The following is a 56,731-nucleotide window of genomic DNA, read 5'->3' as shown; positions in this document are numbered from 1 at the left end:
GCGAGGCGCCGCTGTGCCAGATCGAGATCCATGCGCTCACGCCCGATTCGGACTACCACGGCCATCTGGCGCTGGGCCAGGTCGACCTGGTGATCGGCAACTGGCTGAAGCCCCCCGAAGACCTGCACATGGCGCGGCTCTTCGGCGACGAGGTGGTGTCGCTGGTCAACCAGGACCACCCGGCGGTGCGCCGCGGCTGGGACCTGGAGACCTGGCTCGCGGCCGAGCACATCGCGCCCACGCCCATGCACCCGGGCGGGCGCGGCATCATCGACCAGATGCTCGACGAGCTGGGCCGGCAGCGCAACATCACGGCGCGCTGCGCGCACTTCAGCCTGATCCCGGACATGGTCGCCTCGAGCCTGCTGGTGCTCACCACCGGGCGCCAGTACTGCGAGCGCTTCGCCACGCGCCTGCCGGTGAAGATCCTCGAATGCCCGGTGGCGCTGCCGCGCCTCATGTACTACCAGCTCTGGCACGAGCGCACCCATTCGTCGAGTTCCGCGCGCTGGCTGCGCGAATGCATCAAGGACGTGGCGGCCTCGCTGCGGCCCGCCTTCACCACGCCGGCCTCGCGGGCCGTCGCGGCCGAGGCCCCCGACCCGCCTTGACGAGTCCTTCGGCCGCGCCGGCGTCGCGGCCGAGGCATGTTTGAACGAACCGCCACATACAACAGCTGGAGACAAGCGACATGAACAGGTTTGAAGAGGTGCCCAAGGTCACCGATCCCCACGCCTCGGGGACAGCCGCGCGCCGCGCGCCGCAGGGCGCGAATTGGCTTGAACGCATGTTCAAGCTGACCGAGCACAACACCACCGTGCGCACCGAGGTCATCGCAGGGCTCACCACCTTCCTGACGATGGCCTACATCATCTTCGTGAACCCGTCGATCCTCGGTGACGCGGGCATGCCCAAGGGCGCGGTCTTCGTGGCCACCTGCCTGATCGCGGCACTGGGCACGCTGATCATGGGCCTGTATGCCAACTACCCGATCGCCATGGCGCCGGGCATGGGGCTGAACGCCTACTTCGCCTACGTGGTGGTGCTGGGCATGGGCTATACGTGGCAGGTGGCGCTGGGCGCGGTGTTCATCTCGGGGACGCTGTTCCTGATCGTCACGGTCACGGGGCTGCGGGAGCTTTTCATCCAGGGCATACCGCAGTCGCTGCGAACGGCGATCACCGTGGGCATCGGCATGTTCCTCGCGCTCATCGCGCTCAAGAGCGCGGGCGTGGTCGCGGCCTCGCCGGCCACCTTCGTCACGCTGGGCGACCTGCATTCGGCGCCGGTGGTGCTGGCGACGCTGGGCTTCCTGGTGATCGTGACGCTCGACCGGCTCAAGGTGCGCGGCGCCATCCTGATCGGCATCATGCTGGTGACGGTGCTGTCGTTCTTCTTCGGCGGCAACAAGTTCCATGGCGTGTTCGATGCGCCGCCTTCGATCGCGCCCACCTTCATGCAGCTCGACATCCTGGGCGCGCTCAAGGGCGGCATCCTGAACGTGGTGCTGGTGTTCTTCCTGGTCGAGATGTTCGACGCCACCGGCACGCTGATGGGCGTGGCCAAGCGCGCGGGCCTGCTGGTGCCCGGCAAGATGGAGCGCATGAACAAGGCGCTGCTGGCCGACAGCGGCGCGATCTTCGCGGGCTCGCTGCTCGGCACCTCGAGCACCACGGCGTACGTGGAAAGCGCGGCCGGCGTGCAGGCGGGCGGGCGCACCGGCCTCACGGCCGTGGTGGTGGCGGGGCTGTTCCTGGCCTGCCTGATGATCTCGCCGCTCGCGGGCTCGGTGCCGGCCTATGCCACCGCGCCGGCACTGCTCTTCGTGGGCTGCCTGATGCTGCGCGACCTGGTCGAGCTCGACTGGGAAGACACCACCGAGGTGATCCCTGCGGCCGTGACCGCGCTGGCCATGCCCTTTACCTACTCGATCGCCAATGGCCTGGCCTTCGGCTTCATCACCTACGCGGTGCTCAAGCTCTGCACCGGCCGGGCACGGGAAGTGCATGCGATGGTCTGGGTGATCGCGGCGATTTTCCTGTTCAAGTTCGCCTACATCGGCGGACACTGAGGGGGAGCGCCGTCGGGCGCCGATGGACGGGGGACGCTATTAAACTCATAGCTGCCCCCGCTTGTTGCTGTTGAACGAGACAAACCCACGAAACCCGGCATGACAACCCCCAGACTCCAGCTCGCGAACATCACCAAGCGCTACCCCGCGGTGGTGGCGAACAGCGACATCTCGCTGGCCGTGGCACCCGGCGAGATCCATGCCGTGCTTGGCGAGAACGGTGCCGGCAAATCGACGCTGATGAAGATCATCTACGGCTCGGTCAAGCCCGACGAAGGCACGGTCACCTTCGACGGCCAGCCCGTCACCCTGCGCAACCCGCAGCAGGCGAGGGCGCTGGGCATCAGCATGGTGTTCCAGCACTTCAGCCTGTTCGACACGCTCACCGTGGCCGAGAACGTGTGGCTGGGCCTGGACAAGTCGCTGCAGCTGGCGGAGGTGGCGCGCAGCATCACGGCCAAGGCCAGCGAATACGGCCTGGACATCGATCCCTCGCGGCCGGTGCACACGCTGTCGGTGGGCGAGATGCAGCGTGTGGAAATCATCCGCGCGCTGCTCACCAACCCCAAGCTGCTGATCCTCGACGAGCCGACCTCGGTGCTCACGCCGCAGGCGGTCATCAAGCTCTTCGGTGTGCTCAACAAGCTGGCGTCGGAAGGTTGCAGCATCCTCTACATCAGCCACAAGCTGCACGAGATCCGCGAGCTGTGTACGGCCTGCACGGTGCTGCGCGGCGGCAAGGTCACGGGCGTGTGCAATCCGCAGGACGAAAGCAACGAATCGCTTTCGCGGCTGATGATCGGCAGCGAGCCGCCGCCCCTGCAGCACCGGCCGGTGCATGCGGGCGCGGTGGCGCTGCGCGTGAACGGGCTCGCGCTGGCGCGCGAGGACCAGTTCGGCGTCGATCTCGACGGCATCTCGTTCGAGGTGCGCGCCGGCGAGGTGGTCGGCATTGCGGGCGTGTCCGGCAACGGGCAGAAGGAACTGCTCTACACGCTCTCGGGCGAAGACGTGCGCGCCGAGCCCGCCATGGTTCAGGTGTTCGGCAAGCCGGCCGGCCGGCTGCGGCCGCGCGCGCGGCGCGCCATGGGCCTGCACTTCGTGCCCGAGGAGCGGCTGGGCCGCGGTGCGGTGCCCACGCTCGGACTTGCGCACAACCTGCTGCTCACGCGCGGCAATGCGGTGGGCCGGGGCGGCTGGATCCGCACCGGGGCGCTCGAAAGGCATGCCCGGGCCATCATCGAGCGCTTCAACGTCAAGGCCGGCGGCCCGAATGCTGCGGCGCGCTCGCTCTCGGGCGGCAACCTGCAGAAGTACATCGTCGGCCGCGAGATCGACGCCAACCCCAAGCTCTTCATCGTGTCGCAGCCGACCTGGGGCGTGGACGTGGGCGCGGCCGCGCTCATCCGTGGCGAGATCCTCGCGCTGCGCGATGCCGGCTGCGCGGTGCTGGTGGTCAGCGAGGAGCTCGACGAACTGTTCGACATCAGTGACCGCCTGCACGTGATTGCCAAGGGCCGGCTCTCGCCCTCGATCGACCGCGCGGCCGCCACGCTGCCGCAGATCGGCGAATGGATGAGCGGCCTTTGGGAGAAGAAGAACAACAACAAGGAGGCGACCCATGCTTAAGCTCGAACCCCGCCCGGAGCTGTCGCGCTTCTGGACCTTTGCCTCGCCGATCCTGGCGCTGCTGATCACCGTGCTGATCGGCGTGGCGCTGTTCGCGGCGCTCGGCAAGGACCCGGTCAAGGGCCTGCTGGTGTTCTTCTACGAACCGATCAAGAGCGGCTACGCGATCGGCGAGCTCACCATCAAGGCCACGCCGCTGCTCATCATCGCGCTCGGCTTGGCGGTGTGCTTCCGCTCCAACGTCTGGAACATCGGCGCCGAGGGCCAGTTCGTGTTCGGCGCCATTGCCGCGGGCGGCGTCGCGCTGATGGCCGACAAGACCACGGGTTCGTGGATCGTGGTGGCCATCCTCGTTGCGGGCACGGTCGGCGGCATGCTGTGGGCCGGCATCGTGGCCTTCCTGCGCGACCGGTTCAATGCCAACGAAATCCTCGTGAGCCTGATGCTGGTGTACGTGGCGACGCTGCTGCTCGGCTACATGGTGTTCGGCCCCTGGAAGGATCCGCAGGGCTACAACTTTCCGCAATCGAAGACCTTCGAGGCCGTGACGCAGATCCCGCGGCTCTTCAAGGGTTCGCGCGTGAGCATCGGACTGATCATCGCGCTGCTGGGCGTGGGCGCGCTCTGGGTGTTCCTGTTCCGCACGCGGGCCGGTTTCGCTCAGCAGGTCGGCGGGCTCGCGCCGGCGGCCGCGCGCTATGCAGGCTTCTCGGCACGGCGCGCAATCTGGATCGCGCTGCTGACCTCGGGCGGCGCGGCGGGCCTGGCGGGCGCGCTCGAGGTGGCGGGCCCGCTCGGCCAGCTCACGCCCTACGTGCCGGCGGGCTATGGCTTCGCGGCCATCATCGTGGCCTTCGTCGGCCGTCTGCATCCGTTGGGCATGGTGTTCTCGGCCATCCTCATGAGCATGTTCTACATCGGCGGCGAGCTGGCGCAGTCGCGCCTGGGCCTGCCCAAGTCGCTGACGGGCGTGTTCCAGGGTTTGCTGCTCTTCACGCTGCTGGCCTGCGACACGCTCATTGCCTACCGCATCCGCCGCAAGGCGGCTGCGAAGGCGGTGGCCTCCAGCATGACGACGAGTTCGCTGCAAGCCAGCACGCCGTTGACGGCGCCGGCTGCCCATTCGACCGAAGGAGCGCTCTAGGATGAACGCCTGCTTCTTGCTTCAACGCGTTGTGCGTGCTTGTTCGGGGCGCGATCCCGCCGACGGGGTGCCTTGCTCCGCGAATGTCCCCCGGCCTTCGGCCTCCTCCTTGATTTCGCTGCGCAAGGCACCCCATCGACGTGATCGTTGGTCGGAGCGGTCGTTGATCGGCCAGCACAAGCGCTGCGCCCATCGTGCACAGGACATCGGGTGCTCCCCGCAGCGAAATCAAGGAGGAGCCGAAGGCGGGGGACATTCGCGGAGGGGAGTACCCGGTGGCCTGTGCACGCGCCCTGGACAAGAGCGCCAAGAACGCATCCGCTCGAACAACAGCAACCCGCGCCGGAGCAACTGAAAAATGGACAGCTACGCACTCCTGCTGGGCTCCACCCTGAGCGCCGGCACCGTGCTCGCGATTGCGGCATTGGGCTTCCTCATCAACGAGAAGGCCGGCATCGTCAACCTGGGTGCCGAGGGCATGATGCTCTGCGCCGCCATCGCCGGCTTTGCGACGGTCGTCATCACGCACAACCCCTGGCTCGGCTTCCTGGCCGGCATGGCGGCCGGCGCACTGCTTGCGGCCTTCTTCGGCGTGCTGGTGATCTGGCTCAACACCAACCAGTACGCCACGGGGCTCGCGCTCAGCCTGTTCGGCGTCGGCTTCTCCGCGTTCGTGGGCATCAACTTCGTGCAGGCCAAGCTGCCCGAGAGCGTGTCGTACGCGGTGCCGGTGCTTGGCGACATTCCGCTCGTCGGACCCGCGCTGTTCCGCCACCACCCCATGGTGTACTTCGCCGTGGTGCTGACCTTCGGCCTCATCTGGTTTCTCTACCGCACCCGCGCCGGGCTCGTGCTGCGTTCGGTGGGTGAATCGCCCGAGTCGGCGCATGCACTCGGCTATCCGGTGCGGCGCATCCGCTTCATGGCGGTGATCGCGGGCGGCGCGCTGTGCGGGCTGGCGGGAGCGTACCTGTCGACCGTCTATACGCCGCTGTGGGTCGAAGGCATGGTCGCGGGCCGCGGCTGGATCGCCCTGGCGCTCACCACCTTCGCCACCTGGCGGCCGATGCGCGTGCTGCTGGGTGCCTACCTGTTCGGCGGCGTCTCGATGCTGGGCTTCCACCTGCAGAGCAGCGGCGTCGACGTGCCGCCGCAGTTCCTCAGCATGCTGCAGTACATCGCACCCATCGTGGTGCTGGCGCTGATCTCGCGCAACCCGGCCTTCATCCGCATCAACATGCCGGCTTCCATCGGAAAACCGTTCTACCCCGGCTCATAATCTCGCTTCCCGATTTCCGCCAACCTGTCCTTTTTGAGGATTTCCGACAATGAATGATCTGAACAAGCGCTCCCTGCTCAAGCTGGCCGCCCTCACGGCGGTCGCTTCGGCGGCCCTGATCGGCTGCGGCAAGAAAGAGGAAGCGGCTGCACCGGCTGCAACCCCCGCACCGGCGCCGGCGCCCGCTGCCGCCGCGCCGGCACCGGCGGCGCCGCTCAACATCGCATTCGCATACATCGGGCCGGTGGGCGACGGCGGCTGGACCTTCGCGCATGACAACGGCCGCAAGGCGCTCGAGAAGGAATTCGGCGACAAGATCAAGACCACCTTCGTCGAGAGCGTGCCCGAGGGCGCCGACGCCGAGCGCGTGTTCCGCGACATGGTCGGGCAAGGCAACAAGCTGATCTTCGGCACCACCTTCGGCTACATGGAGCCGATGCTCAAGGTGGCCACCGACAGCAAGGACGTGAAGTTCGAGCATGCCACCGGCTACAAGACCGCCGAGAACATGCGCACCTACGACAGCCGCACCTACGAAGGCGCCTACATGGCCGGCGTCATTGCCGGTGCCATGACCAAGAGCAACACGCTCGGCGTGGTCGGCTCGGTGCCGATTCCCGAGGTGCTGCGCAACATCAACAGCTTCACGCTGGGCGCACAGTCGGTCAACCCGAAGATCACCACCAAGGTGGTGTGGGTGAACGAATGGTTCAGCCCGCCCAAGGAAACCGAAGCCGCCACCGCCCTCATCAACGGCGGCGCCGACGTGCTGTTCCAGAACACCGACTCGCCGGCCGTGCTCAAGACCGCGCAGGAAAAGGGCAAGCGCGCCTTCGGCTGGGATTCGGACATGACCGCCTACGGCCCCAAGGCGCACCTGGCCTCGGCCACCATCAACTGGGCGCCGTACTACATCAAGGCCACGCAGGACGCGCTCGACGGCAAGTGGGCCACGGGCCAGAGCTGGTGGGGCGTGAAGGAAGGCGCCATCGACATCGTCTCGATCGCCGAGGACGTGCCGGCCGAAACCAAGGCCAAGGTCGAGGAAGTGAAGAAGGGCCTGAAGGACGGCAGCTTCGTGATCTGGAAGGGCCCGATCCTGGGCCAGGACGGCAAGGAAGTGGTTGCCAAGGATGCCGTGGCCGACGACAAGTTCCTCTCGGGCGTGAACTTCTACGTCAAGGGCGTGGAAGGCAAGGTGCCGGGCGGGGACAAGAAGTAAAGCGCGCAGCGCTTTGCATGAAAGGGTCGCCTGCGGGCGGCCCTTTTCATTTGTGGGCCGTGCCGCGCGGCTTCCCTTCGGTCACCATCCGCGCGCTGTCGACAAAGCCCTGGATCAACCGCAGGCGCGGCGATGCGCGCTGCCACAGGACGCCGAAGCGCCGCGGCTGCGAAGGCAGCGGCAGCGCGATCTTCGCCACGCGCTGGCCGTCGAGCAGCGGCGAGGCGATGTCGGGCACCAGCGAGACGCCCAGGCCGCGGTCGACCATCATGGCAATGGCCAGCAGCGAGCTGAGTTCGAAGCGCTCCTGCGGCACGATGCCCGCGACGCGCAGGTAGCGGTCGGCCTGCTTGCCGCCGCCCAGGTTGCGGTCGTAGCGGATGAGCGGCGAGGTCCGCAGCAGCTCGTGCGGATCGCGCCGCGCGAGGCGGCTCGGCGCCAGCAGCACCAGCGGCTCCTCGCGCAGCAGCGACCAGTCGAAGGTCTTGGCAAGCACATAGGGCGGGTAGAGGCACACGGCTGCGTCGAGCTCGCCCTGCTGCACCGCCTTGTAGAGCGTGGCCGTGGTGCCCGACTGCAGGAACACCTTGACGCCGGGATGCGTCTTCACGAAGCGCGCGAGGATGTCCGGCAGCAGGCTGTGGATGGCCGTGTTGATGGTGCCGACCAGCAGCTCGCCGCCAGCCGCGTCGCTGCCGAGCAGCGCCTTGATGTCGTTCACCTCGCGCAGCAGGTTGCGGGCCCGCTGCACCAGCTGGTGCCCGGCCTCGGTGGGCTGCACCGTGCGGCCGGCGCGCGCCAGCAGCGGGGCGCCCAGTTCGCGCTCCAGCGTGCGGATCTGCTGCGCCACGGCCGCGGGCGTCAGGTCGAGGCGGCGCGCGGCCTCCGACATGGAGCCCGATTCCACCACCAGAAGAAAGCTTTGCAGATAGGCTGTTTCCATGAAAGATAGATTTTCTATCATCTGATCATAGGGAGCCTGTGTTTTTCCGATCTCGTGAACCGCACACACTGCGGCGCATGAGAAGCAAACTCTTCGTTCCCGGCACGCGCCCCGAGCTGTTCGCCAAGGCGCTGGGCAGCGCGGCCGACAGCGTCTGTTTCGACCTGGAAGACGCGGTCGCCGAGCCGCGCAAGGGCGAGGCGCGCGACGCCGTGCGGCAGCTGCTGCAGGACGGCGGCACGGCCGCATCGGGCAAGACCGTGATCGTTCGCGTCAACGCGATGGACACGCCGCATTTCGCGGAGGACGTTGCGGCCGTGGCACGGCCCGGCGTGCACCTGATCAACATCCCGAAGCCCGAAAGCCCGGCGCATGTGCGCAGCGCGGTCGAGGCGATCGAACGCGCCGAGCGCGCCAACGGCGTGGCCGCGCCCATCGGCCTGCTGCTGAACATCGAGGCGCCCGCGGCCTTGCGCACCGCGGCGCAGCTTGCGCTCGCGCATCCGCGCGTGGCGGGCCTGCAGCTGGGCCTGGGCGACCTGTTCGAGCCGCTGGGCATTGCACGGCGCGAGCCGGCCGCGATCCAGCAGGCGATGTTCGCGGTGCGGATCGCCGCGGGCGAGGCGGGCGTTTATGCCTACGACGGCGCGTTCGCGGACATCCGGGACGCCGACGGATTCCGTACCGAGGCGATGCTGGCGCGCAACCTCGGCTTCCTCGGAAAGACCTGCATCCACCCGAGCCAGATCGCCATCGCCAACGAGGTGTTCCGTCCCACCGACGAGGAAATCGCGCACGCATGCAAGGTGGTCGAGGCCGCCCGCGCGGCCGACGACAGCGGCACGGGCGCCTATGTGGTGGACGGAAAGATGATCGACATTCCCTTCGTGATCCGCGCGCGCGCCATCGTCGCGAGCGCGCGCAGCCTCGGCCTGCTGCCGGGCTGAGCCTTTCGCTTTCAATAAAACCAGGAGACAAGACAGATGCACATCCACTCGCCCCTTCGCCTGCGCGCGCTCGCCATGGCCGCCTTCGCCGGCGGCTTGCTGTTGAGCGGCGGCGCGTTCGCGCAGACCGCGGCCTACCCGAGCAAGCCCGTCACCATCGTGGTGCCCTATCCGGCGGGCGGCTCGAACGACACCTTCGCGCGCCAGGTGGCCAAGGAACTGGGCGACGAGCTCAAGCAGCCGGTGATCATCGACAACCGGCCCGGCGCGAGCGGCAACACCGGCACCGGCCAGGTCGCCAAGGCCGCGCCCGACGGCTACACGCTGGTGGCCGTGTCCTCCAGCATGACGACCAATGCGGCCGTGCAGTCGAAGCTGCCGTTCGATCCGATCAACGGGCTGGCACCGGTGGCCATGTTCGCCAAGGGGCCCTTCATCGTCGCGGTGAACAACGAGTTTCCCGCGAAGACGCCCACCGAGCTGATCGCCGCCATCAAGGCCAGGCCGGGGCAGTACAACTATGCGTCGTCGGGCTCGGGCAGCGTCAACCAGTTCGGCACCGAGCTGCTCAAGGCCAAGGTCGGCGACATGCAGATCACGCACATCCCGTACAAGGGCATGGGCCCGGCCGTGACCGACCTGGTCGGCAACCAGACGCAGCTCTTGATCTCCAGCGGCCCCTCGCTGCTGCCGATGGTGCGCGCGGGCAAGCTGCGCGCCGTGGGCATCACGAGCCTGAAGCCGAGCCCGATCGCACCCGAGCTCATCCCGATGTCCACCGCCGTGCCGGGCTACGAGTTCGAACTGTGGTGGGGCCTGCTGGCACCGGCCGGCACGCCACCCGACGTGGTCGCCAGGCTCAACACCGCCGTCAACAAGATCCTGGCCAAGCCGGAGATCGCGGCCAACTTCCTGCGCGAAGGCGCCATCGCCACGCCGCTCACGCCCAAGCAGTTCGGCGCCGTCATCGCCGAGGACGTCGAGCGCTGGAAGAAATTGGCCAAGCAGCAGAACATCACCGCCGACTGAGGAAGAAAGAACCGATCCATGAGCTTCGACGCCCCCCAAGACGACGCACGCCTGCCGGCACGCAGCGGCCCCGCCGGCCCGCTCAGCGGCCTGCGCGTGCTCGACCTCAGTGCCTACATCGCGGGTCCGTACGGCTGCTCGCTGCTGGCGGACCAGGGCGCCGAAGTCATCAAGATCGAGCCACCCACGGGCGACAACCTGCGCAAGTACCCGTCGACGCTCGAAGCCGAGAGCCGCGCCTTCATCGGCGTGAACCGCAGCAAGCTCGGCGTGGTGCTCGACCTGAAGACGGCCGACGGCCTTGCCGCGCTGATGGCGCTGGTGCGCACGGCCGACGTGCTGGTGCACAACTTCCGGCCCAGCGTGCCGCCGCGGCTGGGCATTGCCTACGAGCAGCTGAAGGCCGTCAATCGGCGCCTGATCTATTGCAGCCTCACGGGCTATGGCGAAACCGGGCCGCTGCGCGAGAAGGCGGGCTACGACCAGGTGCTGCAGACCATGACCGGCATGTGCGCGCTGCAGGGCAAGCGCGGCGAGCCGCCCGAGATCATCTATGGCTCGGTGGTCGACTACTACGCGGCCGCGCTGGTGGCCGCCGGCGTGGCCTCGGCGCTGTACGAGCGCGAGAAGAGCGGCGAGGGCCAGTTCGTCGGCGTGTCGCTGCTGCGCTCCGCGCTCACGATGCAGTCGGCGCGCATGGTGTGGGCCGAGGGCGAACCCAAGGACGTGGGGCGCGACATGCGCTCGGGCGGCATCACCGGCATCCATCCGACGCGCGAGGGCCACCTCTACATCTCGGCCAACACGCCGCATTTCTGGCGTGCGCTGTGCGACAAGGTGGGCCTGCCCGAACTCGCAGCCGACGAGCGCTACGACTCGGTGCGCAAGCGCGCGCAGCATTTCGCCGAGATCGTGCCGCGGCTGCGCGAGGCGCTGGCCGCGCGCAGCGCGCTCGAATGGGAAGAACTGTTCGGCGAGGAAGTGCCCTGCGCCGCAGCCCGCACGGTCGAGGACATGTTCGACAACGAGCAGGTGCTGGCCGAAGACATGGTGGCGACCTTCCCGCATCCCACGCTCGGCACCTACCGCGGCTTCACCCGGCCGGTGCAGTTCGGCCGCACGCCCGGGCCCGAGCCCTTTGCGGCGCCCACGCTGGGGCAGCACACGGGGGCGGTGCTGGCGGCGCAGAAGGCTGCCGACGCGGCCGGCTGAGCACCGCGCATGCAGGCCGAATATCCCCACAGCAGCGGCAGCCGCAAGCCCGCCAGCACTGCACCGGAGGGCGCGTGCGATGCGCACATGCATGTCTACGACCGCCGCTTCGCGCTCCACGGATCGCCCGATGCCATGGTCGACCAGGCCACGGCCGCCGACTACCGCGTGGTGCAGCAACGCATCGGCACGCGGCGCACGGTCGTCGTGCAGCCGCGCGTGCACGGCACCGACAACAGCGTGACGCTCGATGCCATTCGCACGCTCGGTGCGGCGCATACCCGAGGCGTGGCCGTGGTCCGGCCCGACGTGAGCGATGCCGAGCTCGAGCGCCTGCATGCGGGCGGCATTCGCGGCATCCGCTTCACGCTCTATACGGCCGCCAACGCGGCGACCGGCTTCGAAATGGTCGAGCCGCTCGCGCAGCGCGTGCATGCGCTGGGCTGGCATGTGCAGCTGCACTGGAATGCGGACCAGATTGCCGAACATGCAGCCCTGCTGGCACGGCTGCCCTGCATGATTGTGTTCGACCACCTCGCACGGCTGCCATTGCCCGATGCGAAGGCGCATCCCGCCTTCGGCATCGTCAGCCGGCTGCGCGACGGCGGCCGCACCTGGATCAAGCTCTCGGGCGCCTACCTCGACTCGAAGGCGGGCGCCGCAGGCGGCTATGCCGACACGACAGCCATCGCGCAGGCCTGGGTCCGGCAGGCCCCGGAGCGCGTGGTGTGGGGCAGCGACTGGCCGCACCCGACCGAGCCCGCGGCCGCCGAGCCCGACGACGCGCTTCTGTTCGACCTGCTGGGCCAATGGGTTCCCGACGGGGCCCGGCGCCGCCGCGTGCTCGTCGACAACCCCGCGCTGCTTTATGACTTTTCCTGAAACGACAAAGACCGAGACCACCGAATGACGAAGAAACGCATCCTGAAATCGATCGCCGCGCTGGCCGCCTGCGTGCCGCTGCTGGGCTGGGCCGCGTGGCCCGAGAAGCCCATCCGCATGGTGGTGCCGTATGCCGCGGGCGGCGGCGCCGACAACACCGCGCGCGTCGTCGCGCAGCAGATGAGCATCGCGCTCGGCCAGCAGATCGTCATCGACAACCGGCCGGGCGCGGGCGGCGTGATCGGCGAGGACAACGTGGCCAAGGCGTCCGCCGACGGCTACACCGTGCTCTACGACGCCTCGGCGTTCTCGGTGAACCCGTCGCTGCGCAAGCTGCCTTTCGATGCGGCGAAAGACTTCATTCCGGTGTCGCTGGTGGCCACCGCGCCGCAGATCCTGGTCGTGCCCGCCACCGCGCCGTACAGCACGGTGGCGCAGTTCCTGGACTTCGCGCGCAAGAACCCCGGCAAGCTGAGCTTTGCCTCGGCGGGCGGCGGCACCGGCTCGCACCTGGCCGGCGAGGCGCTGAACGAGCAGGCCAAGGTCAGCCTGATGCACGTGCCCTACAAGGGCGGTGCACCGGCGCTGACCGACGTGATGGGCGAGCAGGTCTCGGCTTACTTCGGCAACGTGGCGTCGACGCTCGGCTACGTGCAGTCGGGCAAGCTGCGCGCGCTGGCCGTGAGTTCCGCCAGGCGCGTGCCCGGCCTGCCCGATACGCCGACGCTCGCAGAGTCGGGCCTGGCGGGCTACAACGTGGTCGAGTGGAACGGCGTGTTTCTTCCCAAGGGCACGCCGCCCGACATCGTGCAGCGGCTCGGCAAGGCGGTGCAGGCGGCGGTCAACGAACCTCAGGTCAAGCAGAAGCTGCTGCAGCTCGGCCTGGAGCCCGCCGGCAGCACGCCGGAGGCCTTCGCGAAATTCGTGCAGAACGAGATGGGGCGCGTGGGTGCGCTGGCGAAGGCGCGCAACATCCGGGTCGATTGAGTCCGACCCCTTCATGCGGCCGGCCGCTCAGCCTGAGCAGGCAGCGATCGGCCCGGGGTACTCCATCTCCTGCATGACCCAGTCACGCCGTGCCGCGCCATAGCGTTGGCCGATCTCGCACAGCGTGCGGTCCAGCTGCGGCAACGGCTTCAGCGACGAGGCGAGGGGCAGGCGGCCCGTCCCTTCGCGAGGCGGCTGTGCCAACAGCACCAGCCCGCTGCGCAGCCGGACCGGGCCCGAGGCCGAAGCCGCATCGACGCCGATGTGCCCGGTGCGCGTCCACGCATCGACCGCCAGCGCAAGGGCGACGTCGTCGGCGCCGTCCTGCACGTCCACGCGCCAGCGCTCGGCGCGCCAGAACGCGACCTTGTTGAGCAGGAAATCCACCCTGCGCCCGGTGTCCAGGTAGAACGGCGAACTGTCGTGCGCCGGCGTCCACGAGGCCACGCCGAGTTCCGTTGCAAGGGACCTGGCCTTCTCCTGCCCGCCGACCGCCTCCACCAGCGCCAGCATCGCCGGCACCGAGGCGGTGATGCCCGTGGTGGTGGCGACGCCGCGGTCCACCACGTAGCGCTGGTGCGGCACATAGCTGGCGCCGGCGTGGCGCGCGAGCAGCGTGCCGCGGTCGTACCAGTGGCCCGCGAAGCGGCGGCCGTCGAGCAGGCCGGCGCGGCCGACCACGCGTGCGCCCGAGCAGACACCGATCACACGCGCACCGCGTGCCGCCTGCTGCTTGAGCCATGCCGCCACCTGGGGGTTGTCGTCGGCGATCATCGCCGGCACGATCACGTAGTCGGCGCCCGAAGGATGAAGCCGCTCGAATGCGGCGAAGTCCTGCGCGCCATCGACCTCGAGTGCGGGATACAGGCTCACGCGCCCCGCGTGCGGCGCCACGATCCGCACCTCGGCCACATCGGCACGCTGGAGCACCGCATGCGGCAGCAGCAGGTCCGTCATCTCGGTGCCCTCGTTCAGCGCAAGCACGGCCACCACGGGCCGGCCGGCGCGATGCGGCTTCAGGGCCTCGACAAAAGCCTGCTTCTCGCGCTCGCTGCGCGCCGCATCGGCCTGCGCGGGCGGCAGCGGCGGCGCCCCTCCCGTACAGGCTGCCAGCGCAAAGGCTGCAATACTTGCGCCGATCAGCGCTGCTACCGATCTCCACATGGCCGTTCCCCTGTCGACTTGATGACGATGCCCAGAGACTACGAATGCCCACCCTGACCCGCAAGGACGAAGTAACCGCGGTTTCTGCCAGCGACGTGGTGCTGGTGGTGTTCGACGGCGTCGAGGTGATCGACGTCGCCGGTCCCGCCAGCGTGTTCAGCAAGGCCGAGCAGATGCACCCCGGCCGCTACCGCCTGCACATCGCATCGCCGGCCGGCGGCACCGTGGCGACGAACGGCGGCCTGAGCTTTTCGGGCACCTGCAGCCTGCAGCAGCTGCCGGCGTCGATCGACACGCTGATCGTGGCGGGCGGCGACGAGCCGGCCGTGCGCGCGGCCATCCTCGAGCAGCACATCGGCGCCTGGCTCCGGCAGGTGGCGCCGCGCACGCGCCGCATGGCGAGCGTGTGCAGCGGCGCCTTCGCGCTGGCCGCGGCCGGCCTGCTGGACGGCCGCGAGGCCACCACGCACTGGCGCGTCTGCGACCAGCTGCAGGCGCTGCGGCCGCAGGTGCGGGTGCAGCGCGAGCGCATCTACGTGCACGACGGGCCGGTGTGGACCTCGGCCGGCGTCACCACCGGCATCGAGCTTGCGCTTGCGCTGGTCGAGGACGACCTCGGCCATGCGGTGTCGATGGAGATTGCCCGCACGCTGGCGCTGCCGATGCTGCGCGGCGGGGCGCAGCCGCAGCTGACACAGGCGCTCCAGGCGCAGGCCTCGGCCAGCCACCGGCTGCGCGAACTGGTGGCGTGGATCGGCACGCATCCGCAGGACGACCTGTCCGTCGAGGCATTGGCCGAACGCGTGCAGATGAGCCCACGGAACTTCGCGCGCGCCTTCGCGGCCGAGACCGGCTGTACACCGGCGCGCTTTGTCGAACAGGTCCGCGTGGCCGCGGCCGCGCAGCTGCTGCGCCAGACGCGGTGGCCGCAGGACCGCATCGCGAGCCGCAGCGGCTTCCGCTCGGTGGACGCGCTGCAGCGCGCCTTCGCGCGGCAGCACGGCCTCACGCCGCAAGCCTATCGAACCCATGACGACACCTGACGCTTCTTCTCTCGCACTGATCGACGACTGCTCCCGCGCTTCGCTCGAACTCCTGGAACGCAACCTCACGCCGCACGGCATCCTGGCCGCCACCCGCACCGAGGCGGCCGTGGCCCGGCGCTACACGCGCATCTTCGGGCGCGACGCGGCCATCTGCGTGATGGCCATGTGCGGCAGCGGCGTGCCCGCGCTGGAGCAGGGCGCCGTCGCCAGCCTCGACGCGCTGGCCGTGCAGCAGGCGGCCAACGGACAGATTCCCAAGTACGTCGACCCCGACGGCCAGGATGCCGACTTCTGGTACCTGGGCTGCATCGACGCCACGCTGTGGTGGCTGATCGCGGTGGACCACGTGCGCCGCCATGGCCAGGTCGGCGCCTCGCACTGGAGCGGCGCAGTGGCGCGCGCGATCGGCTGGCTGCTGGCGCAGGAGCACCAGCACTTCCGGCTGCTGCAGCAGAACGAGGCCAGCGACTGGGCCGACATCATGCCGCGCTCGGGCTATGTGCTCTACACCAACGCGCTCTGGTACGAGGTGAAGCGCCGCTTCGCGCTCGACGATGCGGAGGCGACGCAGCACCATTTCAACCACCTGTTCAATCCATTCCAGCAGGACCTGCCCGAATACCACCGCGCCCGGCTGCTGCGGCACTATGCGCGCCGCGGGCGAGCCGATCCGGGCCTGTACCTGAGCTTCGTCAACCTGTCCTTCGTCGGCGACGAGGGCGACGTGTTCGGCAACGTGCTGGCCATCCAGGGCGGGCTGGCCGATTCGGAGATGGCGAACCGCATCGTCCGCACCATTGCCGCGGCGCGCGCCTGCGAGCCGTACCCGGTGCGCGTGGTGCTGCATCCGCTGACGCGCGAGCATGCGCTCTGGCGGCCGTACATGGCGCGCCATCAGCAGAACGTCGTGCACCAGTACCACAACGGCGGCATCTGGCCCTTCGTGGGCGGCTTCTGGGTGATGGCGCTGGCCCGCCTCGGACTGCACGACATGGCCTGGCCCGAGCTCGCGCGCCTTGCGCATGTGAACCAGCTCGGCGACTGGCGCTTCACCGAGTGGTTCCATGGCCGCACGCTGGCGCCGATGGGCATGGCGGGCCAGAGCTGGAATGCTGCGGCCTTCCTGCTGGCCCGGCGCGCGCTGGAGGGCAGCGAGGCGGCCTGGTGATGCGTTGCGCTGCGGCCCGGTCGATCAGACCGTGAGCACGACCTTGCCGATGTGTCCGGCGCGCTCGAGGTAGTGGTGGGCCTGCACCACCTCGTCGAGCGCAAAGCGGCGGTCGATGCGCATCTGCAGGGCGCCGCTGGCCAGGCCCTCATTGACGAAGGCCAGCGCGCGGCCCAGCGCAGCTTCGTCGCGCGGCAAGCCCATGGTGGCCGAGCCGGCGAATTCCAGCACCGTGTAGACGTGGAAGCGCCAGCTCTTGCGGAACTGCGCGAGCACGGGGTAGCTGAACTCCGCGCCGCCGGAGAGCCCGTACAGCACGTACCAGCCGCGCTGTGCGACGGCATTGCCGAGCCGCTCGAGCTGCGGACCACCCACGCCGTCGTACACCAGGTCGGCGCCGCGGCCGCCGGTCAGCGCCAGCACGCGCTCCACCACGTCTTCGTCCTGCGTCGCCACCACATGGGCTGCGCCCGCATCCAGCAATGCCTGGCGCTTGGCTGCCGTGCGCGTCGTGGCGATGGCGGGGAGGCCTGCCGCGCGCGCCATCTGCAGCGCCGCCATGCCCGTGCTGGATGACGCACCCGTCACCAGCACCGTCTGGCCGCGCTGCAGGCGGGCCATCTCGAACATCGGGAAGTAGCCCGTGAGGTAGGCCATGTAGGCACCGGCGGCCTGCTCGGCCGAGAGCTTGCCGGGGTGGCGCACCACATGCGAGGCGGGAAAAAGAATGCGCTCGCCATAGGTGGGATACAGGCCCTGGTTGGCTCCGGGCAACAGCGCGACGCGGTCGCCGATGTTCAGGCCCTCGACGCCCGCGCCTACCGCTTCGATGAGCCCGGCGGCCTCGTTGCCCAGGCCGGCCGGCAGGACCGGGTCCTCGATGTACAGGTTCTGGCGCCACAGTGCGTCGGCCCGGTTCAGGCCGATCGCCTGCACCGCGATGCGCACTTCGCCGGCGCCAGGCTCCGGCGTCGCGACCTGCTCGACCTTCAGGACATCGGCGCCGCCGAACCGGTGAAAGCGAACCATCCTGCCCATACGAAAATCTCCTTGGAAAAGCCGGCGGCCCCGGAATGAAGCGGCCGAAGGCATCAATCTAGAAGCCGCAGGGCCATCAAGGAAATCGATTCATACGATATTCACTATGCATGGAATCGATGACTTCAAGGCGCCTGGATGAAACCGATCGAACTCAGCCGAATTGACCTCAACCTGCTCACCGTGCTGGCGGCCCTCATGCGCGAGCGTCACGTCAGCCGGGCTGCGCAGCGGCTGCACCTGGGACAGCCGGCCGTGAGCCACGCGCTGGCGCGGCTGCGCGAGCTCACGGGCGATCCGCTGCTGGTGCGCCATGGGCGGGTGATGGAGCCGACCGAACGGGCGCTGGCGCTGATGCAGGGACTGGGTCCGGCGCTCGACCAGATCGAGGCCACGTTCCGCGCGCAGGCGGACTTCGAGCCCGCGCGCGCCGCGCCGGTGTTTCGCATCGGGCTGACCGACGACCTGCAGATCGCGATGCTGCCGCGGCTGCTTCGCGCGCTCAGCGTGGAAGCACCCCGGGCCAGGCTCGTGACCCTGACGGTCTGCTACCGCAACGCCGCGCGCCATCTCGACGAGGGGAGGGTCAGCGCGGTCATGAGCTTCCTGAAGGACCTGCCGGCGGGCGCCAAGATACGCAAGGTCCGCACGGCGCGCTTTGCGCTGCTGCGTGCCGACACCGCAGCCGCAAGACTGACGCTCGACGACTATTGCCGGCGGCGGCATGTGCTCGTGACCTACGCGGGCGACCTGTGCGGCACCGTCGATGAAACATTGAACAGCCTTGGCCGGCAGCGCGAGGTGGCCTTCTCGGTGCCGCAGTTCGGCAGCCTGCCTGCCGTGCTCGCGGGCACCGAGCTGCTCGCCACGGTGCCGGAACACGTGGCGCTGGCGCTGTCGGCGCAGGGCGGGCTTCGCTGCGAGGCGCTGCCGTTCGAGAGTCCGAGCTACCAGATCAAGCTGGCCTGGCGCGCCGTGACCGACAAGGATGCGGCGGAGACATGGCTGCGCAAGGCGATGCTGCGGGCCTTCAACGACTGATCTGCCAGACTGCGGCCGCGCTTCATGGCGGCGGCTGCGAAAGAACCCATCCGGCCAGGGCCTTCGCCTCTTCATCGCTCAGCTGCGGCTGGCGCGGCATGATGACGCGTCCCCAGGTGCCCACGCTGCCGCCTCGGATCTTGCCGGCCAGCCGGGAGGGCGCCGCCGCGTCGCTGCGGTAGCGCTCGGCGATCTGCGCGAAGCCGGGTCCGACCTGCTTTCGGAGCAGGCCGTGGCAGGCGAGGCAGCCGCGTTCACGGGCCAGTGCCTGTGCGCCGTCGACAGTGGCGGCGAATGCCGGAGCGGAAATCGACAACGAAGCCAGCAGCGCGAGCAATGGAAGTTTCCGCCCGTTGCTTGATGGCCGTTTTGGAATGAGAAGCATGGGCCCTATACGTTCTGGCGCATCTCCCGCGGGGCGGCTGCGCTTATGCTGTGCGGAATCACAACGCCGATTTTCCCACCATGACCGACTACCGCCCCGTCTTCGACCAGAGCTTCGGCAAGATCGCCGCCGAGCGCCTGCCCGAGCTGCTGCGCGCCATGCCCAAGGCCGAGCTGCACATGCATATCGAGGGCTCGCTCGAACCCGAGCTGATCTTCGCGCTCGCGCAGCGCAACGGCGTGGCCATACCGTACGCGAGCGTCGAAGAGCTGCGCCACGCCTATGCCTTCACCAACCTGCAGAGCTTTCTCGACATCTACTACGCCGGCGCCAGCGTGCTGCTGAAGGAGCAGGACTTCTACGACATGGCCTGGGCCTACCTGGAGCGCGCCGCGGCCGACAACGTGGTGCGCACCGAGATGTTCTTCGACCCGCAGACGCACACCGCGCGCGGCGTACCGATGGAGACGGTCGTCAACGGCCTGCACCGCGCGTGCACGGATGCAGAGGCGAAGCTCGGCGTGAGCGCGGCGCTCATCCTGTGCTTCCTGCGTCACCTGAGCGAGGAAGAAGCCTTCGAGACGCTGGAACAGGCGCTGCCGTTTCGGGACAAGTTCATCGGCGTAGGCCTCGATTCAAGCGAGGTCGGCCATCCGCCCGAGAAGTTCGCCCGCGTGTTCGCGCGCTGCCGCGAGCTGGGCTTCCACCTCGTCGCGCATGCGGGCGAGGAGGGCCCGCCGGCCTATGTGTGGAGCGCGCTCGACGTGCTGAAGGTCGAGCGCGTCGACCATGGCGTGCAAAGCGCGAAGGACCCAGCCCTGATGAAGCGGCTCGCGCAGGACCGCATTCCGCTCACCGTGTGCCCGCTGTCCAACCTCAAGCTGTGCGTGTTCCCCGACCTGGCGCGGCACAACCTGGGTGCGCTGCTCGACGCGGGGCTGGTCGCCACCGTCAACTCGGACGACCCGGCCTACTTCGGCGGCTACATGAACCAGAACTTCACCCAGACCTTCGCGGCCACAGGGCTCGGCGTGCAGCAGGCCTGGCAGCTCGCGGCCAACAGCTTCGAGGGCAGCTTCATCGACGCGGCCGCCAAGCGCGCCTACGTGGACCGGCTCAACGCCGTCTTCGCGGCCTTCTGATCGGCCGCGGCGGGCCGCGGCACCAGCAGCGGCATCGCCATCAGCGCGCAGGCACTGGCCACGAGCCACACCAGCGGCCAGCCCTGCAGCGCCAGCAGGTGCGGGATCGAGAAGGGCGTGAGGAAGCACACCAGGAACACGCTGGTGTTCGCCATGCCGAGCGCCGTGCCCGCGCGGGCCGCACCGGCCAGCGTGGCCAGTTCCGTATAGGCCACGCCGTGCCATGCCGACACGCAGACGCCGCTGGCCGCCAGCAGCGCCACCAGTGCAATGCGCAGCGCTACTGAATCGGCCCCATGGGTGCCCGCCGCCAGCACCAGCGCCGCGAGCCCCGCGAACAGCAGCACGCTGAGGGCGCTGCAGGCGCGCAGGTAGGCGGGACGGTTGCGGCGGCGGTCGGTCCAGCGGCCGCTCCATACCCGCATCACCATCGCGCCGACCTGCACGAAGACCATGGTGGCCGTGATCGCCGCGAGGCCCGCATGGCCGAAATCGTGCAGGAACACCGTGCCGAAGGACAGCACCGCGAACTGCGGCGCGCACAGAAGGCCGATGCCGGCCGCAATGCGCCACACGCGGGCGTCGTGCAGCGGGCCGCTGGCTCCGGGCACCGAGGGCATTTCCGCGGTGCTGGCGCGCCGGGCCACCGGCGGCTCGTGCACCCAGGCCCAGCATGCGGCCGCGCCCAGCGCGCACAGCAGCGCGAGCAGGCCGTACAGCGCGGCAAAGCCGAAATGCAGCGTCACGAATGGCAGCACCAACGCGCCGATGCCGCCACCCAGCGGCACCGCGGTCTGGCGGATGCTCATGGCGAGCCCGCGCTCTCCGGCGTCGAACCATGTCATCAGCGCGCGGCCACTCGCGCCGTTGACGCTGCCTCCCAGCAGGCCGACCAGCAGCAGTCCGCCGCCGAGCCAACCCATGCCCGGAATGCGTGCGGCGCCAGGCACGGCCCACAGCGCCATCGCCACGAGCGCGACGGCCATGCTGCCCAGGCCCATGAGCAGCACCGGCCGGTCGCCCCAGCGGTCGGTCAGCAGGCCCCACGGCAGCTCGCTCATGGCGATGCCCAGGCCCATGAGGCCAAGCACGAGGCCGAGCGCGGCGTTGTCGAGCTGGTAGCCGGTGCGCATCAGCACAGCCGTCATCGGGATGCCGTTGATGGCCACGGAGAACGCCACGTTGGCGGCCACGCCCGCGGCCAGCACCTTCCAGCGGTGGTGCGGCGAATACGAAAGGGGGGAGTTCGAATGGATCATGTTGCGGCGCAGTGTCCGCCGTTGCAAAGCTTTTGAAAATCAGAAAATAATGAGTGAATCGTCCCAAAAATCAGGACGATCAACGAAGGGTGAATCCATGTCCCAGGTGATGTTCGATCTCGACGTGCTGCGCAGTTTTTCCACCGGCATCGCGCTTGGCAGCTATGCGCGCGCCGCCGACAGGCTGGGCCGCTCCACATCGGCCGTGAGCGCGCAATTGAAGAAGCTCGAGGCGCAGGCCGGCACCGCGCTGTTCCGCAAGGCCGGCCGCGGGCTGGAGCTCACCGACGCGGGCGAAACGCTGCTGGCCTACGCCCACCGCATGCTCGAACTCAACGCGGAAGCCGGCGCCGCCATGCGCGGTGCGGACCTGCAGGGCTGGGTGCGGCTCGGCCTGCAGGAAGACTTCGGCGAAACGCTGCTGCCCGCGGTGCTCGGCCGCTTTGCGCGCGCGCATCCCAAGGTGCGCATCGAGGCCTGCGTGGCGCGCAGCGCGGAACTGCGCGAACGGCTCGAGCTGCGGCAGCTCGACCTGGCCCTGGTGTGGGACACCGGCGAGCAGATGACGCCGCATGGCGAGCGCGTGGCGCGGCTGCCCCTGCAATGGATCGGCCCCAGGGCGCCCGATGCGCTCGACGCAGCCTGGTGGAAGGAGCGCGAACGCCGCCCGGGCGTGCGCAAGAGCCGGGAGCCGCTGCCGCTGGTGCTGCTCGATGCGCCATGCCCGCTGCGCGAGATCGTCGTTGCCGCGCTCGACCGCGCCGGCACGCCGTGGCGCCATGTGTTCACCAGCGCCAGCCTGGCCGCGCTGTGGGCCGCCACCTCGGCCGGCCTGGGCCTGTCGGTGCGCACGCCCTTCGGCCTGCCTGCGCATGTGCGTGCCATCGAGCGCACGGCCATCGGCCTGCCGGCGCTGCCGCAGATGTCGCTCATGCTCTATCGCGCGCAGCCCGCGGCCGAGGCGCCGGTGACCCGCCTTGCCACGCTGCTGCTGGAGGCGGTGCGCGAGCATGTGCAGGCGGAGCCCGCGCAGCTTCACTGAACCGCACCGGGCACAATCCCGTAGCCCTTGCGCCGTGCCGATGCATGAGAATCCGTCGCCGGAGACAAGACAAAAAAACGAGACACGGCATGACCACGCAGCAAAACTTCCTGCATCTCTGGGACGACAGGTTTCTCTACATCACGCCGGCGATCCAGTCGGGGCTCACGGCGCGCTCGTCGGCGACGCTGCTGGCGTCGGTCAGCGGCCATCCGTTCATGCTCGAGGCGGTCGATGGCACGCGCGTGCATTGCACCGCCGCGCTGGTGGCCCCGCATGTGTCGCGCCGGCTCGATGTCGATGGCTGCGGGCTGCTGTCGCTCAACCTCGATCCGGCATCGAGCGCCTACCGCATGCTCGCACGCTGCATGGGCGGCCACGGCATCGAGCCGATCGATGCGCGCCGCTTCGGCAAGCTGCGCGACGACTTCGACCCGGCGCAGCGCGGGCTGCTCGGCGACGCCAGCCTGCAGTCGCTCAGCGCGAAGATGGTCGAGGCAATCACCGGATGCCCCGAGCTCGTGCCGCCGATCGACCGGCGCATCGAGCGCGTGCTGCAGGCCATCCGCGAACACGCGGGCCAGATCCCGCTGAAGAAACTCTCGGCCGTGGCCTGCCTCTCGCCCGACCGGCTGACGCATCTCTTCGCCGAGCAGGTGGGCGTGTCCGTCAAGCGCTATGCGTTGTGGACCAAGGTGCGGCGCACGGTGCAGCAGTTCACCGGCCACCGGCCGCTCACGGATGTGGCGCTGGTCAGCGGCTTCACCGATGCGGCGCACATGAGCCGCACCTTCCAGCGCTACTTCGGGCTGCCGCCGTCGTTTCTCGCGAGCCGGGTGCATGTGACGGCGGACGCGCAGGCGTCGCATGCGTGGGGCCACGCGACCGTCCACTGAACCGCCCGCACGACAGCGGCTGCGTTCAAGCCGCCGCCTGTCTCCATGCGTAGGCTCCAGGTTGCTCCATCAAGAGAGCATCAACCGGAGACATCCATGAGACAGACATCTTCGCGCGGCGCCATGCCGCCGTTCCTGCTCGCGTTGGCAACTGCAGCCGCGCTCACCGCCTGCGGTGGCGGTGGAGGCGGCAACGGGTTCTCGTTCCCGCCCGTCACCGGCAATCCGCCCGCCAACCCGCCGGCCGACAGCACCTACAAGGCCGAGATCCGCCGCACTGCGATGGGCGTGCCGCACATCAAGGCCGACACCTGGTCCGGCGCGGGCTACGGCTATGGCTACGCGCAGGCCGAGGACAACCTCTGCACCATGGCCGACTCGTTCCTCACCTACCGCGGCGAGCGTTCGCAGTACCTCGGCGGAGAGGCCCAGCTCGTGGCCGGCAGCACCATCGGCCGGCCGAAGAACATCGACTCCGACTTCTTCCACCGGCACGTGATCTCGGCCGACGTGCTCGAGAAGATGATTGCCGCACAGCCCGACAACCTGAAGCAGCTGGTCGAGGGCTTCGCCGCGGGCTACAACCGCTATGTGCGCGAGCTGAAGGCCGGCGGCGCGGCGCACGAGGCCTGCCGCAACGAGCCCTGGGTGAAGCCCGTCACGGCCGAAGACATCTACCGCCGCATGTACGCGGCCAATCTCGCAGGCGGCTACAGCAACTTCCTGCCCAACATCGCCAACGCGATCGCTCCGGCACCGGCGGCGTCCACCAAGACCGCCGCGCGCGGCAGGCTCGACAAGGGCGCGCTGCAACTCGCGAGGGCCGGCATGCGCATGCCCGGGCTGCAGGTGGGCGGGCACGAAGGCGTCGGCAGCAACATGATCGGCTTCGGCACCGCGGCCACCGGCGACGCGAGCCCGCTGCTCTTCGGCAATCCGCACTGGTACTGGCGCGGGCCCGACCGCTTCTACCAGGCGCAGCTCACGATTCCGGGCCAGCTCAACATCAGTGGTACCTCGTTCCTGGGCATTCCGGTGATCCTGATCGGCTTCAACGACAACATCGCGTGGAGCCACACGGTGTCGACCGCGCGCCGCTTCGGCTTCTTCGAACTCAAGCTCGTGGCGGGCGACCCGACCCGCTACATGCGCGATGGCAGCGCCGTGAAGATGCAGGCGCTGGAGATCACGGTCAAGGTGAAGCAGTCCGACGGCAGCGTGGCGCCGGTGACGCGCACGCTCTACAAGTCGGAGTACGGGCCGATGGTCAACCTGGCGCCGCTGAATGCCGCGCTGGCCTGGAGCCAGACCACGGCCTTCGCGATCCGCGACATCAACGGCGAGAACTACCGCACCTTCCGGAACTGGCTGCGCTGGAACCAGGCGAAGTCGCTTGACGAGTTCATCGCGATCCAGCGCGAGGAATCGGCCATTCCGTGGGTCAACACCGTGGCCGTGGGCCGCGGCGCGCCCAAGGCCTGGTATGCCGACATCGGCGCGATCCCCAATGTGTCGCCCACCCAGGTGGCGAGTTGCACGACGCCGCTGGGTGCGGCGATCGGCGCCTCGCTGCCGCGCGTGCCGGTCTTCGATGGCTCGAAGAGCGAATGCGACTGGCAGACCGATGCCGATTCCGCGCAGCGGGGCGCGATCGGCCCGGCCCGCATGCCCAGCCTGATGCGCGACGACTACGTGGCCAACATGAACGACAGCTACTGGCTCGCGAACCCCAAGGCACCGATGTCCGGCTACCCGGCCATCATGGGGCCTGCGGGAACCGAACCGGTCACCTTCCGCACGCGCCTGGGCAACCTGCTGGCACAGGGGCGCATCGACGGCGGCGATGCGTACGGCGCCAAGGGGGCCACTGCCGACACCGTCAAGCGGATGGTGCTCGACAGCCGCGTGCTGACGGCCGAGCTGTTCAAGGATCAGGCGCTGGCCATGGTGTGCGCGACGCCGACGATCAATGTGGCGGCCGATCCGCAGGGCGGCGCAGCCATCGGGCGCGACGTGGACACCGGTCCGGCCTGCGCGGCACTCCAGGCCTGGGACAACACCGGCACGCGCGGGGCGCGCGGCGCGCACATCTGGGACGAGTTCTGGAACCGCGCATCGTTGCAGTCCGCGGCCACACTCTACAGCGTGCCCTTCAGCGCGAGCGACCCGATCCACACGCCGCGCGACCTGAAGCCCGGTGCGCAAGCCGCGCTGCAGCAGGCTTTCGGCGCGGCCATCGCGCGCGTGGAAGCCAGCGGCTTTGCGCTCGATGCGAAGCGCGGCGACTACCTGTTCGCCACGCGCGGTGGCCAGAAGATCCCGCTGTACGGCGGCTGCGGCGGGCCGGGCTACTTCACCATCGCCTGCTCGGAGAACCGGCTCGACAAGGGCGGCTACACGATGGACGGCAACCCCAACGGCAACAGCTACATGCAGATCGTGCGCTTCCCCGAGGGCGGCGTCGAGGCGCATACCTTCCTCACGTTCTCGCTGTCGGACGACCCGGCCTCGGCGCACAGCGCCGACTACACGCGCGCCTACAGCGCGGGGCAGTGGCTCAAGGTGCCGTTCTCCGAAGCCGAGATCAAGGCCGATGCGGCCTACCGCAGCGCGGTCGTCAGCGAGTAGCCGGCGCGGGCCGGTCGGCCTGAAAACGGCCGACTAAAATCCGCACCCCGCAGCCGGGCGTCCCGGCCGGTTGCGGGTTTTTGCTTTTCCGGGGCCATGTAGAGGAACACCATGTACAAAAACCTCGCGGGCCGCGCCGTTCTGGCGTGGGCAGCCGCCTGTTTTCTGTCTCCCGCCTTGTCGCAACCGCAGGCTCCGAAAGAGCCGCTGAAGATCGGCTTCGTCTACGTCACGCCGGTCACCGATGCCGGCTGGGTGCGCCAGCACGAAGAGGGCCGCAAGGCCGTCGAGGCCGCACTTGGCGGCAAGGTCAGGACCACCTTCGTCGAGAACGTGCCAGAGGGCGCCGACGCCGAGCGCGTGATCCGCGACCTCGCACAGCAGGGGCACCGGCTGATCTTCACGCCCAGCTTCGGCTACATGGAGCCCACGCTCAAGGTGGCGCGCGATTTCCCCGACGTGAAGTTCGAATCGATCACCGGCTACAAGGCCGCGCCCAACGTCGCCACCGCCAATGCGCGCTACTACGAAGGCCGCTATCTCGCGGGCATCGCGGCCGGCCGCATGACGAAGACGAACGTTGCGGGCTATGTGGCGGGCTTTCCGATTCCCGAGGTGCTGCAGGGCATCAACGCTTTCACGCTCGGCATGCGCTCGGTGAACCCGGATGCCAAGGTGGCCGTGGTGTGGCTCAACGAGTGGTTCGATCCGCCGAAGGAGCGCGACGCGGCCATGGCGCTGTTCAACCAGAACGCCGACGTCATCGCCTTCCACACCGGTTCCACTGCCGTCATGGCCGCGGCGCAGGAACGCGGCAAGATGGCCGTGGCCTACCACTCCGACATGCGCAGGATCGCGCCCGACGCGCAGATCGTCGCCGTCACGCACCAGTGGGGCGGCTACTACACCGAGCGTGCGCGGGCCGTGCTCGAAGGCAACTGGAAGAGCGGCAACGTGTGGGGCGGCGTGAAGGAGGGAATGATCCGCGTCGGCGACTTCGGCACCAAGGTGCCCAAGGCCGTGCAGCAGGAAGTTTTGGCGCGGCAGAAGGACATCGCGGAAGGCAGGCTGCAGCCGTTCCGCGCGGTGGGCGGCGACGTGCGCGACAACGAAGGCCGCACCGTCATCGCCAAGGGTGCGCAGCTGAACGACGAGCAGATCCTGAAGATGAACTGGCTGGTCGAGGGCGTGCAGGGGCGTGTGGCGCGCTAACCCAAGCGCTCGACCACGAAGTCGACGAAGGTGCGCAGCTTGGCGCTCGGCCGGGCCTCGGGCAGCCGCATGATGTGCACCTGCCGCGTCGGCAGCTCCCACTCGGGCAGCAGCTGAACCACCTGGCCCGAGGCCAGGGCAGGGCCGAGCAGCGCATCGGCCTGCACGATCACCCCGACGCCGGCCATTGCGGCAGCGAGCAGCGCCTGCCCGTTGTTGGTGGTGAGCGGGCCGCGCACCGGCACATGCACCGTCTGGCCGCCGCGCGTGAAGCGCCATGAATGGTTCGGGCCCCAGGCGGCAAAGCCCAGCAGCGCAAAGGCCTCGAGGTCCGAGGGGTGCTTCGGTTGGCCGTGGCGCGCGATCCACGCGGGGCTTGCGACCGCGAACATGCGCGCCAGTGCGAGCGGCCGCGCGATGAGGCGTTCGTCGACCGCCGCGCCCGAGCGGATGCCGCAGTCGAAGCCTTCTTCGGCCAGGTCGACCACGCGGTCGTTGAGCACCAGGTCCACCTTCACCTGCGGATAGGCCGCGATGTAATCGCCGATCACCGGGGTGAGCCGGTGTGCGCCGTAGGCCACCGGCGCCGTCACGCGCAGCACGCCCTGCGGCATGGCGCGCAGCGACTCGGCCACGCCGTCGGCCGTGTGCACGCTCGCGAGCACGTCGCGGCAGCGCTCCAGGTAGGCCGCGCCGATTTCCGTGAGCGCATGGCGCCGCGTGGTGCGCTCCAGCAGGCGCGCGCCGAGCTGATCTTCGAGCGCGCGGATGTGCTTGCCGACCATCACGGCCGAGAGATCGAGCGCCTCGGCCGCCGCGGCGAAGCTGCCCGCGTCCACCGTGGTGACGAAGACTTCCATGGCGCGCAGCTTGTCCATATTGAGAACCCCGAGTTTCGAATTGCCGAACCGGATGGCAATTTATCAAACTATCTGTTCGTAAAACAATGGGCCCTTCCTGATTCATTTCGACGAGGTTGTTCATGAAGATTCTTGTTGTGGGCGCGACGGGCGCCATAGGCAGTGCGGTGGCCGGAGTGCTGGCCGAACGCGGGCACGAGGTGGTGCGGGCGGGACGTACGCGCGGCGAACTGCAGGTCGACATCACCAACGATGCGAGCGTCCAGGCGCTGTATGCGGTGGTGGGGCGCGTCGATGCGATCGTCTCGGCGGCTGGGGGGTTGTTCTTCGGGCCGCTCGCAGAAATGCGGCCGGCCGATTTCAATATCGGCCTGCAGGACAAGCTGCTCGGCCAGGTGCGCCTTGCGCTGCTGGGCCAGCAGGTTCTGGCAGATGGCGGCTCGATCACGCTGACCACGGGCGTGGCGGCCGACGATCCGGTTCGCGGGGGAGCCAATGCGGCGGCCGTGAATGCGGCGGTCGAGGGTTTCGTGAAAGGCGCGGCGATCGAGCTGACGCGCGGCCTGCGCGTCAATGCGGTCAGTCCGACGCTGCTGACCGAATCGGTGGCGGCGTACGGCGCCTTCTTTCCGGGCGTCGAAACCGTACCGGCCGCGCGCGTGGCGCTGGCCTACGTGCGCAGCGTCGAAGGCCCGCTCACGGGGCGCGTGTTCCGCGTGTGGCAATGAGCGGGCGCACGCGATGGGCCGGTGCGCTGCTCGCGCTCGCCACGGCGGCGGCCACTGCCGCGCCGCCCACGGTACAGGCGCTGCCCGAAGACTGGTACCCGGAAAGCGTCGCGATCGGGCCGGACGGTGCGTTCTATGTCGGCAGCTGGCGGCAGGGCGCGGTCGCCAGGTTGAAGCCGGGCGCCGCGCCGAAGGCCGAACTGCTCGTGAAGCCCGGCGCCAACGGCCTGGCGAACGGGCAGGGCGTGCTGGTCGATGCGAAACACCAGGCCCTGTGGGTCTGCTCGGGCAACAGCGGCTTCACCACCGTGCCGCAGACGCCGAGCGCGCTCAAGCGCTACGACCTGGCCACGGGCACGCCGCGCGCAAGCTACGCCATGCCCGATGCAGGCTACTGCAACGACCTTGCGCAGGACACGCGCGGCAACATCTACGTGACCGATTCCTTCCACCCGCGCGTGCTGCGGCTCGCGCCAGGCGCATCCGCGCTCGCGGTCTGGAAGGAAGATCCGGCGCTGGCAGGCGAAGGGCCCTACAAGGGACTGAACGGCATCGCCATCGATGGTGGGCGCGCCATCTACGTGAGCCTCGTGGTGGCATCGTCGCATCTGCTGCGCATCGGTTTGAACGCCGATGGCCGGGCTGGCGAGGTCACGCGCATCGAGGCGCCGCGCGTGATGAAGAATGTCGACGCAATCCGCGCCTGGAAGCCCGGGCGGCTGGTGCTGTTCGAGAGCAATGCCTTCGGCGACGGACCCTATGGCGGGCAGGTCACGGTGGCACGCATCGATGGCGCAAAGCTCGGCCTGCAGACGGTGGCCGCCGGGCTCAACGACCCGTCCTCCGGGGCGGTGCTCGGCAACCGCGTCTATTTCATCGAATCCAAATACGCGCTGCTGCTCAAGCACAAGGACGACGACGCGGCCGTTCTCCGCGGCGTGCCTTTCGACATCCAGTCGCGCGCCTTGCCGCCGGATTGAAGTGCATTCGGCATATAGCATTCATACGCACATGGAAATTGCGGCGCCGCGGCGCTGGATTACCCTCGGCAGTCACGATGAAAAAAGCCTACCGCGCCTCCCTCCTGCGATTCGACGACGCCGGACGGCCCGTTTTCGATGAAGACGGCCTGCTGGTCGTCGCGCCCGACGGTGCCGGCCGCCAGCGCGTGCTCGACGCCGGCAGCCATGCGGCCGTGTCGCCGCGCCATCCCGATGCCGAGCTGACGCACCTGCCGGGCCGCATCCTCGCGCCGGGCTTCGTGGACATGCACATCCACTTTCCGCAGACCGACATCATCGGCTCGCCCTCGCCGGGGCTCTTGCCCTGGCTCGAGAACTACACCTTCCCGGCGGAAGCCAGGTTCGCCGACCCGGCGCATTCGAATGAAGTGGCGGACGTGTTCTTCGACGAGCTGCTGCGCAACGGCGTCACGACCGCGCTGGCCTTCGCGACTTCGCACGTGGCCTCGGTCGACGCCTTCTTCGAGGGCGCCCGGCGCCGCAATTTGCGCATGATCAGCGGCAAGGTGCTGCAGGACCGGCATTCGCCCGACGGCGTGCGCGATGAAACCGAGCAGAGCCTCATCGACTCCGAGGCGCTGATCCGCAAGTGGCACGACACCGGCCGCCTGGGCTACGCCATCACCCCGCGCTTCGCGCCCGCGAGCACCGACGCCCAGATGCGCGGCGCGGGCGAGCTGGCGGCGAAGTACCCCGGCACCTGGATCCAGTCGCACGTGGCCGAGAACCGCGACGAGGTGGCGTGGGTGCGCGAGCTCTATCCCGAGGCGCGCTCCTACCTCGACGTGTACGCCGGCTTCGGGCTGATGCGCGAGCGCGCCGTGTATGCGCACTGCATCTACCTGGACGACACCGACCGCGCGCTGCTGCGCGACACGAAGACGGCCGCGGCCGTGAGCCCGACCAGCAACCTGTTCCTGGGCAGCGGCTTCTTCGACTTCGGCGCGGCCGACCGCGTGGGCTACCCCTACGGCCTGGCCAGCGACGTGGGCGGCGGCACCAGCTTCAGCCCCTTCCACACGATGATGGCAGCCTATTACGTGGGCCGCGAGGGGCAGACCAAGGCCGGCCTGAGCATCGCACCTTCCGAGCTCTGGTGGCGCCACACCGGCGGTGCGGCGCGCGCGCTGGGGCTGGGTGGCGTGGTCGGCAACCTGCAGCCCGGCTGCGAGGCCGACTTCCTGGTGCTCAACCCGCAGGCCACGCCCCTGCTGGCGCGCAAGGCCGCGCGCGCGAACAGCCTCGAGGAGCTGCTGTTCGCAATGATCGTGCTGGGCGACGACCGGCTGGTGGAGCGCACGGTGATCTCGCAGGCGGGATAGCCGCAAGCTCGCCGCAGGGCCGGGGCATGGCGCATGCCACAATTCGCGCCATTCCTCCCCGCAGCAGCATCAGCGACCGCATATGAGCATCAAGAGCGACAAATGGATCCGGCGCATGGCCGAGCAGACCGGCATGATCGAGCCCTTCGAGCCCGGCCAGGTGCGCGAGGCCGCCGGCCACAAGATCATCAGCTATGGCACCTCGAGCTACGGCTACGACATCCGGTGCGCGCCTGAATTCAAGGTTTTCACCAACATCCACAGCACCGTGGTCGACCCGAAGAACTTCGACGAGAAGAGCTTCGTCGACATGCACGGCGACTACTGCATCATTCCGCCCAACAGCTTCGCGCTGGCGCGCACGGTCGAGTACTTCCGCATTCCGCGCAACGTGCTCACCATCTGCCTGGGCAAGAGCACCTATGCGCGCTGCGGCATCATCGTCAACGTGACGCCTTTCGAGCCCGAATGGGAGGGCTACGTGACGCTCGAATTCAGCAACACCACGCCGCTGCCCGCCAAGATCTATGCAGGAGAGGGCTGCGCACAGGTGCTGTTCTTCGAGAGCGACGAAGTCTGCGAAACCAGCTACAAGGACCGCGGCGGCAAGTACCAGGGGCAGCGCGGCGTCACGCTGCCCAAGACCTGATCCGCGCATTCTGACCGCCGGTTACGCAGCCGGCGGCAGGGCCAAGTACCATCCCGAGGCGATCCGGCAAATCCGCAAGGCCGGCAAGGAGACTGCGATGAGATGGGAAGGCAACGAACAATCCGAGAACGTCGAAGACCGCCGTGGTGAAGGTGGCGGCGGCGGTTTCATCGGCGGGCGAAGCATCGGCATCGGCACCGTTGCCGTCGCGCTGATCGCGGGCTGGATCTTCGGCATCAATCCGCTGACCGTGCTCAGCCTGCTGAGCGGCGGCGGTGGCGAGCAGGTCCAGGTGCAGCAACAGCAGCAAGGCCCCGCGCCCAAGCCGCCCTCGAGCGACCGCGAGGCGGCCTTCGTCTCGACCGTGCTGCGCAACACCGAGGTGGTCTGGACGGACATCTTCCGGCAGAACGGCGGCAGCTACCAGCCGCCGCGGCTCGTGCTGTTCCGCGGCGCCACGCCCACGGCATGCGGCACCGGCCAGGCGGCCATGGGGCCGTTCTACTGCCCCGGCGACAAGAAGGTCTACATCGACCTCGGCTTCTACGACACGCTCAAGAACCAGCTCGGCGCGCCCGGCGAATTCGCGCAGGCGTACGTCATCGCGCACGAGGTCGGCCACCACGTGCAGGACGAACTCGGCGTGACCGCCAAGGTCGATGGCATGCGCGGGCGGCTGAGCCAGTCGCAGAACAACGCCCTGAGCGTTCGCGTCGAACTGCAGGCCGACTGCTTCGCGGGCATCTGGGCGCACCATTCGCAGGAGTCGAAGAAGTGGCTCGACCCGGGCGACATCGAGGCCGCGATGAATGCCGCGCAGAAGATCGGCGACGACGCGCTGCAGCGTTCCGCGGGCCGCGCGGTGGTGCCCGACAGCTTCACCCACGGATCGAGTGCGCAGCGCCAGCGCTGGTTCGGCGCGGGCTACCAAAGCGGCGACGTCAAGTCCTGCGACACCTTCAACGCACGCAATCTTTGAGTCTCGAGGCCTTCAAAGGCCCGTGGATGTTGGGCAAGTTGCTACAAAATAAGTAGCAATGCGGCTGGCGCGGAGTTTGTCGCGCCGCTGTCACTGCCATTTTTTGCGGCAGTGCGACAATAGAAGGCTTAATGACAAGCTCCTTCTCCAATCTATCGCTGGCGGAACCGCTGGCGCGCGCCGTAGCCGAAATGGGCTACGAGACCATGACTCCCATCCAGGAGCAGGCCATTCCGGTCGTGCTTTCGGGGCAGGACGTGATGGGAGCCGCGCAGACCGGCACCGGCAAGACCGCGGCGTTCTCGCTGCCGCTGCTGCAGCGCATGCTCAAGCACGAGAACGCCTCCACCTCGCCCGCGCGGCATCCGGTGCGTGCGCTGGTGCTGCTGCCCACGCGCGAACTGGCCGACCAGGTGGCCCAGCAGGTCAAGCTGTATGCCAAGTACACCAACCTGCGCAGCACGGTGGTGTTCGGCGGCATCGACATGAAGCCTCAGACGCTCGAGCTCAAGAAGGGCGTCGAAGTGCTGGTGGCCACGCCGGGCCGGCTGCTCGATCACATCGAGGCCAAGAACGCCGTGCTGAACCAGGTCGAGTACGTGGTGCTCGACGAGGCCGACCGCATGCTCGACATCGGCTTCCTGCCCGACCTGCAGCGCATCCTGAGCTACCTGCCCAAGCAGCGCACCACGCTCCTGTTCTCGGCCACCTTCTCGCCCGAGATCAAGCGGCTTGCAAACAGCTACCTGCAGAACCCCGTCACCATCGAGGTAGCGCGGCCGAACGAAACGGCCTCCACGGTCGAGCAGCATTTCTACAGCGTGATTGACGACGACAAGCGCCGCGCGCTCAAGCAGATCGTGAAGCAGCGCGGCATCACGCAGGCTTTCGTGTTCGTCAACAGCAAGCTCGGCTGCGCACGCCTGGCGCGTTCGCTCGAGCGCGACGGCCTTCGCACCACCGCGCTGCACGGCGACAAGAGCCAGGACGAGCGGCTGAAGGCGCTCGCCTCGTTCAAGGCCGGTGAGGTTGACCTGCTGGTGTGCACCGACGTCGCGGCCCGCGGCCTCGACATCAAGGACGTGCCCGCGGTCTTCAACTTCGACATTCCGTTCAATGCCGAAGACTACGTGCACCGCATCGGCCGCACCGGCCGCGCCGGCGCCTCGGGCCTGGCCGTGAGCTTTGCGAGCGGCGGCAACGACGCGCGCCTGGTGGCCGACATCGAGAAGCTGATCAAGAAGAAGATCGAGCTCGAACCCGTCGAATTCGAGGAAGACCGTCCGCGCGGCCGCATCAACGACGGACGCCGCCACTGGCGCGAAGAAGGCGAAGCCGGCGATGCGCGCGACGTGCTCGACCAGCCGCGCGAGCGCCGCGAGGCCGAAGTCCGCCGCGGCGGCGGACGTCCGCACCGCGCACCCTCCGCGCCGCGCGATCCGTTCTTCGACAAGCCCTACGAGCCGGGCCAGGCCGACGCCACGCCGGCCTGGGAAGCCGCCGCCAAGGCGGCGCCTTCACGCGGCATCTCGAGCAACATCAAGACCAAGCGCAAGGTCGCGGCCCTCTTCAAGAGCGCCGAAACCAGCTGATTTCCCCCCCGCTGGGCTACCTCCATCCGCGGTGCCAGCCGTAGCGGGGGTGGTACCAGCCATACCCGTAGCGCGGGTGGTAGTTCCAGACGAAACCCACGCCCGGCGACACATAGGTCGGGGCCACGTAGGCGACGCCGGGTGGCGCTGTGTAAACAGGTTGCGCCGGCGCGACCACGCAGCCGGTCAGGATGGCCGCCAGCGCGGCGGCCGAAAGGGCGAGAACAGGCAGTCTCATGGCGATGCTCCTGGGACGAGTTGATCGTTATTCTCAGAAAACGCCCCGCGCCACCGGCGGATGACCTCCTTTACCCTCGCGAAATAATGTGACCGGCCGGTTGCAAGCCGGGGCGGCGCGCCGCGCCTCAGATCACGTGGAAATGGTGCGTTCCGTCGCGCGCCAGCTGCGCCACAAGGCCGTATTCCCAGTCCAGGTAGGCCTGCATGGCCTCCGCCGGCGCATCCGTGCCTTCATAGGGCCGGCGGTAGCGGTCGGTGCGCGGCGTCCCGAGCCGCGTCTCGCCCGATTCGGCTTCGAGGCCTGCCGCAAACCATGCCGCGTTGCCACCGGCCAGCACCAGCACTTCGACGTCGCGCTGGCCGCGCGCATCGAGCAGCAGGCGCAGGTCGGCCGCGGCGTAGCATGCGAGCAGGCTGCTGCCGCAGGTCAGCACATAGCGTTGCGATGCAGGAATGGCCGCATCGATCGCACCCGCGAGCTGCGCGCGGATCGCATACCAGGCGCCGGGGATGTGGCGCCTCACATAGTTGGCGCTGGTGGTCACGTCGATCACTGCCGTGCCGCTCTGCTGCTTCAGCAGGGCCGCCAACTCGCTTGGCGAGATCTCTCCCACGATGGCCGCGGCGGGCGGAAAGGCGGGCGACGGCGCGGCCGTCTCGGCGAAGGCCGAAGCGGCAGGCACCGTGTCGAGCACGTAGGCCTCCCATCCCATCTGCGCGAGCCAGGATGCGCTCATCGAGGCCCGCACGCCATCGTCGTCGGCCAGCACGATGCGCGCGCCGCGCACCGGCACCTGGTGATCGGTTTCCTGCACCAGCTGCCCGCCGGGCGCGCTCGCAAAGCCGGACAGGTGGCCGGCCTCGTATTCCTCGGGCGTACGCACGTCGAAGCGGTACACGGTGCGCCCCGGGGCTTCCAGCGCATGCAGCGCATCGAGCGCGATGCGGCGCACGCCGGCCCTGTCGGCCACGCGCCGCGCATCGGCCTGGGCCTGCGCGCGGTGCGCATCGGAGATCTCGGCCGGCGCCTTGCGTTGCGCTCCATGGTCCAGCACCTGTCCTGCGAGCTTCCAGCCGATGGTGCCGTTGCGCAGTGCCGCCACCGGGTTCGGAATGCCCGCATTCACCAGCGACTGCGTGCCGATGATGCTGCGGGTGCGGCCCGCGCAATTGACGATCACCTGGGTCGACGGATCGGGTGCGAGCTCGCGCACGCGCAGTACCAGTTCGGCCCCGGGCACGCTGGTGGCCGAGGGAATGCTCATGGTCTGGTATTCGTCGAAGCGGCGCGCGTCGAGCACCACCACGTCGGCCTTGCCGTCGACCAGCGCCTTCACCTCGGGCGCGGAGAGCGAGGGCGTGTGCCGCTCGTGTTCGACCAGCTCGCCGAAGGACTTGCTCGGCACGTTCACGTCGCGGAACAGCTCGCCGCCGGCCGCGCGCCAGCCCTCGAGGCCGCCTTCGAGCAGGTGCAGGTTCGTGTAGCCCAGCGAGGCCAGCGTGCGCGCGGCGAGCGGCGCCAGGTCGATGCCGCCATGCGTGCCGTACAGCACGATGAAGGTGTCCCGCCGCGGAATGCGCCGCCAGGCCTCGATCTCGATGCGCGAAAGCGGCAGGTTCGCGGCCCAGAGCGGATGTTCCTGCGCGAAGGGGTCTTCCTCGCGCACGTCGAGCAGCGCGGTTTCCTCGCGTGCGAGCAGGCGTGCGCGCACGGCGGCGAAGGGCAGCAGGGGGAAGGCAGTGGTCGTCATGCGGATGTCGTGGTCGATCTGAGTTCGGCTGAGCGGTCCCACAGGTTGGGCAGCAGCGTGTTGGAGTAGCCCGAGACGAATGGCTTGCGCCCGCCTTCGGCCGGGTAAGTATGCCGCCGCACGGCGCCGATGTTGGCGCCGTACACGTGGATGCTGATCGATACGCGGCCTGCATGCGCGTTGTGCACGCGATGCAGGTCGCCGATGGCGGGCGAGACGGCCTCCACGTCGCCGGCGCCCAGCCGCACCGCTTCGCCTTGCGGCCGTGCCAGGCCGTCGCTGCCGACGGCATAGCCCTGGCTGTATTCGGCGCCGCGCAGCATGCCGATCAGGCCCCATACGGTGTGGTCGTGCACCGGCGTGGCCTGGCCCGGTCCCCAGACAAAACTCACAACCGAGAAGCGCTCGGTGCTGTCGGCATGCAGCAGGAACTGCTGGTAGCGCGACGGGTCGGGCTGGGCGAAGGCGTCGGGCAGCCAGTCGTCCTGCGCCACCAGCGTTCGGAGCAGGGCGCCGCCTTCGGAAAGAATGCGCGGCTCCTCGGGGCCGCTGTCGAGCAGGCGGCCGAACGCGGTGACGAATTCGCGCAGCGGCGCGATGGCCGAGGTGCCGCTCATGCGGGGCGCTTCCACAGCTGCGCATCGGTGATGGCGCGCACGTCCACCCGCAGCGGCAGGATGCCGTCGCGCGCCGAGCGGTCGGCCACCGTCTGCAGTGCGGCGATGTCGGCCTCGGTCACAGGCCGGCCCGTGACCGAGGCGCGCGCCGTGATGATGCGGGCCGATTCGATCGGCAGGCGCGTGAGCTGGCTGTAGGCCTGCGCATAGGCCTCGGGGTTGGCCAGCGCCCATTCGCCTGCGCGCGCCAGCCGGTCGAGAAACTGCACGATGGCCGCTCGCCTGGCGGGGTCGGCCAGCGAGGGCTCGCTGGCCGTGATGAAGCCCAGCGCCGTGTTGATGCCGCGTCCGTCGCGCAGGATGCGCCCGCCTTGCTGCAGCGCGATCGTGTAGTAGGGATCGAAGACGGCCCAGGCATCGATCTGCTTCGAGGCGAAGGCCGCGGCCGCATCGGTCGGCAGCACGAACTTCACCGTGACCTCGTCGCGCCGCACGCCGGCTTCTTCGAGCGCGCCGTAGAGCTGGTATTGCGAGATGCTGCCGCGCGCGGACGAGACGATCACGGTCTTGCCGCGCAGGTCGGCCACCTTGCGCAGCGGCGAATCGGGCTGCACCACGATGCCCAGGGCATCGGCCTTGCCGACGCGCGTGGCGACGATCTTCAGCGGCGTCCGGCCGACCGCCGCGGCAAGCACCGGCAGGTCGCCGGCCACGGCGGTGTCGACGGCCGCGCTGCGCTGCGCCTCGAACAGTGGCGCCGCGCCCTGGAAGTTGGCCCATCGATAGGCGAAGGGCACGCCTTCGAGCGCCTTCGAGGCTTCGAACAGCGCGCGCAGGCCGCCGGCCTGGTCGCCGAGCACCAGCGTGGTTTGCGGTTGCGCCCATGCGCGCAGCGGTCCGGCCGCGGCAAGCGAGAGCGCCGCGCCCTGCTTGAGCCAGCGGCGGCGCGAGGCCTTGGAGAACGGCAGATCGGTCATGCGGCAGCTCCCTCGGACAGCAGCGCACGCCTGCCCGCCACGACCAGGATCGCATCGTTCTGCGGCGTGTGGATGCGGCTGCACAGCACGTCGCGGTAGTGCCGCTCGAGCGGGTTCTGCCGCGCGAGGCCGTGGTTGCCGCTGAGCTGCAGCGCGAGCTCGACCGCGCGGATCGCGTTGCCGGTCACGGTGTACTTGAGCAGGCCGCTGTCGGTGGCCGGCGGCGCGCGACCTTCGTCCACGGCACGGGCGGCCTCGTCGAGCAGCACGCGGTTGGTGCGAAGCAGCGCCTCGATCTCGCCCGCATGCTCCTGCACGCGCGCAAGGCTCGCGAGCGGCGCGCCCAGGCTGCCGGGCGCGCGATGGTTCAGGAAGTCCACCAGCCAGCCGCGCGCCGCCTGCGCCACGGCGTCGTAGAGGCTGCCGAGCAGCACCGTCATCCAGGCCTGCTGCGCGGCGTGGGCATCGATGTCGGTCTGGCTGCCGGCGTCGGGTGCCCAGTCGGCCGGTGCACGCAGGTCGACCGCATGGTCGAGCTCGATGGCCACGTTCTCGAACACCACTTCGTGGCTGCCCGAAGCGCGCAGGCCCAGATGGTCCCAGCTCGCGATCACGCGCACGCCGGGCGCATCGCGCGGCACCAGGAACACGCCGGTGCGCGGCGTGGCTTCATCGGTGCGGGCCCACACGGCGAGCCACCTGAGGCCTTCGATGCCCGTCGTGTAGAGCTTGTGGCCGTCGATCCTCCAGCCGCTGCCTTCGCGGCGCGCGACCGTTGCGGGCAGCCCGCCGCGCGCGGGCGAGCCGAGCGCGGGCTCCACGCGCAGCGCATTGATGAGCGCGCCGCGTTCCACCGCACTGCGCAGCACCCGTTCGCGCAGGTGCGGCGGCCAGCGGCTGTCGCTGCGCGCGAGTGCATGGTGCTGCAAGTAGGTCATCGTGAGGATCAGCGCGGTCGCCGGCTCGCCGCGCGCCACGGCCGCAATCACGCGGCGTGCCGTGGCCAGCGTGGCGCCGCCGCCGCCGTGCGCCGCGGGCGCCACCAGGCCGATGAGCCCATGCGACTGCAAGGCCGCGAAGTTCGGATGCGGAAAGGCGCCGCTGCGGTCGTGGTCGGCCGCGGTGGCGGTGAACTGCGCCGACAGATGCGCGAGCAATGCGGCATCGACGGTGGCAGGCGCGGGGTCTTCATTCGTGGCCGGCGGGCGGCGCAAGGGGAGTGCACTCATGGCTGCGCACAGTACCGGGACCGCGCCACACCGGAAACGACGCATCCCGCATATGCAAACTCGTTTTTCTGCGTTCGCTTTTTCCGGCTGCCTCGGTACGGTCCGGTGCATGACATCTGACTTCCCGATCGACAGGCGCCGCCTGCTGCAGGCCGCCGCAGGCTGGAGTGCCCTGGGCGCGGCGCGGGCTGCGGCACCGGCGCGCGACCTTTCCGGCGTGACCTTGCGCGTCGGCACCTACAAGGGCCTCTGGCGGCCGCTGCTGCAGGCTTCCGGCCAGGCCAACACGCCCTACAGGATCGACTGGCGCGAGCTCAACAATGGCGTGCTGCACATCGAGGCCATCAACGGCGATGCGCTCGACCTGGGCTCGGGCAGCGAAATTCCACCGGTGTTCGCGGCGCGCCAGAAATCCAGCGTGAAGCTGGTGGCCGTGACGCATGAAGACCTCAACAACCAGGCCACGCTGGCGCGCAAGGATTCGCCGATCCGCCGCATTGCCGACTTCAAGGGCAAGCGCGTGGGCTATGTGCGCGCCACCACCTCGCACTATTACCTGGCCCGGCAGCTGGCCGAGGCGGGCCTGTCGTTCAGCGACATCCAGGCCGTGAGCCTCACGCCTTCGGACGGCCTCTCGGCCTTCGCGCGCGGCGATCTCGATGCCTGGGCCATCTACGGCTACAACGGCCAGATCGCGCGCATCCAGTACGGCGCGCGCACCATCAAGACCGGCGTGGGCTACCTGTCGGGCAACTTCCCGATCTACGCCAACCCGCGCGCGCTGGACGACGAACTGCGCCGCGCGGCATTGAGCGACCTGCTGCAGCGCCTGCAGCGTTCGTTCGCGTGGATCAACGGCAACTTCCTGGCCTATGCGCGTGCGCAATCGGCCGAGACGCGCGTGCCGGTCGGCGACCTGGTCGAACTCTTCAACGGCCGCAGCGGCGACTACAGCCTCGGCCCCGTCACCGACGCCGTGGTGCGCAGCCACCAGCAGGTGGCCGACACCTTCCTGAAGATCGGCGTGCTCGACGGCCCGGCCGACGTGACGCCGCTGTGGGACCGCAGCTTCGAAAGCGTGCTGCGCCCGCCTGCCGCTTGACCCACCACGCATCCATTCCGAAAACACGAGGACACCATGAGCCAGAACGACGTTGAATTCATCGGCATGATCCAGGGCCAGAAGGTCTCGGAGATCCACGCCGCCAAGGGCCCGGCCATCGACCGCGACTACGTGCGCGCCTTTGCGCAGGCGCACGAGAACGCCGGCTTCGACCGCGTGCTGGTACCGCACCATTCGACCGGCCCCGATGCCACGCTCACCGTGGCCTACGCCGCCTCGGTCACCGAGCGAATCCACTTCATGCTCGCGCACCGGCCCGGCTTCGTGGCGCCCACGCTGGCGGCGCGTCAGTTCGCCTCGCTCGACCAGTTCAGCGGCGGCCGGCTCGCGGTGCACTACATCTCGGGCGGCTCCGACGAGGAACAGCGCCGCGACGGCGACTGGCTCGGCCACGACCAGCGCTATGCACGCACCGACGAATACCTCGACGTGCTGCACAAGGTGTGGACCGCCGACAAGCCCTTCGACCATGAAGGCGCGCACTACCGCTTCCAGAACGCCTTCTCCGAAGTGAAGCCGGTGCAGACGCGCAATGGCAGGCCGCATGTGCCGGTGTATTTTGGCGGTGCTTCGGAGGCGGCCATTCCGGTGGCCGGCAAATACGCCGACGTGTATGCGCTGTGGGGCGAGTCGCTCGACCAGGCGCGCGAGCTCACCACGCGCGTGCGTGCCGAGGCCGCGAAGCACGGGCGCAGCGTGCGCTTCTCGGTGTCGTTCCGCCCGATCCTGGCGCAGACCGAAGAGGCCGCATGGGCGCGTGCCGACAGCATCCTGGCCGAGACCCGGCGCCTGCGCGTGGTGCAGGGCTACAACCGCGGCGGGCCGCAGCAGAGCGAAGGTGCGAAGCGCCTGCTCGCCGCGGCCGAGAAGGGCACGCGGCTCGACAAGCGGCTGTGGACGGCGGTTGCGCAGGAGATCGGCGGCCGTTCCAACAGCACAGCGCTGGTCGGCACGCCCGAGCAGGTGGCCGATGCGCTGCTCGACTACTACGACCTGGGCGTGACCACCTTCCTGATCCGCGGCTTCGATCCGCTGGAAGACGCGATCGACTACGGCCGCGAGCTGATTCCGCGCACGCGCGAGCTGGTGGCGCAGCGCGCGGCTTCGATCCGCAAGGCCGCCTGATTTGTCTTGCTCCCTCCCCTTCCGGGGGAGGGCAGGGGTGGGGGCTCGCGGCCTCGACCACTGCCACTGCATTGGAAGCCGTCATGCCCCCATCCCAACCTTCCCCCGGGAGGGGAAGGAGCAACACCCAATACCCCAAGAGATTTCCGATGAATGCCGTTCTTTCCATCGACCGCCACGCGGCCCAGCCGCTCAAGCTCAACCCCCACCCGCAGCAGAAGTACTGGTTCGACCCGATCCCGCCGCGCACCAGCGTGCAGGCCGAGCGCCGCCACCGGCAGGAGCGCCTCGCAGGTGCGTTCCGCCTGTTCGCGCGCTTCGGTTTCGCCCAAGGCCTGGCCGGCCACATCACCGCGCGCGACCCCGAGCTCAGCGACCACTTCTGGGTCAATCCGCTGGGCGTCCACTTCTCGCGCATCAAGGTCTCCGACCTGCTGCTGGTCAACGCGAAGGGTGAGACGGTGATCGGCGACCGGCCGCTCAACAAGGCCGCCTTCGCCATCCACGCCGCGATCCACGAGCACAACCCGAAGATCGTCGCGGCCGCGCATACGCACTCGACCTACGGCAAGGCCTGGTCCACGCTCGGCCGCAAGCTCGACACGATCACGCAGGACAGCTGCGTGTTCCACCGCGACGTGGCGCTGTTCGACGACTTCACCGGCATGGTGGTCGACACCAGCGAGGGCGACCGCATCGCGCGGGCGCTGGGCGACAAGAAAGGCGCGATCCTCAAGAACCACGGCATCCTGACCGCGGGCCCCACGGTCGAGGCCGCCGCGTGGTGGTACATCGCGCTCGACAACGCCTGCCACACGCAACTCCTTGCCGAGGCCGCCGGCAAGCCGCAGCCCATCGACGAGGACACCGCGCGCCACACGCACAGCCAGATCGGAGGGCCGGAGGGGGCCATCCATTCCTTCGACAGCCTCTACGAAGGCCTGGTCGAAGCGGAGCCCGATCTGCTGCTCTGAAGAAAAACTACTGGAGTTCCCGATGACCGCATCTCTTTCACACGCTATATCGCGCCGGGGTGTCCTGCGCGCAGGCGGCGCCGCTGCCGTGGTCGCCTCGGGCGGCCTGATCGCCTCGCAGGCCTTCTCGCAGCAGGCACGCAAGCTCACTTTTGCATGGAACGCCGCCGCGTTCTGCCTCTCGCCCGTCGTCGTCGCGCAGGAGCGCGGCTACTTCGAGCGCAATGGCCTGCAGGTGGACCTGATCAACTACACCGGTTCGACCGACCAGCTGCTGGAGTCGCTGGCCACGGCCAAGGCCGATGCGGCGGTGGGCATGATCCACCGCTGGCTCAAGCCACTGGAGTCGGGCTTCGACGTGAAGATCGTCGGCAGCTCGCACGGCGGCTGCGTGCGGCTGGTGGGTGCGAAGAGCGCGGGCGCGACCAGCATCGCAAGCCTCAAGGGCAAGATCATCGGCGTGTCGGACATCGCGAGCCCGGGCAAGAACTTCTTCTCGATCCTGCTTGCGAAGAACGGCATCGATGCCGACAAGGACGTGACCTGGCGCCAGTACCCGGCCGACCTGCTCGACATCGCGGTGCAGAAGGGCGAGATCCACGCCATTGCCGATGGCGACCCCAACGTCTACCTGATCGAGAAGCGCAACAAGGGCGCCTTCGTGGAGATTGCGAGCAACCTCTCGGGCGAATACAAGGACAAGGTCTGCTGCATCGTCGGCGCGCGCGGCGAACTGGTGCGCAAGGACAAGCCGACCGTCGCGGCCCTCGTGCGTGCCATCGCGCAAGCCTCCGACTACGTGGCCGAGAACCCGAACGAATCGGCCAGGCTGTTTGCGAAGTATTCGCCCAAGGTGCCGATCGAAGACCTGCGCGCATTGCTCGGCACGCTCACGCACAACCACCATCCGCTCGGCAAGAAGCTGCGCGACGAGGTGGAGTTCTATGCGCGCGATTTCCGCGGTGTCGGCGTGCTCAAGAAGACCACCGATCCGGTGCGCTTTGCCGAACACGTCTCTTTCGATCCACTCGCATGAGCACCCCAGACCCCGCATTGGGCTTCGATTCCCTCCCCTTCCGGGGGCGGGCGAGGGTGGGAGCCGCGGCGCCCGAACGCGCGCCGGCTCCTGCTTCGACATCGACCCGCATCCAAGCAGCTGCGCCCGCATGGCGCATCGGCTTCGCCGCCGCTGCAGCATGGTTCGCCCTGGGCCTGCTCACGCTCTACTGGCCGAACAAGGCCGTCGGCTTCAGCGACTGGGCCTACACCGACGAGTTCGGCATCGCCGCCATCGCGGTGGGCGCGCTGCTGCTGGCCGTTGCATCGCTCGGGCCGCGCGCCGGCCGCGTCGCGCATGCGCTGCGGCCCGCGGGCCCATGGCTGGTCGCGCTGCCCGTGCTGTTCGCCATCTGGGAGATCGCGACCGCCAAGCTCGCGCTGCTCCCCACGCCGTTCTTCGCGCCGCCGCAAAGCCTGGTCGAGACCTACATCGACGACTGGCGCCGCCTCGGCGAAAGCCTGCTGCACTCGACCCGGCTGCTGGCCCACGGCTTCGTGCTGGGCGCGCTCGCGGGCTTTCTCACGGGCGTGACCATCGGCTGGTCGCGCATCGCGGGCTACTGGGTGCATCCGGTGCTGCGCTTCGTGGGGCCGGTGCCGGCTTCGGCGCTGCTGCCGCTGGCGTTCTTCTTCTTTCCGTCGAGCTATGCGGCCGCGGTGTTCCTGATCGCACTCGCCACGGGCTTTCCTGTGGCGGTGCTCACCTGGTCGGGCGTCGCTTCGGTCAACCGCAACTACTACGACGTGGCGCGCACCATGGGCGCGAGCGAGCGCTTCCTGGTGCTGCGCGTGGCGATTCCGGCTGCCTTGCCGCAGGTGTTCGTTGGCCTTTTCATGGGGCTGGGCGCGGCGTTCTCGGTGCTCGTCACGGCCGAGATGATGGGCGTGAAGGCCGGGCTGGGCTTCTATCTTTCGTGGGCGCAGGGCTGGGCCTCGTACTCGAACATGTACGCCGCGCTGATTGTGATGGCCGTGCTGTGCTCGGGCCTGATCACGCTGCTCTTCAAGGTGCGCGACCGCGTGCTGTCGTGGCAGAAGGGGACCGTGAAATGGTAGCCACCGCAACAACGGCAGGTGCAGGTGTGCGCCAGGCCGGCGCGCACATCGACATCCGCGGCGTGAGCCATTGGTTCGATGTGTCCGCGGGGCCGCTGCAGGTGCTCGACGACATCGACCTCACGGTGAAGCCCGGCGAGTTCGTCGCGCTGCTGGGGCCGAGCGGCTGCGGCAAGTCGACGCTGCTGCGCCTGGTGGCGGGGCTCGAGCCCGCCACGGCCGGCCGCATCACGCAGGACGATGCGCCCATCACGCGGCCCGACCCGTCGCGCATCGTCGTGTTCCAGGACCCGACGCTCTACCCCTGGCGCAGCGTGTGGGACAACGTGGCGCTGGGCCTGCAGGCGCGCGGCGTGCTCAAGGCGCAGCGCGGCCGCGTCGACGAGGCGCTGAAGCTTGTCGGCCTCACCGACTTTGCCAAGGCCTTTCCGCACCAGCTCTCGGGCGGCATGGCGCAGCGCGTGGCGCTGGCGCGCGCGCTGGTCAACGATCCGCAGCTGCTGGTGCTCGACGAGCCGCTCGGCAAGCTCGACTCGCTCACGCGCATTGCGATGCAGAGCGAGTTGGTCAACCTGTGGCAGCGCGCGGGCTTCTCGGCGCTCTTGGTGACGCACGACGTGGAGGAGGCGCTGTTCCTCGCCAACCGCGTGATCGTGCTAAGCGACCGGCCGGCGCGCATCGCAGCGGAGATCGTGGTCGACCTGCCGTATCCGCGGCACCGCGGCCATGCGAGGCTCGCCGAACTGCGGCACGAGGCGTTGCGGCACCTGGGGCTCGACGCCACCTGGTGAGATGAACAGCACGCCCGAGGCCGATTGGCTCAACCTGCTGATCGACCTGCTGCAAGGCGCCCAGCTGCAGCTGCTGCGCGTGCTCGATGCACTCGGGCTCGCGCAGCATGTGCACGGCCAGCCGGCGTGGCCGTGGGCGCGGCGGCTGTCGGGCGAGAACCTGCTGATCGACCTGGGACAGGCGCGCAGCTTGGCGTGGACGCTGGTGTTCGTCGCAGTGGCGGTGCTCGCGTTGCTGCTCGCGCTGCTCTGGCCGCGCCTGCGCTTCTACTTTCTCGCGTTGGTGCCGATGCTGCTGATCGCAGCGCCCTGGCCCGAGTCGCGCGTGGTGCTGGTGCCCGCAACGCCCACCAGCTTTCAGGCATCGCCGACCGGCTTCACGGCCAAGTCCATCGCCCGGGGCCGCATGCTCTACCAACAGAACTGCGTGGCCTGCCACGGTGCGGACGGCAAGGGCGAAGGCCCGCTCGCAGCCTCGCTGGCGGTGTGGCCGCCGGACCTCAGCGGTCCATTGCTGTGGCGGCGCGCCGATGGCGACCTGCTCTGGCGCATCCTCCACGGCACGCGCGATGCGCAGCAGGGTGGCCAGTCCACGATGCCCGGCTTCGCCGGAAAGCTCGGCGAGGCCGACGCCTGGGCGCTTGTCGACTACATGAAGGCGCAGGGCGCGGGCCAGAGCCTGCGTGCGCTCGGCAGCTGGCCGCAACCCATCGGCCTGCCCGACATGGCGGTGCGCTGCGGTTCGCAACCGCCACGACTGCTCGCGAGCTGGCGCGGGCAGCGCGTGCGCATCGTGGCGGGCGGCGCGATGCCGGCCGAAGACCCGCGCCTCGTGACCGTGCTGCTGCGGCCGCCTTCGAGCGCGGTTGCAACGGCTGCCGATTGCGTGGCCGACTCCGCCGCCGGATGGGAGGCGCTGGCGCTCATCGCCGGCACCGAGCAACTGGCCGGCACCCAGCTCATTGCCGATCGCGACGGCTGGCTGCGCGCGCGCGGTGCGCCCGGCAAGGCGGGCTGGTCGGACGACGACCTGCTGTGCCGCAGCGAACGCGCGCCCGGTGCGACGGTGGAGCAGGGCGCTGCTGCACTGCCCGCCGATGGCCTGGGCGCGCTGATCGCCCGCATGGACGCGCAGCCGGTGCGCTTCGTCAAGGGCGGCTTCATCCACTGACTTTTTTCTTATCTCGACTGAACACGGAGAACCCATGAACCCACATCTCGACCGATCACGCCGGCAGCTTCTTGCACGCGGCCTCGCCGCTGCCGTGGCCTTGCCCGCCTTCTCATTGCAGGCGCGCGCACAGGGCCGCCCTGTTCTCAAGGCCGGCGACCAGAAGGGCGGGCTGCGCGCGCTGCTCGAAGCGGCAGGCGGACTCGAGGACCTGGGCTACGACATCCAGTGGTCCGAATTCCCCGCGGCCGCGCCGCTGGCCGAGGCCCTGAATGCCGCGGCGGTCGATTCCGGCCCCATCGGCGATGCGCCGCTCATCTTTGCGCTTGCGGCCGGCACGCGCGTCAAGGCCATCGGCGCGAACCGTTCGGATTCCTACGGCACCGCAGTGCTGGTGCGGCCCGATTCACCGCTCAAGACTGCGGCCGATCTCAGGGGCAGGAGCATCGCGACCAACCGCGGCTCCATCGGCCACTACGTCACGCTCAAGGCCATCACCGCGGCCGGCCTGAAGCCCGACGAGGTCAACATCCGCTTCCTCGCGCCGGCCGACGCCAAGCTCGCGCTCACGCAGGGTTCGGTCGACGCCTGGGCCACCTGGGAGCCCTACACCGCGCTGGCCGAGGTCAGCCGCCATGCGCGCGTGCTCGTGAGCGGACGCGGGCTGCTGCCGGGGCTCAGCTACCTCGCGGCCACCGACGCCGCCATTGCCGCCAAGCGGCCGGTGCTGCAGGACTTTCTGCAGCGCGTGGTGAAGGCCCAGCTCTGGTCGTACCGCAACGTCGATGCCTACTCGGCCGCGCTGGCCCGCATCATCGGCATTCCGCCCGAGGCGGCCAAGCTGCAGTTCGAGCGCCGCCAGCAGAAGTGGTTGCCCATCGATGCGCAGGTCATTGCCGACCAGCAGGGCACGGCGGATTTCTATCGCCAGGTGGGGCTCATCAAGCAGCCGCTGGATGTGAAGAGCACGTTCGACACGGGGTTTGGCGTGGCGGGCTGAGCAAGAAGCGCAGAGCCGCGTGCGGCATTCGGTCAGATACGTCCGGCGCGCGGCGCATGCGCGGTCGCTTCACGCCTTGCGCGACATTGCTTCTTGCACAGCCTCGGGCGTTCCCCAGTGCTGCAGGAACTCGATCTCGTCGGCTTTGCTCAGCTTGCCTTGTGCCCGGTAGACGAGAGCCGTCATCACAGCGCCCGTCTGCACCGGCTTGTCTTCCGGTTCGCCCATGCCTGAATCGCTTTGCCATTCCTTCGGAAATGCAGGCCATGAACAGGTGACCTGGCTGAGCATGTGATAGGCGGTTTCCATGACTCCGGGACGTTGCTCCAGCTTGTACTGGCGGGCACTGGGCTTGCCGCAGTAGGTCGTGTGCTCTTGCCCTATTCGCTCGGGAATGCCCTCCCGGCCAGGACCGTATTCCATGTAGCGACGGATGTACTCCCACAGCGGCGCCGCGTCCTGCTGCATGGGCAATGTGGGGCCAACGAAGATGGCGTCTTCGCCCTGGGCGTGCGGATCGGCAGCGTCGAAGGGCGGGTGGTAGAGGATGAGCGAGTAGTACGCGGCCTTTCCAGGCGCTCCATTCTTTCTGGCCAGCAAGTCATAGCCGTCCATGTCGACGATGGCACGCAGGCGATCCCAGTCGAAGACGGCGTTGCCGCCGCAACCTCGTGGCCTCAGAAGGTAGACCTTGCGCGTTATTCGATTGAAGCGGATGCGGCCTCGTGCATAGGTGAAGAAGCACGTGCGCACGCCCATGATGTCGAACCACAGCCAGAGCAAGACACAGCAGCCGAGGGACAAGGGGAAAAGCAGCAGCCAACCGAACCATAGATCGGCTGAAGTAGCCACATTTTCGCTGGTACCCCAAAACAGCAGTACGCGGTCAAAAACTATGGGGTGTAGAGAAAAACCGTAGAACCCCCAGAAAATCAACAAACAGGGGAGAAGAACAAATACCGTTCCGATGCCTGCTTTCCATTGCCGGTCCCACCCTGAGTTGCACAACTCCAGGTAAGTTTCGTTCTGCGCGTAGATGCACCGCCCTGCTGGCAAGGCGGCATTACTGAGTTCTACAGGCTCGACAGGCTTCAACAGCCTCTTGCTGCCGTCAGCCTGCACGCACCTGCGCCCCTCCTCAATCGAACGTCTGCGTGCACGCTGATAGACATGCTCATTTGGGAACATTCTGTAATTCCTGGCGGTCCGATCCAACTCGGCTCGCCGGTTGGCAAGCAGCACTTCTTTTAGGTCGGTGTGATTCGGAGCTTGTTCTTGTTCAGTGGACGATCCGCCCAATTGATGCATTCATCTTCCAGTGCAGTCGACAGCAGAAAGTCTCGGCGTTCACTCCTTGCGTGACCTCGCGTCTTGCTGCGCCTCGGCCGTTCCCCAGTGCCGCAGGAACTCGATCTCGTCGGCCTTGCTCAGCTTGCCTTGCGCTCGGTAGACAAGCGCCGTCATCACAGCGCCCGTTTGCACCGGCTTGTCTTCCGGTTCGCCCATGCCTGAATCGCTTTGCCATTCCTTCGGGAACGTAGGCCATGAGCAAGTCACTTGGCTCATCATGTGGAAGCTTGTTTCCATGAAGCCCGGTTTCTGTTCCAACTGGTACTGGCGTCGGCTTGGCTTGCCGCAATAGGTGGTGTAGTCCGGATGCAGGTAGCGGGCGATGCCCTTGTAGGTGGAAGAAGCATCGGGAGGCACGTGATCGACCGTGGGACCGACCTCCATGTATTGGCGGATGTATTCCCACAGGGACGCTGCCTCTAGAGGACCCGACAGTCCTGGGCCGACGAAGATGCAGTCTTCGCCCTTGGCGCTCGGATCGGTCGGATTGAACGGCGGGTGGTAAAGCGCCAGCGCCTTGATGGTCTGCTTGGCGCCTGCGCTGGAGCCTTCGGGTTCGAACAATGCCACCAGGCGCTCCCAGTCCAGCACCACGTTGCCGCCGCAGTAGGCAGGCCGCAGCACATACACCTTGCGGGTGAGCCGGTTGAAGCGGATGCGCCCCCGGGCATGGGTGAAGAAGCAGGTGCGCATGCCCATGTAGTGGAACCACGCGAAGATCATGAAGGCGCTGGCCAATGCAAGGGGAAATAGCAAGAGCCAGCCAAAGGCGACATAGGGCCAGTCGTCCTGCCCATAGGGCATGGTCGGCCAAAAGAAGATGATCGTTTCGAAGAGAAGAGGATGGACCGCGAATCCATACCACATCCATATCAGCACGAGAGCCGGCAGGAGAACATAGAGATTCCCCATTCCGGCACGCCACTGCAAATCCCACCCCGGGTTGCACAGCTCCAGGTACGCATCGTTCTGGGCGTAGGCAGCCCGACCTGGCATCTCGATACCGCGCGCACCGGAGCGCTGGGTCGGCCAGTGTTTTTGCCCTTGCAGGTTGAGGTGGGCGCGGCCTTTTTCGGGGGAGCGGCGCCTGGCCAACCAGTAGCTGTTTTCGCGAACGAACATGAAGGGTTCTCAAGTGGGGTGCAGTTCGGCCTGCACGCTACTTGCCGTGCTACCTCGGCGCCTTGCACGGCCAGCGCAATGGCTCTTCGGGGCCGATGCCGCTCTCGCGACGTTTCTGGCCACAGTCGCTGTTCCATTCTTCGGGGAACGTGGGCCAGTAGCACAGCCGCTCGGCCAGGCTGTGCAGCGGCGCCCACAGGAAGTTCGTCGCGTAGTTGGTGAAGGTCGCACCCGAGGTGCCCTTGCCGATGATGTCGTCGCGCATGTGCGAGCCATGCATGACAGTTTCTTCCAGATGCTCGCCAGGGCCACTGAATCCTTTGCGTAGCCACTCGTGCTCGGAAGGTCTGGGTACGGCATCCATGCCTTCCTCCATGAAAGCTCGGATGTATTGCCACAAAGCCTCGCCGCTGCCGCTGGGACCAACCCAGAGTATGTCTTCTCCCTTGCGCTCGGGATCGTTGGCATTCAGCGGGGGCCAATACAACAGTAGATTGCTGTCCAGTCCAGCCGAGCGCAGGCGCTCTTCACGCGCCACCTCGCTCGCTGCGAGTTGTTCGGCCGTCCAGGACTTTGGCGGGGCCCACCGAACATGTGCCTGCACGCGGTCCCAGTCGAGGATGACATTGCCGCCGTACTTCTTCGGGCGCAGTGCGTAGACCTTGCGGGTGGTTCGATTGAAGCGGTAACGGGCGCGCAGGCTGGTGAAGAAGGCTGGAGCAAACAGGTAGGGCCATGCCAAGAAGTACAACAGGCAGAACACCAAGAGGAACATTCCAAACATCGCACCAGCGAACCAAGCGGGGTCTGTTCCGAGAATTGCACTGACAGCTACGTATAAAGGTAGGGCAAGGACGAAGGCGAAAAGGAAAAAAAGCAATGAGCTGAGCGAACGTTTTTCCTCTTCCGCATTGCTTAGCTCAATGAAATGCTCGTTGAAGTCGAACAACGAGCGCATTCCGTAGAGTTGAGGCCGTGCGAGTTTCTGCTGCTCGATCTTTTCCTTTCTCGTAAGCTTTGGCTCACTCTCCCGGCGAGGTGCCATGCCCTCATGGATCCCGTACAGCCGCGTGTATTGGTTAATGTCCGCAAAGTACGCGAGCGCTTGAGGTGTACCTCTGCTGCGTTGCTCCTGTCGATAACCGCTCTCTGAAAGAAACATGTGGTCGCCGTTCGTCAGTCCATATCTGCAATCGCATTGGCGAGCTGATTGAGCATGAATTGCTCGCTGTTATGCGGAATCTTTTTGCTGTCGGCTTTCCGGAAAGGTTCGGCCATGAGCCAGTCGATCCACTCTTTTTCCTTCATCTTCTCGATGGCATAGCTGAGCGCCAATGTGGCAGCGCCTGTCACGAGATTGATGCGAGTGCACCAAAGAACGACCTTCACATTCTTGAGATTATGAGCGCTCAAAAGTACTGATCCGATGGTTGTGCCACCAACAATGGCACGGCCATAGTAGGCGAGAGCGAGGAGATGATTTTCTTCTCGACGCGCCGCTCCACCATCAATCGCATCCCAAACCACCCCCACAACCGCAGCAGACGCAACCCAGTGCGCCGCACCGATCTTCAGCATGCGCAGTTCATTGTCCAATGCCGTCACCAGATTTGCCCGCGCGGCCAGCGGCGTTTCGGCTTTGATCGCCTCGTAGACGTTCTTTTCGTAGTAGTCGGATCGCCAACTCTTCCAGGTTCCCATCGCGCCGGCCAGTGCCCCTGCGCTCTGGCTGCCCGCCCTCGGATCATCGCCACGCTCGCTCGCGCGACCGAAGGTCGGGATCAGGCTCATGATCTCCAGGCCCCCGACCACCGACGGAATGCGCATGTTCTTCACTGCGTTGTCTGCACCCAGCGCCAACGCCCGATCCACCCGGGCTTGCATCTTCTCGCCCTTGTGGTCGTAGTGCCGCTTCCACGCTCGTCCGCCCGGCCTGGGATTGTGTTTGTTGCTGTAGACCACCTGCCTTCCCTCGGCATGCAGTTTCTCGTCCAGCAGGCGCTGCTCCGCTCGCACGAACTCAATCGCCTTGTCGCCCAGGCCGTGCGAGAGCAACACGATCTGCCCTTTGGCGAGGTTCAGCTCCATCGCCGAAGCACCCAACTTCTGGGCCGCCCGCACCACCGCAATTCCCCACACCGAATGAACATTCTTCGCGGCCGTCTCGGCGATCTTCTGCAGTGACTGAATCTTCTGCATCGTGCCGGCTCCGGGGTCGACGAGCTTGGACGCTTCTTTGATCAGCGTCTGGCTACCCTTGAGCGTCTTCGGGATCTTCTCCAGCGCCGCCGCCATCGCGGCCCAGGCCCGCTGCTGGCGCGCGCTCTCTTCTGCCGTTTCCGCATCCGCCACCTCGGTGGCCGGCGGCAGCGTGTCCTTCAGTGTGTCCAGCACGCGCAGCAACTCCTGTGAGATCGCCTCGTTGTTCAGCGTCGCCATGCGCCACACGAGGTTCTTCGGTTCGTCCTTGAACAACTGGAGATCGGCATACCACTTGCGCCCGCGCGGGCTGCTGTCCATGGTTTCCAGAATGGCGCACAACTGGCCCGCGCAGCGCGCGCCATCGCGGGTTTCGATGCCGCTCGGCTTGCGGTCGTAGCGCCCCAGTGTCTTGACCAGGAATGCATCGCACTGGAGCCAAGCGATCAGGTCCTCGCTCATCTTGTCCATGCACTTGTCGCGCTCCTTGATCTGCGCCATGTGATCAGCGTCGAAATCCTTGAGCCTGGCCTCATCGACATGCGCAAGCGTCGTCTTGAGCGCGGCTTCGGATTCCGCATCGCTGATGAGCCTACGGTCCGATTCACGCGCGGCAATTTCTCCCTCCAGCGCTTCCCGGCGCTGCGCCCGCATCGCCTCGACGGACATCTCGGCATAGGTCCCGTCCTTTTGCCGGACCATCGTCGTGCTCACGGGGTAGGCGCGGCGCTGGCCCAGGACGTCGTGCACGCTCTTCAGGCGGTCCGTTTCGGCGTCATACATGCCCATGGCCTTCTTGTAGAGGGCTCCGCGCACGGTCTTGATGCTCTCGCTGGCTGCGTGCTTCCATGCATTCGTCACGGTCGCGTTGCCGGGGTCCGAAGCATCGACCTCCTTGAGCCACTGCACATACGGCATGGCGGCGGTGAGATGGTGCAGGCTGAGTTCCTGGGCAATGCCGATGGGGTCGTCGCATGCGACGACGGCGCCCTTGTGCTGCGTCAGGAACTCGGCCATCTTTCGCAGCCGGGGGCCATGCGCGTCCTTGTAGAGCGGGCCGGTGATGCGTGCGATGTAGGGGCCAATCGCCATGCCGGTGACGGGGCCTGTGTCGGTGACGGCCACGCTGCCGTCGGCGCGGCGCGTCTCGTTGCGCACCTTCTCGAAATGCCGGCCGGTCCGTGCCTCCTCGTAGGTGCCCCATTCGCGCTCGGCGCCGTGCACACCCATGAGTCCGTAATGCTGTTCGCTGCCCACGGTCTGTACGGCTGTGTCCTTCAGCGCCGAAAACTCCATCACCTGGCTGTTGAGCTGTCCCGGTTGGCAGGTGTCCTTCTGGCTCGTGTTGCCGCCCAGCCACCCTGCGACATCGAACTTCTGCATGTAGGTGTCGCGCTGGGGCTCGATGTGCTCGAACAGGTGCTTGGGCACGACCGGGTCCGGGTGGAACATGTAGTGCAGCTCGGTGACGTTCTTCGCGTCCGCCACCCACACCATGGAGGCGTTGGCGCCGCGCACTTCCATTTCGCAGGCCGGGTTCGACTTGGCAGCCTCCGGAAACCCGACGTCGAACTGCGCCAGGTAGCCGTGGGGGTGCACGATGTAGGCAAGCCACTCGGGGTGGGCCTTGCATACGTTCTGAATCCGCACGTACAGGTAGCCCGGCCGCAGCATGCGCACGCCGTAGAGCGCCGTGCGCATGGCCACGCCGCCGGGCTGGGCCTGGAAATTTCCCGTGGGCTGCAACTGCTTGAGCGCAGCGAGCCCCTGCTCCTGCGCGCTGAAGGCGGCGGCATAACGGGTAAACAGGATCGGCAGGCCCTTGCGATCGCAGTTTCGGCAGGGGGTGGCGCAAGGCATGGACTTCAGTCTCTTCGCGAAGTGTTGGGGTTGGTCGAGATCGAGAAGGCTTGCTCGGCTTCATGCAGTGCGCTGGCAAAGCCAGGTGAAGCAACGCGGCTGTTGGCCGGCTGGTTCGTGTGATCGCGTGCCGGATGCATCAGGGCGAGCGCCTGCCGCAGCACGGCCGCATCGCGGGGCGCCGACCAGTCGCGTGCGATGAGTCGGTCATCGTAGTGGTGTGCCCTCCATGACGCGTCGACGAATTCGGATAGATCCGATTCCTGGGTCAATCCCAATGCAGCCCCTTGGCGAAGGAGGCGGGTCATCGTTTCTCCATCGGGTTGGCGTCGAATGGGAATTCGTCGCGAAGCCATGCTCAACCACAGCCGCGTACCTGTCGTCGCACTGTGCGCCGCATGCCATTGATCGAGGCGCAAAAGATGGCGCATGGTTTCGTGCCGTGGCTCTCGAGTCGCTGCCTGGGACAGGACCGGCCGGGTGGCAATGAACCATTCGGGCGAGTCTGCGCCACTGCCGGTAGGTACTTCTCCACCCGTGGCGAATGCCTCCTCGTATGACCAAGGCCGCCAGGGTTGGCTCAATGCCCACCACCCTGTCACTGGTCCGAGCCACTGCAAGCGCTGCTCGTCATCGAGCAGCGGCCACACGCGCTGCATGACGCGTGCATCCTGGTAGCGGAAAAGTTTGTCTTTGCCGTCGGCGGGCGAGGTCTGAAAGCCGAGGCGGGTCCAGTGCATTGCAATGCTCGCAGGCGTTGACGGACTGAAGACGACGGCGCACAACATCTGGTCCACCAGGCGGCGCTCGCTCTGCAGCCGTGCTGCGGCCAGCGCGAGTTCTATCGTGTGCAGGACAGCCTGGGTACTGGCATCGAGCGCATCGGCTACCCAGCCTTCAGGCAGTGGCACGAGGGTGGGCGCGGCTTCGGGACGTCCGCGGTAGATCTCGTCGGGGACGTCGACTCGTTCATCGGCCAACAGCGGATGGTGCTCCTGCAGGTGCTCGGCGAGCGGATTGTCTCGCCACCGTTCGAGCACCAGGAAGGCCGACAATGGTGGGGCGACGGAGGCTTGCGCAGGCGACCCCTGCGTCTGCGCCCTGGCAAAGCCTTTTTGCAAGCTGCGCAGCAGAAGCGAGGCATCCGGGTGCACGGGCAACACGCTAGCCATCAACGCGAGGCCGATGCGCCGCCCGCGGCGCCGCTGTCCTGCAGGTCGCACTTGGCTTCGTAACCCTTGGACGTTGGAAGGCTCTTCGGCCCCACCATCGAATGCGAAGCCGCATGCGCACGCCACACCCCATTGGTGCCGCTCTCGATGCCGTCCGCACTCCATCGGGTGTAGCTGGAGCCGCCGTTGATCAGCACCTCGTCCCGGGCCGTGATGGTGATGCGGTTGGCCTCCATCTTGATGTTGAGCTTGGCCAGCGCATGGATGCTGGCCTTCATCGCCGTGATGTCGATGTCGGCCTTCGCCGCGGTCACGCGGATGCCGGCCTTGGCCGCGGACAGGCGCACCGCCTCCTTGGCGCTCACCAGGAAGCTGTTGCCGGCGGCCACGCTGGTGTGCGCGCCGCTCGTGAGGGCCGTGTGCTCGCCGCTCACGAGATGGGTGCTGCCGGCCGTGGTGGCCTGGATGCCCGCCGGGCTGGCCAAGGTCAGGTGCGGCTCCTGGAATTCGGGGAAGAGGCCGTGCGCCTTGTCGCCGCCGCTGCCCTTGATCGCGTCGTTCTGCGCCTTCAGCGCCCGGGCCACCTCGTCCTGGTCGCCGGCCTCATGCGCCTGGGCCGCCTGCGCGGCCTGGCCCAGGCTCTCGTGCAGGTCGCGCCCCTGCGTGAGCCGGGCGGTGGTCTCGGCCATGTCGGTGATGTGACCCTGGGCGTTGGGCCGCGCCTCGGTGCTCAGCAGCAGGCCCTGGCCGGCGCGCAGGGCGCCATGGCCGTCGGTGCGCAGCTCGGCCCCTTGGCCGCGGTCGTCCTTGCGGCCCGTGACGTCGTCGAGGCGGCCGACGTGGCCCAGGCTCAGGCTGCTGCTCTGGTGGTCGCTCTTGAGCTGGGCCTGCACCTTGCCCGTGGAATCGTCCAGCGCCAGGTGGTTGCTGCGCCCGCCGCCCAGCTCGCGGCTGCGCAGGCCCGTGAGCTGCTTTTGGCTGGGCAGGGCCCAAGCGGGCATCTCGTCGGCGTTGTGCACCCGGCCGGTGACGATCGGGTAATCGGGGTCGCCGTTGAGGAAATCGACGATCACCTCCTGCCCGATGCGCGGCAAGGCGGCCGCGCCGAAAGTGGCGCCGGCCCAGGATGTGGACACGCGCACCCAGCAACTCGAATGCTCGTCGCGCTGGCCGATACGGTCCCAGTGGAACTGCACCTTGATGCGGCCGTAGCGGTCGGTCCAGATCTCCTCGCCCGCGGGGCCCACCACCAACGCCGTCTGCGGCCCCTCGGTCCAGGGCTTGGGCGTGCTGCGCCGCGGACGCCAGGCGTAGCTCGTGGGCTGGGCCTCGAAGGCGAAGCGCTGCACCGAGCCTTCGGAGGCATCCACCCCTTCGCTGGCCTGCAGGTTCTCCTG

General features: G+C 68.1%; 50 protein-coding genes (1 of these 50 cut by a window edge). 33 read left to right on the top strand and 17 right to left on the bottom strand.

Annotated elements, in window-relative coordinates; translation table 11 throughout:
- From FB547_RS20215 to FB547_RS20190, 6 genes are all read left to right on the top strand, one after another.
- Positions 1 to 611, top strand: the 3' portion of a protein-coding gene (locus tag FB547_RS20215) for a LysR family transcriptional regulator (protein ID WP_145745328.1). It extends 373 nt beyond the left edge of the window; 611 of the gene's 984 nt are visible here — the last part of the coding sequence; its start codon lies beyond the left edge, outside the window; the stop codon is at positions 609 to 611.
- Between the two features lie 176 nt (positions 612 to 787).
- A complete protein-coding gene (locus FB547_RS20210) occupies positions 788 to 2,071 on the top strand; it encodes an NCS2 family permease (protein WP_186454216.1) in 1,284 nt (427 codons plus the stop codon).
- A 99-nt stretch (positions 2,072 to 2,170) separates the two neighbouring features.
- A complete protein-coding gene (locus FB547_RS20205) occupies positions 2,171 to 3,700 on the top strand; it encodes an ABC transporter ATP-binding protein (RefSeq protein WP_145745324.1) in 1,530 nt (509 codons plus the stop codon).
- Positions 3,693 to 4,844 carry an ABC transporter permease gene (locus tag FB547_RS20200; protein ID WP_145745322.1) on the top strand — a complete coding sequence of 384 codons (1,152 nt, stop codon included), beginning with the start codon at positions 3,693 to 3,695 and terminating at the stop codon, positions 4,842 to 4,844. Before FB547_RS20205 ends, FB547_RS20200 begins: the two co-directional genes overlap by 8 nt.
- A gap of 358 nt (positions 4,845 to 5,202) precedes the next feature.
- Positions 5,203 to 6,123, top strand: coding sequence for an ABC transporter permease (locus tag FB547_RS20195; RefSeq protein ID WP_145745320.1), 921 nt, complete (start codon positions 5,203 to 5,205; stop codon positions 6,121 to 6,123).
- A gap of 49 nt (positions 6,124 to 6,172) precedes the next feature.
- On the top strand, positions 6,173 to 7,345 hold the full coding sequence (locus tag FB547_RS20190) for a BMP family ABC transporter substrate-binding protein (RefSeq protein ID WP_145745318.1): 1,173 nt from the start codon (positions 6,173 to 6,175) through the stop codon (positions 7,343 to 7,345).
- A gap of 46 nt (positions 7,346 to 7,391) precedes the next feature.
- Here FB547_RS20190 and FB547_RS20185 read toward each other — a convergent pair whose 3' ends face one another.
- Positions 7,392 to 8,288: a LysR substrate-binding domain-containing protein gene (locus FB547_RS20185; protein WP_186454211.1), complete on the bottom strand. Its 897-nt coding sequence runs from the start codon at positions 8,286 to 8,288 to the stop codon at positions 7,392 to 7,394.
- A 77-nt stretch (positions 8,289 to 8,365) separates the two neighbouring features.
- Here FB547_RS20185 and FB547_RS20180 point away from each other — a divergent pair, with 77 nt between their 5' ends.
- The 5 genes from FB547_RS20180 to FB547_RS20160 are packed head-to-tail and all read left to right on the top strand — an operon-like array spanning position 8,366 to position 13,345.
- Positions 8,366 to 9,235: an HpcH/HpaI aldolase/citrate lyase family protein gene (locus FB547_RS20180; protein WP_145745315.1), complete on the top strand. Its 870-nt coding sequence runs from the start codon at positions 8,366 to 8,368 to the stop codon at positions 9,233 to 9,235.
- A 36-nt stretch (positions 9,236 to 9,271) separates the two neighbouring features.
- The gene (locus FB547_RS20175; RefSeq protein ID WP_145745313.1) at positions 9,272 to 10,264 is read left to right on the top strand and encodes a tripartite tricarboxylate transporter substrate binding protein; all 993 of its coding nucleotides are present in this window, start codon (positions 9,272 to 9,274) and stop codon (positions 10,262 to 10,264) included.
- Positions 10,265 to 10,282: 18 nt separating this feature from the next.
- Entirely contained in the window at positions 10,283 to 11,476 is a 1,194-nt protein-coding gene (locus FB547_RS20170; protein WP_145745312.1) for a CaiB/BaiF CoA transferase family protein, read from the top strand.
- A gap of 9 nt (positions 11,477 to 11,485) precedes the next feature.
- The gene (locus FB547_RS20165) at positions 11,486 to 12,358 is read left to right on the top strand and encodes an amidohydrolase family protein (protein WP_145745310.1); all 873 of its coding nucleotides are present in this window, start codon (positions 11,486 to 11,488) and stop codon (positions 12,356 to 12,358) included.
- Positions 12,359 to 12,382: 24 nt separating this feature from the next.
- A complete protein-coding gene (locus FB547_RS20160) occupies positions 12,383 to 13,345 on the top strand; it encodes a Bug family tripartite tricarboxylate transporter substrate binding protein (protein WP_145745308.1) in 963 nt (320 codons plus the stop codon).
- 27 nt (positions 13,346 to 13,372) lie between these two features.
- On the opposite strand, the gene FB547_RS20155 is transcribed toward FB547_RS20160, so the two are convergent.
- Positions 13,373 to 14,509: a DJ-1/PfpI family protein gene (locus FB547_RS20155; protein ID WP_145745306.1), complete on the bottom strand. Its 1,137-nt coding sequence runs from the start codon at positions 14,507 to 14,509 to the stop codon at positions 13,373 to 13,375.
- A 44-nt stretch (positions 14,510 to 14,553) separates the two neighbouring features.
- Here FB547_RS20155 and FB547_RS20150 point away from each other — a divergent pair, with 44 nt between their 5' ends.
- On the top strand, positions 14,554 to 15,552 hold the full coding sequence (locus FB547_RS20150) for a GlxA family transcriptional regulator (RefSeq protein ID WP_145745305.1): 999 nt from the start codon (positions 14,554 to 14,556) through the stop codon (positions 15,550 to 15,552).
- On the top strand, positions 15,539 to 16,723 hold the full coding sequence (locus tag FB547_RS20145; RefSeq protein WP_145745303.1) for an amylo-alpha-1,6-glucosidase: 1,185 nt from the start codon (positions 15,539 to 15,541) through the stop codon (positions 16,721 to 16,723). The genes FB547_RS20150 and FB547_RS20145 overlap by 14 nt, the downstream gene beginning before the upstream one ends.
- Positions 16,724 to 16,747: 24 nt before the next feature.
- Here the strand turns inward: FB547_RS20145 and FB547_RS20140 are convergent, their stop codons facing one another.
- Positions 16,748 to 17,761 (bottom strand): zinc-dependent alcohol dehydrogenase family protein, encoded by a 1,014-nt coding sequence (locus FB547_RS20140; protein WP_145745302.1) that lies wholly within the window; start codon positions 17,759 to 17,761, stop codon positions 16,748 to 16,750.
- Positions 17,762 to 17,899: 138 nt separating this feature from the next.
- Here FB547_RS20140 and FB547_RS20135 point away from each other — a divergent pair, with 138 nt between their 5' ends.
- On the top strand, positions 17,900 to 18,802 hold the full coding sequence (locus FB547_RS20135) for a LysR family transcriptional regulator (protein ID WP_145745300.1): 903 nt from the start codon (positions 17,900 to 17,902) through the stop codon (positions 18,800 to 18,802).
- 22 nt (positions 18,803 to 18,824) lie between these two features.
- Here FB547_RS20135 and FB547_RS20130 read toward each other — a convergent pair whose 3' ends face one another.
- Positions 18,825 to 19,139, bottom strand: coding sequence for a c-type cytochrome (locus tag FB547_RS20130; RefSeq protein WP_370878886.1), 315 nt, complete (start codon positions 19,137 to 19,139; stop codon positions 18,825 to 18,827).
- Positions 19,140 to 19,267: 128 nt separating this feature from the next.
- On the opposite strand from FB547_RS20130, the gene FB547_RS20125 reads away from it, so the two are divergent.
- On the top strand, positions 19,268 to 20,329 hold the full coding sequence (locus tag FB547_RS20125) for an adenosine deaminase (RefSeq protein ID WP_145745298.1): 1,062 nt from the start codon (positions 19,268 to 19,270) through the stop codon (positions 20,327 to 20,329).
- Here FB547_RS20125 and FB547_RS20120 read toward each other — a convergent pair.
- On the bottom strand, positions 20,290 to 21,588 hold the full coding sequence (locus FB547_RS20120; RefSeq protein WP_145745296.1) for an MFS transporter: 1,299 nt from the start codon (positions 21,586 to 21,588) through the stop codon (positions 20,290 to 20,292). The genes FB547_RS20125 and FB547_RS20120 overlap by 40 nt on opposite strands.
- A 97-nt stretch (positions 21,589 to 21,685) precedes the next feature.
- Here FB547_RS20120 and FB547_RS20115 point away from each other — a divergent pair, with 97 nt between their 5' ends.
- The 4 genes from FB547_RS20115 (at position 21,686) to FB547_RS20100 (ending at position 27,366) form a co-directional block, all read left to right on the top strand.
- On the top strand, positions 21,686 to 22,630 hold the full coding sequence (locus FB547_RS20115) for a LysR substrate-binding domain-containing protein (protein WP_145745294.1): 945 nt from the start codon (positions 21,686 to 21,688) through the stop codon (positions 22,628 to 22,630).
- Between the two features lie 89 nt (positions 22,631 to 22,719).
- A complete protein-coding gene (locus tag FB547_RS20110; protein WP_145745292.1) occupies positions 22,720 to 23,526 on the top strand; it encodes a helix-turn-helix domain-containing protein in 807 nt (268 codons plus the stop codon).
- 96 nt (positions 23,527 to 23,622) lie between these two features.
- Positions 23,623 to 26,154, top strand: a complete 2,532-nt coding sequence (locus FB547_RS20105) for a penicillin acylase family protein (protein WP_145745290.1) — start codon at positions 23,623 to 23,625, stop codon at positions 26,152 to 26,154.
- 111 nt (positions 26,155 to 26,265) lie between these two features.
- Positions 26,266 to 27,366: a BMP family ABC transporter substrate-binding protein gene (locus FB547_RS20100; protein WP_145745288.1), complete on the top strand. Its 1,101-nt coding sequence runs from the start codon at positions 26,266 to 26,268 to the stop codon at positions 27,364 to 27,366.
- Here the strand turns inward: FB547_RS20100 and FB547_RS20095 are convergent.
- Positions 27,363 to 28,244, bottom strand: a complete 882-nt coding sequence (locus FB547_RS20095) for a LysR family transcriptional regulator (protein WP_145745286.1) — start codon at positions 28,242 to 28,244, stop codon at positions 27,363 to 27,365. The two genes, FB547_RS20100 and FB547_RS20095, sit on opposite strands and share 4 nt — an antisense overlap.
- A 104-nt stretch (positions 28,245 to 28,348) precedes the next feature.
- On the opposite strand from FB547_RS20095, the gene FB547_RS20090 reads away from it, so the two are divergent.
- From FB547_RS20090 to FB547_RS20065, 6 genes are all read left to right on the top strand, one after another.
- Positions 28,349 to 28,954, top strand: a complete 606-nt coding sequence (locus FB547_RS20090) for a short chain dehydrogenase (RefSeq protein WP_145745284.1) — start codon at positions 28,349 to 28,351, stop codon at positions 28,952 to 28,954.
- Entirely contained in the window at positions 28,951 to 29,934 is a 984-nt protein-coding gene (locus FB547_RS20085; RefSeq protein ID WP_145745282.1) for a hypothetical protein, read from the top strand. The genes FB547_RS20090 and FB547_RS20085 overlap by 4 nt, the downstream gene beginning before the upstream one ends.
- Positions 29,935 to 30,011: 77 nt before the next feature.
- The gene (gene guaD, locus FB547_RS20080) at positions 30,012 to 31,298 is read left to right on the top strand and encodes a guanine deaminase (RefSeq protein ID WP_145745280.1); all 1,287 of its coding nucleotides are present in this window, start codon (positions 30,012 to 30,014) and stop codon (positions 31,296 to 31,298) included.
- An 82-nt stretch (positions 31,299 to 31,380) separates the two neighbouring features.
- A complete protein-coding gene (gene dcd / locus FB547_RS20075) occupies positions 31,381 to 31,947 on the top strand; it encodes a dCTP deaminase (RefSeq protein ID WP_018905384.1) in 567 nt (188 codons plus the stop codon).
- Between the two features lie 97 nt (positions 31,948 to 32,044).
- Complete coding sequence (locus FB547_RS20070; protein WP_145745278.1) at positions 32,045 to 32,926, top strand: neutral zinc metallopeptidase; 882 nt, start codon at positions 32,045 to 32,047, stop codon at positions 32,924 to 32,926.
- 131 nt (positions 32,927 to 33,057) lie between these two features.
- Entirely contained in the window at positions 33,058 to 34,518 is a 1,461-nt protein-coding gene (locus tag FB547_RS20065) for a DEAD/DEAH box helicase (RefSeq protein ID WP_145745277.1), read from the top strand.
- A gap of 16 nt (positions 34,519 to 34,534) precedes the next feature.
- Here the strand turns inward: FB547_RS20065 and FB547_RS20060 are convergent, their stop codons facing one another.
- From FB547_RS20060 to FB547_RS20040, 5 genes are all read right to left on the bottom strand, one after another.
- Positions 34,535 to 34,756, bottom strand: coding sequence for a hypothetical protein (locus FB547_RS20060; RefSeq protein WP_145745275.1), 222 nt, complete (start codon positions 34,754 to 34,756; stop codon positions 34,535 to 34,537).
- Positions 34,757 to 34,883: 127 nt separating this feature from the next.
- Positions 34,884 to 36,509, bottom strand: coding sequence for a rhodanese-related sulfurtransferase (locus FB547_RS20055; protein WP_145745273.1), 1,626 nt, complete (start codon positions 36,507 to 36,509; stop codon positions 34,884 to 34,886).
- Complete coding sequence (locus FB547_RS20050; RefSeq protein WP_145745271.1) at positions 36,506 to 37,126, bottom strand: cysteine dioxygenase; 621 nt, start codon at positions 37,124 to 37,126, stop codon at positions 36,506 to 36,508. The genes FB547_RS20055 and FB547_RS20050 overlap by 4 nt, the downstream gene beginning before the upstream one ends.
- Complete coding sequence (locus FB547_RS20045; RefSeq protein ID WP_145745269.1) at positions 37,123 to 38,103, bottom strand: ABC transporter substrate-binding protein; 981 nt, start codon at positions 38,101 to 38,103, stop codon at positions 37,123 to 37,125. Before FB547_RS20045 ends, FB547_RS20050 begins: the two co-directional genes overlap by 4 nt.
- Entirely contained in the window at positions 38,100 to 39,332 is a 1,233-nt protein-coding gene (locus tag FB547_RS20040) for an acyl-CoA dehydrogenase family protein (RefSeq protein WP_145745267.1), read from the bottom strand. Before FB547_RS20040 ends, FB547_RS20045 begins: the two co-directional genes overlap by 4 nt.
- Positions 39,333 to 39,441: 109 nt before the next feature.
- On the opposite strand from FB547_RS20040, the gene FB547_RS20035 reads away from it, so the two are divergent.
- The 8 genes from FB547_RS20035 (at position 39,442) to FB547_RS20000 (ending at position 47,631) form a co-directional block, all read left to right on the top strand.
- Complete coding sequence (locus FB547_RS20035) at positions 39,442 to 40,434, top strand: ABC transporter substrate-binding protein (RefSeq protein ID WP_145745265.1); 993 nt, start codon at positions 39,442 to 39,444, stop codon at positions 40,432 to 40,434.
- A gap of 36 nt (positions 40,435 to 40,470) precedes the next feature.
- Complete coding sequence (locus tag FB547_RS20030) at positions 40,471 to 41,580, top strand: LLM class flavin-dependent oxidoreductase (protein WP_145745263.1); 1,110 nt, start codon at positions 40,471 to 40,473, stop codon at positions 41,578 to 41,580.
- Between the two features lie 149 nt (positions 41,581 to 41,729).
- Positions 41,730 to 42,554: a class II aldolase/adducin family protein gene (locus FB547_RS20025; RefSeq protein WP_145745261.1), complete on the top strand. Its 825-nt coding sequence runs from the start codon at positions 41,730 to 41,732 to the stop codon at positions 42,552 to 42,554.
- A 22-nt stretch (positions 42,555 to 42,576) separates the two neighbouring features.
- Complete coding sequence (locus tag FB547_RS20020) at positions 42,577 to 43,590, top strand: ABC transporter substrate-binding protein (protein WP_145745259.1); 1,014 nt, start codon at positions 42,577 to 42,579, stop codon at positions 43,588 to 43,590.
- Positions 43,587 to 44,669, top strand: coding sequence for an ABC transporter permease (locus FB547_RS20015; protein ID WP_145745257.1), 1,083 nt, complete (start codon positions 43,587 to 43,589; stop codon positions 44,667 to 44,669). Before FB547_RS20020 ends, FB547_RS20015 begins: the two co-directional genes overlap by 4 nt.
- A complete protein-coding gene (locus FB547_RS20010) occupies positions 44,663 to 45,460 on the top strand; it encodes an ABC transporter ATP-binding protein (RefSeq protein WP_145745255.1) in 798 nt (265 codons plus the stop codon). Before FB547_RS20015 ends, FB547_RS20010 begins: the two co-directional genes overlap by 7 nt.
- A 1-nt stretch (position 45,461) precedes the next feature.
- Positions 45,462 to 46,631, top strand: a complete 1,170-nt coding sequence (locus tag FB547_RS20005; RefSeq protein WP_145745253.1) for a c-type cytochrome — start codon at positions 45,462 to 45,464, stop codon at positions 46,629 to 46,631.
- A 34-nt stretch (positions 46,632 to 46,665) separates the two neighbouring features.
- Positions 46,666 to 47,631, top strand: a complete 966-nt coding sequence (locus FB547_RS20000; protein ID WP_145745251.1) for an ABC transporter substrate-binding protein — start codon at positions 46,666 to 46,668, stop codon at positions 47,629 to 47,631.
- 69 nt (positions 47,632 to 47,700) lie between these two features.
- On the opposite strand, the gene FB547_RS19995 is transcribed toward FB547_RS20000, so the two are convergent.
- The 6 genes from FB547_RS19995 to FB547_RS19970 form a co-directional block, all read right to left on the bottom strand.
- On the bottom strand, positions 47,701 to 48,939 hold the full coding sequence (locus tag FB547_RS19995; protein ID WP_261380345.1) for a DUF6708 domain-containing protein: 1,239 nt from the start codon (positions 48,937 to 48,939) through the stop codon (positions 47,701 to 47,703).
- Between the two features lie 39 nt (positions 48,940 to 48,978).
- On the bottom strand, positions 48,979 to 50,103 hold the full coding sequence (locus FB547_RS19990) for a hypothetical protein (protein ID WP_145745249.1): 1,125 nt from the start codon (positions 50,101 to 50,103) through the stop codon (positions 48,979 to 48,981).
- Between the two features lie 49 nt (positions 50,104 to 50,152).
- Entirely contained in the window at positions 50,153 to 51,265 is a 1,113-nt protein-coding gene (locus FB547_RS19985) for an MFS transporter (RefSeq protein ID WP_145745247.1), read from the bottom strand.
- A gap of 14 nt (positions 51,266 to 51,279) precedes the next feature.
- A complete protein-coding gene (locus tag FB547_RS19980) occupies positions 51,280 to 54,162 on the bottom strand; it encodes a T6SS effector BTH_I2691 family protein (protein WP_145745246.1) in 2,883 nt (960 codons plus the stop codon).
- Positions 54,163 to 54,167: 5 nt separating this feature from the next.
- On the bottom strand, positions 54,168 to 55,334 hold the full coding sequence (locus tag FB547_RS19975; RefSeq protein WP_145745244.1) for a DUF4123 domain-containing protein: 1,167 nt from the start codon (positions 55,332 to 55,334) through the stop codon (positions 54,168 to 54,170).
- On the bottom strand, positions 55,334 to 56,731 hold a 1,398-nt coding region (locus FB547_RS19970; protein ID WP_145745242.1), incomplete at its 5' end, for a type VI secretion system Vgr family protein. The genes FB547_RS19975 and FB547_RS19970, both read right to left, overlap by 1 nt.

Source organism: Variovorax beijingensis (assembly GCF_007828835.1).
Lineage (GTDB): Bacteria > Pseudomonadota > Gammaproteobacteria > Burkholderiales > Burkholderiaceae_C > Variovorax > Variovorax beijingensis_A.
This window is presented reverse-complemented; position numbering and strand designations above follow the sequence as displayed.

Coding starts and splice junctions, on each gene's coding strand:
- FB547_RS20210 (WP_186454216.1), top strand. CDS start 788: ATGTTCAAGCTGACCGAGCACAACACCACCGTGCGCACCGAGGTCATC.
- FB547_RS20205 (WP_145745324.1), top strand. CDS start 2,171: ATGACAACCCCCAGACTCCAGCTCGCGAACATCACCAAGCGCTACCCC.
- FB547_RS20200 (WP_145745322.1), top strand. CDS start 3,693: ATGCTTAAGCTCGAACCCCGCCCGGAGCTGTCGCGCTTCTGGACCTTT.
- FB547_RS20195 (WP_145745320.1), top strand. CDS start 5,203: ATGGACAGCTACGCACTCCTGCTGGGCTCCACCCTGAGCGCCGGCACC.
- FB547_RS20190 (WP_145745318.1), top strand. CDS start 6,173: ATGAATGATCTGAACAAGCGCTCCCTGCTCAAGCTGGCCGCCCTCACG.
- FB547_RS20185 (WP_186454211.1), bottom strand. CDS start 8,288: ATGGAAACAGCCTATCTGCAAAGCTTTCTTCTGGTGGTGGAATCGGGC.
- FB547_RS20180 (WP_145745315.1), top strand. CDS start 8,366: ATGAGAAGCAAACTCTTCGTTCCCGGCACGCGCCCCGAGCTGTTCGCC.
- FB547_RS20175 (WP_145745313.1), top strand. CDS start 9,272: ATGCACATCCACTCGCCCCTTCGCCTGCGCGCGCTCGCCATGGCCGCC.
- FB547_RS20170 (WP_145745312.1), top strand. CDS start 10,283: ATGAGCTTCGACGCCCCCCAAGACGACGCACGCCTGCCGGCACGCAGC.
- FB547_RS20165 (WP_145745310.1), top strand. CDS start 11,486: ATGCAGGCCGAATATCCCCACAGCAGCGGCAGCCGCAAGCCCGCCAGC.
- FB547_RS20160 (WP_145745308.1), top strand. CDS start 12,383: ATGACGAAGAAACGCATCCTGAAATCGATCGCCGCGCTGGCCGCCTGC.
- FB547_RS20155 (WP_145745306.1), bottom strand. CDS start 14,509: ATGTGGAGATCGGTAGCAGCGCTGATCGGCGCAAGTATTGCAGCCTTT.
- FB547_RS20150 (WP_145745305.1), top strand. CDS start 14,554: ATGCCCACCCTGACCCGCAAGGACGAAGTAACCGCGGTTTCTGCCAGC.
- FB547_RS20145 (WP_145745303.1), top strand. CDS start 15,539: ATGACGACACCTGACGCTTCTTCTCTCGCACTGATCGACGACTGCTCC.
- FB547_RS20140 (WP_145745302.1), bottom strand. CDS start 17,761: ATGGGCAGGATGGTTCGCTTTCACCGGTTCGGCGGCGCCGATGTCCTG.
- FB547_RS20135 (WP_145745300.1), top strand. CDS start 17,900: ATGAAACCGATCGAACTCAGCCGAATTGACCTCAACCTGCTCACCGTG.
- FB547_RS20125 (WP_145745298.1), top strand. CDS start 19,268: ATGACCGACTACCGCCCCGTCTTCGACCAGAGCTTCGGCAAGATCGCC.
- FB547_RS20120 (WP_145745296.1), bottom strand. CDS start 21,588: ATGATCCATTCGAACTCCCCCCTTTCGTATTCGCCGCACCACCGCTGG.
- FB547_RS20115 (WP_145745294.1), top strand. CDS start 21,686: ATGTCCCAGGTGATGTTCGATCTCGACGTGCTGCGCAGTTTTTCCACC.
- FB547_RS20110 (WP_145745292.1), top strand. CDS start 22,720: ATGACCACGCAGCAAAACTTCCTGCATCTCTGGGACGACAGGTTTCTC.
- FB547_RS20105 (WP_145745290.1), top strand. CDS start 23,623: ATGAGACAGACATCTTCGCGCGGCGCCATGCCGCCGTTCCTGCTCGCG.
- FB547_RS20100 (WP_145745288.1), top strand. CDS start 26,266: ATGTACAAAAACCTCGCGGGCCGCGCCGTTCTGGCGTGGGCAGCCGCC.
- FB547_RS20095 (WP_145745286.1), bottom strand. CDS start 28,244: ATGGACAAGCTGCGCGCCATGGAAGTCTTCGTCACCACGGTGGACGCG.
- FB547_RS20090 (WP_145745284.1), top strand. CDS start 28,349: ATGAAGATTCTTGTTGTGGGCGCGACGGGCGCCATAGGCAGTGCGGTG.
- FB547_RS20085 (WP_145745282.1), top strand. CDS start 28,951: ATGAGCGGGCGCACGCGATGGGCCGGTGCGCTGCTCGCGCTCGCCACG.
- guaD (WP_145745280.1), top strand. CDS start 30,012: ATGAAAAAAGCCTACCGCGCCTCCCTCCTGCGATTCGACGACGCCGGA.
- dcd (WP_018905384.1), top strand. CDS start 31,381: ATGAGCATCAAGAGCGACAAATGGATCCGGCGCATGGCCGAGCAGACC.
- FB547_RS20070 (WP_145745278.1), top strand. CDS start 32,045: ATGAGATGGGAAGGCAACGAACAATCCGAGAACGTCGAAGACCGCCGT.
- FB547_RS20065 (WP_145745277.1), top strand. CDS start 33,058: ATGACAAGCTCCTTCTCCAATCTATCGCTGGCGGAACCGCTGGCGCGC.
- FB547_RS20060 (WP_145745275.1), bottom strand. CDS start 34,756: ATGAGACTGCCTGTTCTCGCCCTTTCGGCCGCCGCGCTGGCGGCCATC.
- FB547_RS20055 (WP_145745273.1), bottom strand. CDS start 36,509: ATGACGACCACTGCCTTCCCCCTGCTGCCCTTCGCCGCCGTGCGCGCA.
- FB547_RS20050 (WP_145745271.1), bottom strand. CDS start 37,126: ATGAGCGGCACCTCGGCCATCGCGCCGCTGCGCGAATTCGTCACCGCG.
- FB547_RS20045 (WP_145745269.1), bottom strand. CDS start 38,103: ATGACCGATCTGCCGTTCTCCAAGGCCTCGCGCCGCCGCTGGCTCAAG.
- FB547_RS20040 (WP_145745267.1), bottom strand. CDS start 39,332: ATGAGTGCACTCCCCTTGCGCCGCCCGCCGGCCACGAATGAAGACCCC.
- FB547_RS20035 (WP_145745265.1), top strand. CDS start 39,442: ATGACATCTGACTTCCCGATCGACAGGCGCCGCCTGCTGCAGGCCGCC.
- FB547_RS20030 (WP_145745263.1), top strand. CDS start 40,471: ATGAGCCAGAACGACGTTGAATTCATCGGCATGATCCAGGGCCAGAAG.
- FB547_RS20025 (WP_145745261.1), top strand. CDS start 41,730: ATGAATGCCGTTCTTTCCATCGACCGCCACGCGGCCCAGCCGCTCAAG.
- FB547_RS20020 (WP_145745259.1), top strand. CDS start 42,577: ATGACCGCATCTCTTTCACACGCTATATCGCGCCGGGGTGTCCTGCGC.
- FB547_RS20015 (WP_145745257.1), top strand. CDS start 43,587: ATGAGCACCCCAGACCCCGCATTGGGCTTCGATTCCCTCCCCTTCCGG.
- FB547_RS20010 (WP_145745255.1), top strand. CDS start 44,663: ATGGTAGCCACCGCAACAACGGCAGGTGCAGGTGTGCGCCAGGCCGGC.
- FB547_RS20005 (WP_145745253.1), top strand. CDS start 45,462: ATGAACAGCACGCCCGAGGCCGATTGGCTCAACCTGCTGATCGACCTG.
- FB547_RS20000 (WP_145745251.1), top strand. CDS start 46,666: ATGAACCCACATCTCGACCGATCACGCCGGCAGCTTCTTGCACGCGGC.
- FB547_RS19995 (WP_261380345.1), bottom strand. CDS start 48,939: ATGCATCAATTGGGCGGATCGTCCACTGAACAAGAACAAGCTCCGAAT.
- FB547_RS19990 (WP_145745249.1), bottom strand. CDS start 50,103: ATGTTCGTTCGCGAAAACAGCTACTGGTTGGCCAGGCGCCGCTCCCCC.
- FB547_RS19985 (WP_145745247.1), bottom strand. CDS start 51,265: ATGTTTCTTTCAGAGAGCGGTTATCGACAGGAGCAACGCAGCAGAGGT.
- FB547_RS19980 (WP_145745246.1), bottom strand. CDS start 54,162: ATGCCTTGCGCCACCCCCTGCCGAAACTGCGATCGCAAGGGCCTGCCG.
- FB547_RS19975 (WP_145745244.1), bottom strand. CDS start 55,334: ATGGCTAGCGTGTTGCCCGTGCACCCGGATGCCTCGCTTCTGCTGCGC.